The organism is Salinimicrobium soli (assembly GCF_048323655.1).
In the GTDB taxonomy this organism is placed as follows: Bacteria; Bacteroidota; Bacteroidia; order Flavobacteriales; family Flavobacteriaceae; genus Salinimicrobium; species Salinimicrobium soli.
In genome coordinates this window covers 171,849-229,519 of record NZ_JBLUWW010000003.1, presented here as the reverse complement: position 1 = coordinate 229,519, position 57,671 = coordinate 171,849, and the positions used below count along the sequence as shown (strand labels likewise).

The 57,671-nt window shown below is 42.8% G+C and carries 49 protein-coding genes and 1 other RNA gene (2 of these 50 cut by a window edge); 32 read left to right on the top strand and 18 right to left on the bottom strand.

Annotated features, from left to right (window positions below; all coding sequences use genetic code 11):
* Nucleotides 1-1,147, top strand: partial view of a TonB-dependent receptor gene (locus tag ACNORC_RS10535; protein ID WP_418335600.1) — the 3' end only. It extends 1,397 nt beyond the left edge of the window; the window shows 1,147 of its 2,544 coding nt (coding positions 1,398-2,544); its start codon lies beyond the left edge, outside the window; it ends in the stop codon at nucleotides 1,145-1,147.
* Nucleotides 1,148-1,248: 101 nt separating this feature from the next.
* Here ACNORC_RS10535 and ACNORC_RS10530 read toward each other — a convergent pair whose 3' ends face one another.
* Nucleotides 1,249-1,422, bottom strand: a complete 174-nt coding sequence (locus ACNORC_RS10530; RefSeq protein WP_418335599.1) for a hypothetical protein — start codon at nucleotides 1,420-1,422, stop codon at nucleotides 1,249-1,251.
* A gap of 194 nt (nucleotides 1,423-1,616) precedes the next feature.
* Here ACNORC_RS10530 and fumC point away from each other — a divergent pair, with 194 nt between their 5' ends.
* Both fumC and ACNORC_RS10520 read left to right on the top strand, forming a co-directional pair.
* Complete coding sequence (gene fumC / locus ACNORC_RS10525; RefSeq protein WP_418335598.1) at nucleotides 1,617-3,014, top strand: class II fumarate hydratase; 1,398 nt, start codon at nucleotides 1,617-1,619, stop codon at nucleotides 3,012-3,014.
* A 91-nt stretch (nucleotides 3,015-3,105) separates the two neighbouring features.
* A complete protein-coding gene (locus ACNORC_RS10520; protein ID WP_418335597.1) occupies nucleotides 3,106-3,543 on the top strand; it encodes a hypothetical protein in 438 nt (145 codons plus the stop codon).
* On the opposite strand, the gene hutH is transcribed toward ACNORC_RS10520, so the two are convergent.
* Both hutH and ACNORC_RS10510 read right to left on the bottom strand, forming a co-directional pair.
* On the bottom strand, nucleotides 3,516-5,018 hold the full coding sequence (gene hutH / locus ACNORC_RS10515; RefSeq protein WP_418335596.1) for a histidine ammonia-lyase: 1,503 nt from the start codon (nucleotides 5,016-5,018) through the stop codon (nucleotides 3,516-3,518). The two genes, ACNORC_RS10520 and hutH, sit on opposite strands and share 28 nt — an antisense overlap.
* Nucleotides 5,019-5,039: 21 nt before the next feature.
* A complete protein-coding gene (locus ACNORC_RS10510; protein WP_418335595.1) occupies nucleotides 5,040-6,569 on the bottom strand; it encodes an NAD(P)H-hydrate dehydratase in 1,530 nt (509 codons plus the stop codon).
* 141 nt (nucleotides 6,570-6,710) lie between these two features.
* Between ACNORC_RS10510 and gcvT the strand changes: the two genes are divergently transcribed.
* The 7 genes from gcvT to ACNORC_RS10475 all read left to right on the top strand — a co-directional run bounded on the left by gcvT (nucleotide 6,711) and on the right by ACNORC_RS10475 (nucleotide 12,426).
* Complete coding sequence (gcvT, locus tag ACNORC_RS10505) at nucleotides 6,711-7,793, top strand: glycine cleavage system aminomethyltransferase GcvT (protein ID WP_418335594.1); 1,083 nt, start codon at nucleotides 6,711-6,713, stop codon at nucleotides 7,791-7,793.
* 3 nt (nucleotides 7,794-7,796) lie between these two features.
* Nucleotides 7,797-8,615, top strand: coding sequence for a sugar nucleotide-binding protein (locus tag ACNORC_RS10500; RefSeq protein WP_418335593.1), 819 nt, complete (start codon nucleotides 7,797-7,799; stop codon nucleotides 8,613-8,615).
* An 85-nt stretch (nucleotides 8,616-8,700) separates the two neighbouring features.
* Entirely contained in the window at nucleotides 8,701-8,991 is a 291-nt protein-coding gene (locus ACNORC_RS10495; RefSeq protein ID WP_418335592.1) for a 4a-hydroxytetrahydrobiopterin dehydratase, read from the top strand.
* Between the two features lie 65 nt (nucleotides 8,992-9,056).
* A complete protein-coding gene (locus ACNORC_RS10490; protein ID WP_418335591.1) occupies nucleotides 9,057-9,779 on the top strand; it encodes a YebC/PmpR family DNA-binding transcriptional regulator in 723 nt (240 codons plus the stop codon).
* Nucleotides 9,780-9,837: 58 nt separating this feature from the next.
* Nucleotides 9,838-10,728 carry a cation diffusion facilitator family transporter gene (locus ACNORC_RS10485; protein ID WP_418335590.1) on the top strand — a complete coding sequence of 297 codons (891 nt, stop codon included), beginning with the start codon at nucleotides 9,838-9,840 and terminating at the stop codon, nucleotides 10,726-10,728.
* 105 nt (nucleotides 10,729-10,833) lie between these two features.
* The gene (locus ACNORC_RS10480) at nucleotides 10,834-11,562 is read left to right on the top strand and encodes an NYN domain-containing protein (RefSeq protein WP_418335589.1); all 729 of its coding nucleotides are present in this window, start codon (nucleotides 10,834-10,836) and stop codon (nucleotides 11,560-11,562) included.
* A 12-nt stretch (nucleotides 11,563-11,574) separates the two neighbouring features.
* Complete coding sequence (locus ACNORC_RS10475) at nucleotides 11,575-12,426, top strand: pirin family protein (RefSeq protein WP_418335588.1); 852 nt, start codon at nucleotides 11,575-11,577, stop codon at nucleotides 12,424-12,426.
* Nucleotides 12,427-12,478: 52 nt separating this feature from the next.
* On the opposite strand, the gene ACNORC_RS10470 is transcribed toward ACNORC_RS10475, so the two are convergent.
* Complete coding sequence (locus ACNORC_RS10470) at nucleotides 12,479-15,706, bottom strand: cytochrome c biogenesis protein (RefSeq protein ID WP_418335587.1); 3,228 nt, start codon at nucleotides 15,704-15,706, stop codon at nucleotides 12,479-12,481.
* A gap of 127 nt (nucleotides 15,707-15,833) precedes the next feature.
* On the opposite strand from ACNORC_RS10470, the gene ACNORC_RS10465 reads away from it, so the two are divergent.
* From ACNORC_RS10465 to ACNORC_RS10430, 8 genes are all read left to right on the top strand, one after another.
* On the top strand, nucleotides 15,834-16,598 hold the full coding sequence (locus ACNORC_RS10465; protein WP_418335586.1) for a Rossmann-like and DUF2520 domain-containing protein: 765 nt from the start codon (nucleotides 15,834-15,836) through the stop codon (nucleotides 16,596-16,598).
* Nucleotides 16,582-17,091: a KdsC family phosphatase gene (locus tag ACNORC_RS10460; RefSeq protein WP_418336162.1), complete on the top strand. Its 510-nt coding sequence runs from the start codon at nucleotides 16,582-16,584 to the stop codon at nucleotides 17,089-17,091. Before ACNORC_RS10465 ends, ACNORC_RS10460 begins: the two co-directional genes overlap by 17 nt.
* On the top strand, nucleotides 17,091-17,417 hold the full coding sequence (locus ACNORC_RS10455; RefSeq protein WP_418335585.1) for a DMT family transporter: 327 nt from the start codon (nucleotides 17,091-17,093) through the stop codon (nucleotides 17,415-17,417). The genes ACNORC_RS10460 and ACNORC_RS10455 overlap by 1 nt, the downstream gene beginning before the upstream one ends.
* Before the next feature lie 3 nt (nucleotides 17,418-17,420).
* Nucleotides 17,421-18,338 carry a geranylgeranylglycerol-phosphate geranylgeranyltransferase gene (locus ACNORC_RS10450; protein WP_418335584.1) on the top strand — a complete coding sequence of 306 codons (918 nt, stop codon included), beginning with the start codon at nucleotides 17,421-17,423 and terminating at the stop codon, nucleotides 18,336-18,338.
* A 5-nt stretch (nucleotides 18,339-18,343) separates the two neighbouring features.
* The gene (locus ACNORC_RS10445; RefSeq protein WP_418335583.1) at nucleotides 18,344-18,931 is read left to right on the top strand and encodes a Maf-like protein; all 588 of its coding nucleotides are present in this window, start codon (nucleotides 18,344-18,346) and stop codon (nucleotides 18,929-18,931) included.
* 43 nt (nucleotides 18,932-18,974) lie between these two features.
* The gene (locus ACNORC_RS10440) at nucleotides 18,975-19,514 is read left to right on the top strand and encodes a mechanosensitive ion channel domain-containing protein (protein WP_418335582.1); all 540 of its coding nucleotides are present in this window, start codon (nucleotides 18,975-18,977) and stop codon (nucleotides 19,512-19,514) included.
* A gap of 72 nt (nucleotides 19,515-19,586) precedes the next feature.
* Entirely contained in the window at nucleotides 19,587-22,115 is a 2,529-nt protein-coding gene (locus ACNORC_RS10435) for a PIG-L family deacetylase (protein WP_418335581.1), read from the top strand.
* Nucleotides 22,116-22,223: 108 nt separating this feature from the next.
* Nucleotides 22,224-23,918: a sodium:solute symporter family protein gene (locus tag ACNORC_RS10430; protein WP_418335580.1), complete on the top strand. Its 1,695-nt coding sequence runs from the start codon at nucleotides 22,224-22,226 to the stop codon at nucleotides 23,916-23,918.
* A 51-nt stretch (nucleotides 23,919-23,969) separates the two neighbouring features.
* On the opposite strand, the gene ACNORC_RS10425 is transcribed toward ACNORC_RS10430, so the two are convergent.
* The 3 genes from ACNORC_RS10425 to ACNORC_RS10415 form a co-directional block, all read right to left on the bottom strand.
* The gene (locus ACNORC_RS10425; protein ID WP_418335579.1) at nucleotides 23,970-24,815 is read right to left on the bottom strand and encodes a DUF2911 domain-containing protein; all 846 of its coding nucleotides are present in this window, start codon (nucleotides 24,813-24,815) and stop codon (nucleotides 23,970-23,972) included.
* An 87-nt stretch (nucleotides 24,816-24,902) separates the two neighbouring features.
* Nucleotides 24,903-25,616, bottom strand: a complete 714-nt coding sequence (kdsB, locus tag ACNORC_RS10420; protein WP_418336161.1) for a 3-deoxy-manno-octulosonate cytidylyltransferase — start codon at nucleotides 25,614-25,616, stop codon at nucleotides 24,903-24,905.
* A 76-nt stretch (nucleotides 25,617-25,692) separates the two neighbouring features.
* Nucleotides 25,693-27,123, bottom strand: coding sequence for an ATP-dependent DNA helicase (locus tag ACNORC_RS10415; RefSeq protein WP_418336160.1), 1,431 nt, complete (start codon nucleotides 27,121-27,123; stop codon nucleotides 25,693-25,695).
* Nucleotides 27,124-27,247: 124 nt separating this feature from the next.
* On the opposite strand from ACNORC_RS10415, the gene ACNORC_RS10410 reads away from it, so the two are divergent.
* The 4 genes from ACNORC_RS10410 to ACNORC_RS10395 are packed head-to-tail and all read left to right on the top strand — an operon-like array spanning nucleotide 27,248 to nucleotide 29,631.
* Entirely contained in the window at nucleotides 27,248-27,898 is a 651-nt protein-coding gene (locus tag ACNORC_RS10410) for a hypothetical protein (RefSeq protein WP_418335578.1), read from the top strand.
* Nucleotides 27,882-28,712 (top strand): DUF3822 family protein, encoded by an 831-nt coding sequence (locus ACNORC_RS10405; RefSeq protein WP_418335577.1) that lies wholly within the window; start codon nucleotides 27,882-27,884, stop codon nucleotides 28,710-28,712. Before ACNORC_RS10410 ends, ACNORC_RS10405 begins: the two co-directional genes overlap by 17 nt.
* Nucleotides 28,709-29,242, top strand: a complete 534-nt coding sequence (locus ACNORC_RS10400; protein ID WP_418335576.1) for an RsmD family RNA methyltransferase — start codon at nucleotides 28,709-28,711, stop codon at nucleotides 29,240-29,242. The genes ACNORC_RS10405 and ACNORC_RS10400 overlap by 4 nt, the downstream gene beginning before the upstream one ends.
* Nucleotides 29,243-29,250: 8 nt before the next feature.
* Nucleotides 29,251-29,631: a hypothetical protein gene (locus ACNORC_RS10395; protein ID WP_418335575.1), complete on the top strand. Its 381-nt coding sequence runs from the start codon at nucleotides 29,251-29,253 to the stop codon at nucleotides 29,629-29,631.
* On the opposite strand, the gene rnpB is transcribed toward ACNORC_RS10395, so the two are convergent.
* Nucleotides 29,630-29,958, bottom strand: an RNA gene (gene rnpB / locus ACNORC_RS10390) — RNase P RNA component class A. The genes ACNORC_RS10395 and rnpB overlap by 2 nt on opposite strands.
* A 147-nt stretch (nucleotides 29,959-30,105) precedes the next feature.
* On the opposite strand from rnpB, the gene ACNORC_RS10385 reads away from it, so the two are divergent.
* Together ACNORC_RS10385 and ACNORC_RS10380 are read left to right on the top strand one after the other, a co-directional pair.
* Nucleotides 30,106-31,977, top strand: a complete 1,872-nt coding sequence (locus ACNORC_RS10385; RefSeq protein ID WP_418335574.1) for a DNA polymerase III subunit gamma/tau — start codon at nucleotides 30,106-30,108, stop codon at nucleotides 31,975-31,977.
* A 3-nt stretch (nucleotides 31,978-31,980) separates the two neighbouring features.
* Nucleotides 31,981-32,562, top strand: a complete 582-nt coding sequence (locus ACNORC_RS10380) for a MiaE family protein (RefSeq protein WP_418335573.1) — start codon at nucleotides 31,981-31,983, stop codon at nucleotides 32,560-32,562.
* Here ACNORC_RS10380 and ACNORC_RS10375 read toward each other — a convergent pair.
* Genes ACNORC_RS10375 through pdxH form a run of 4 tightly spaced genes read right to left on the bottom strand, consistent with a single transcriptional unit; the run spans nucleotide 32,549 to nucleotide 36,705 of the window.
* Entirely contained in the window at nucleotides 32,549-33,457 is a 909-nt protein-coding gene (locus tag ACNORC_RS10375; RefSeq protein WP_418335572.1) for a Ppx/GppA phosphatase family protein, read from the bottom strand. The genes ACNORC_RS10380 and ACNORC_RS10375 overlap by 14 nt on opposite strands.
* A gap of 11 nt (nucleotides 33,458-33,468) precedes the next feature.
* Nucleotides 33,469-35,556, bottom strand: a complete 2,088-nt coding sequence (gene ppk1 / locus ACNORC_RS10370; RefSeq protein WP_418335571.1) for a polyphosphate kinase 1 — start codon at nucleotides 35,554-35,556, stop codon at nucleotides 33,469-33,471.
* Between the two features lie 3 nt (nucleotides 35,557-35,559).
* Nucleotides 35,560-36,045 (bottom strand): SixA phosphatase family protein, encoded by a 486-nt coding sequence (locus ACNORC_RS10365; protein WP_418335570.1) that lies wholly within the window; start codon nucleotides 36,043-36,045, stop codon nucleotides 35,560-35,562.
* Nucleotides 36,046-36,057: 12 nt separating this feature from the next.
* Nucleotides 36,058-36,705 (bottom strand): pyridoxamine 5'-phosphate oxidase, encoded by a 648-nt coding sequence (gene pdxH, locus ACNORC_RS10360; protein ID WP_418335569.1) that lies wholly within the window; start codon nucleotides 36,703-36,705, stop codon nucleotides 36,058-36,060.
* A 534-nt stretch (nucleotides 36,706-37,239) separates the two neighbouring features.
* Between pdxH and ACNORC_RS10355 the strand changes: the two genes are divergently transcribed.
* From ACNORC_RS10355 to ACNORC_RS10345, 3 genes are read left to right on the top strand one after another with little or no spacing between them, the layout of a single operon-like run.
* Complete coding sequence (locus ACNORC_RS10355; protein WP_418335568.1) at nucleotides 37,240-44,973, top strand: T9SS type B sorting domain-containing protein; 7,734 nt, start codon at nucleotides 37,240-37,242, stop codon at nucleotides 44,971-44,973.
* 10 nt (nucleotides 44,974-44,983) lie between these two features.
* Nucleotides 44,984-45,892, top strand: a complete 909-nt coding sequence (locus ACNORC_RS10350) for a PorP/SprF family type IX secretion system membrane protein (protein WP_418335567.1) — start codon at nucleotides 44,984-44,986, stop codon at nucleotides 45,890-45,892.
* An 11-nt stretch (nucleotides 45,893-45,903) separates the two neighbouring features.
* Nucleotides 45,904-47,784 (top strand): OmpA family protein, encoded by a 1,881-nt coding sequence (locus ACNORC_RS10345; protein ID WP_418335566.1) that lies wholly within the window; start codon nucleotides 45,904-45,906, stop codon nucleotides 47,782-47,784.
* A 449-nt stretch (nucleotides 47,785-48,233) separates the two neighbouring features.
* Here ACNORC_RS10345 and ACNORC_RS10340 read toward each other — a convergent pair whose 3' ends face one another.
* From ACNORC_RS10340 to pyrR, 5 genes are all read right to left on the bottom strand, one after another.
* Nucleotides 48,234-48,734: a CAP domain-containing protein gene (locus ACNORC_RS10340; protein WP_418335565.1), complete on the bottom strand. Its 501-nt coding sequence runs from the start codon at nucleotides 48,732-48,734 to the stop codon at nucleotides 48,234-48,236.
* A gap of 199 nt (nucleotides 48,735-48,933) precedes the next feature.
* Complete coding sequence (locus ACNORC_RS10335) at nucleotides 48,934-49,842, bottom strand: ribonuclease Z (protein WP_418335564.1); 909 nt, start codon at nucleotides 49,840-49,842, stop codon at nucleotides 48,934-48,936.
* A 24-nt stretch (nucleotides 49,843-49,866) separates the two neighbouring features.
* Nucleotides 49,867-50,199, bottom strand: coding sequence for a ribonuclease Z (locus ACNORC_RS10330; protein ID WP_418335563.1), 333 nt, complete (start codon nucleotides 50,197-50,199; stop codon nucleotides 49,867-49,869).
* Nucleotides 50,196-51,128: an aspartate carbamoyltransferase catalytic subunit gene (locus ACNORC_RS10325; protein ID WP_418335562.1), complete on the bottom strand. Its 933-nt coding sequence runs from the start codon at nucleotides 51,126-51,128 to the stop codon at nucleotides 50,196-50,198. Before ACNORC_RS10325 ends, ACNORC_RS10330 begins: the two co-directional genes overlap by 4 nt.
* A gap of 12 nt (nucleotides 51,129-51,140) precedes the next feature.
* Nucleotides 51,141-51,680 (bottom strand): bifunctional pyr operon transcriptional regulator/uracil phosphoribosyltransferase PyrR, encoded by a 540-nt coding sequence (gene pyrR / locus ACNORC_RS10320; RefSeq protein WP_418335561.1) that lies wholly within the window; start codon nucleotides 51,678-51,680, stop codon nucleotides 51,141-51,143.
* Between the two features lie 164 nt (nucleotides 51,681-51,844).
* On the opposite strand from pyrR, the gene ACNORC_RS10315 reads away from it, so the two are divergent.
* Both ACNORC_RS10315 and ACNORC_RS10310 read left to right on the top strand, forming a co-directional pair.
* Nucleotides 51,845-53,710 (top strand): DUF389 domain-containing protein, encoded by a 1,866-nt coding sequence (locus tag ACNORC_RS10315; RefSeq protein ID WP_418335559.1) that lies wholly within the window; start codon nucleotides 51,845-51,847, stop codon nucleotides 53,708-53,710.
* Between the two features lie 45 nt (nucleotides 53,711-53,755).
* Nucleotides 53,756-55,021: a hypothetical protein gene (locus ACNORC_RS10310; protein WP_418335558.1), complete on the top strand. Its 1,266-nt coding sequence runs from the start codon at nucleotides 53,756-53,758 to the stop codon at nucleotides 55,019-55,021.
* Between the two features lie 5 nt (nucleotides 55,022-55,026).
* Here the strand turns inward: ACNORC_RS10310 and ACNORC_RS10305 are convergent, their stop codons facing one another.
* Nucleotides 55,027-55,791 carry a sterol desaturase family protein gene (locus tag ACNORC_RS10305; protein ID WP_418335557.1) on the bottom strand — a complete coding sequence of 255 codons (765 nt, stop codon included), beginning with the start codon at nucleotides 55,789-55,791 and terminating at the stop codon, nucleotides 55,027-55,029.
* Between the two features lie 129 nt (nucleotides 55,792-55,920).
* On the opposite strand from ACNORC_RS10305, the gene ACNORC_RS10300 reads away from it, so the two are divergent.
* The 3 genes from ACNORC_RS10300 to ACNORC_RS10290 form a co-directional block, all read left to right on the top strand.
* Nucleotides 55,921-56,493, top strand: a complete 573-nt coding sequence (locus ACNORC_RS10300; protein ID WP_418335556.1) for a PepSY domain-containing protein — start codon at nucleotides 55,921-55,923, stop codon at nucleotides 56,491-56,493.
* A gap of 125 nt (nucleotides 56,494-56,618) precedes the next feature.
* On the top strand, nucleotides 56,619-56,987 hold the full coding sequence (locus ACNORC_RS10295; RefSeq protein WP_386779856.1) for a methylglyoxal synthase: 369 nt from the start codon (nucleotides 56,619-56,621) through the stop codon (nucleotides 56,985-56,987).
* A gap of 22 nt (nucleotides 56,988-57,009) precedes the next feature.
* Nucleotides 57,010-57,671 carry the 5' end (the start) of an amidohydrolase family protein gene (locus tag ACNORC_RS10290; protein WP_418335555.1) on the top strand. Its footprint extends 736 nt past the window's final position, so only the first 662 of its 1,398 coding nucleotides appear in the window; it begins with the start codon at nucleotides 57,010-57,012; the stop codon falls past the right edge of the window.

Sequence of the window (57,671 nt, the reverse complement as noted above, 5' to 3'; positions counted from 1 at the left end):
CCGCGGAAATTTCGAAGAAGAAGTGACCGATTATGAATTACGAATTGAGAATAGAACCACAGGTAACCTGGATGTGGACCCGTTAACCAATGTCTTTACCTATACTGAAAATGTAAACTCTTTTTACAGCCAGTACGGAAATAAATTCGGACAATTCTCATTCCTTTTAGGATTGCGACTGGAGAACACTCAGTTAAAAGGAAAAATAGATTCAGGGCTTACCGAGGACGAGTTAAGGGAGGAGTTTAATATTCCTATTGATACCGATTTCGATAATAATTATCTGGGGCTGTTCCCTACTGTCAACCTAATCTACGAATTGGGAGAGCAGGAGAATATTACCCTGGGGTACAACCGCAGGATCAACAGGCCACGTGGATGGTTCATCAACCCTTTTCCTTCCAGGGCCAGCCGTACCAATATTTTCCAGGGGAATCCTAATCTGCAGCCTGCGTTCTCAAACGCATTCGACCTGGGTTATCTTAAAAGATGGGAGAAATTGACCCTCACATCCTCGGTATATTACCAACACGAAACTGACTCTTTTGAAAGAGTAGAACAGAGTTCCACCGTGGACAATGAAGACGGAACAACAACTCAAATAATCAGGACCATTCCTATTAACCTTTCTACCAATACCCGTATCGGTGCAGAGGCAGGCTTACTTTACAATCCTGCAAAATGGCTTCGACTGAACGGAAGTTTCAACTTCTTCCAGTTTGATACTGATGGAGATTATAATGGAGTAGACTACAGCGCGAAAAACACGAGTTACTTCGCCAGATTCAGTTCAAAAGTGTCTTTACCGTGGAAGATCGACTGGCAGACAAATGCCTTCTACCGTGGTGCTTCAGAAGATGCGCAAAGGAGAACTGAAGGTCTTTTATCTATAGACATGGCTCTAAGTAAAGAGTTATTTAATGACAATGCTTCACTTACCCTAAATGTGAGAGACCTGCTGAATGCACGAAAAAGAGAGTCCTTCACTACTACAGAATTCTTTGAAAGAGATAGCCGCTTCCAGTGGAGACAGCGTAGCATTACTCTTTCATTCACATACAGGTTCAACGAGCAAAAAAGAAATCAACAACGAAGAGACCGTCAGGAAAATGGCAATGACGACATGAATGGTGATGGAGAGTTTTAGTGGTTTGTTAGTCAGAAAAAAGTCATCTGAAAAGATGACTTTTTTTGTTTCCGGTATTTCTGAAGAGGCACAAAAAAAAGGACTTTTTCAAGTCCTTCCTTTTATTCTTTTTCTTTCTCCCGGCGTTTCTTTTCTTTTCTTTCATCCAGCATTTCTTTTACTGAACCACCTATCCAGTAAGGAATAATAGCTGTCAAGAATATCATAACCCAAAATCCTATAAGAAGAATTATAAGGAAGGCTAAAAACCCAAGATATTGATCAAATTCAAACATGATTTTCCTGATTTTTGAATCTTTGCCAAAGATAGAAACTCTTTTAAGTTATCACAATAGTTTTTATTTTATTTTATGAATGCCAAATCCCCTCATTGCTTGAGAAGTAACTCTCATCGCTCCTCTAATTTTGTGTGATTTTTAGACCAATAATATGCGCGAAACTGTAAATTTGTAACAAATCATTAACTACTATGGACTACAGAATAGAAAAAGATACAATGGGCGAAGTTAAAGTCCCTGCCGATAAATTGTGGGGTGCCCAAACTGAACGTTCCCGGAATAACTTTAAAATTGGTGCTCCCGGCAGTATGCCTCTGGAGATCATCTACGGATTTGCCTATCTGAAGAAAGCTGCCGCTTTTACCAACTGTGAACTGGGTGCACTTTCAGTAGACAAAAGAGATATGATCGCAAAAGTGTGCGATGAGATCCTGGCCGGTAAGCACGATGATCAGTTTCCACTGGTGATCTGGCAGACAGGTAGCGGCACTCAGAGTAACATGAATGTCAACGAGGTTATTGCTAACCGCGCCCATCAATTAGCCGGAAAAACGATCGGAGAAGGAGAAAAAACCCTGGCTCCCAACGATGACGTCAACAAATCACAATCCTCAAACGACACCTTCCCTACAGGAATGCATATTGCGGTCTATAAAAAGATCATAGAGGTAACAATTCCGGGGGTTAAACAACTGAGGAATACCCTTAAAAGAAAATCTGATGAATTCAAAGATGTAGTAAAGATCGGCCGCACCCACTTTATGGATGCCACTCCTCTAACGCTCGGGCAGGAATTCAGCGGATATGTCTCTCAACTCGATCACGGACTAATCGCACTTGAAAACACCTTACCTCACCTTTCTGAGCTTGCTTTAGGAGGAACCGCAGTAGGTACGGGACTTAATACTCCAAAAGGTTATTCTAAACGTGTAGCTGAGTTCATCGCAAAATTCACTGAACTTCCTTTTAAATCTGCTCCAAACAAATTTGAAGCATTGGCAGCTCATGATGCTTTTGTAGAAACCCACGGTGCTTTAAAGACGCTGGCTGTTTCTCTTAACAAGATCGCTAATGATGTGAGAATGCTAGCTTCAGGACCGCGCAGCGGAATTGGTGAGATCAATATACCTGCGAACGAGCCGGGATCTTCTATCATGCCTGGAAAAGTTAATCCAACTCAGGTAGAAGCACTTACAATGGTTTGTGCCCAGGTGATAGGGAATGACGTAACTATAAACGTTGGCGGTATGCAGGGACAATTCGAACTGAATGTCTTCAAACCGGTAATGGCTGCAAATATTCTTCAAAGCGCCCAGTTAATTGGTGATGCCTGTGCTTCGTTTGATGAGCATTGCGCAGTAGGTATTGAACCTAATAAACCAAGAATTAAAGAATTGCTGAATAATTCCCTAATGCTGGTAACTGCACTGAATACAAAGATCGGCTATTACAAAGCTGCAGAAATTGCAAATACTGCCCACAAAAATGGAACAACTCTTAAAGAGGAAGCTGTCAATCTTGGCTATGTAACTCCTGAAGAATTTGATGAGTGGGTCAATCCTAAAGATATGGTTGGAGGAATGAAATAATTCCTGTTCAAACCCTCTTCATAATAACGGTCAAAAAAAGCCTTTTTTGACCGTTATTTTTTTGTCTCATCATTTCTAATTGCAATAATTTATGCTAATTTCACGGCCAATTCCCTACACTACACAAATGAATAATGTTATTGAACTGGAGTTCGGCACAATAAGGATCTATGAAAATATCCTGGTAAGCGAACTAAATGAAGGTGTCCTCCTTGATGTTGAGAGCAATAGAAAGATACTACAAATAGGAACCGAGATCTTTAAAGAAGAAGGTTTCGGATATATTTCACACCGGCTTAACTCGTACGCAGTAGATCCAATGGTATACCGCGAATCTGCAGAACACCCGCACTTAAAAGCCATTGCGGTGGTTTCCAAAAGTGAGATGTCCAGAAAAAGCGCACAACTGGAAAAGAAATTCTATACAGATAAGAACCCTTTCCAGATCTTTAGCTGCCTTGAAGAAGCCAAGACCTGGATTGGGGATATTGTGACTGCAAACTACGCGAAAGAGAATTCGCCCAGCTGATAGTTTCCTATAAATTCTTTTGCCTTTTGAATAAAAGGGGCCATTACCACATCCTCTTTTACAAGGGGTACTTCTTTCCTGAATTCGGCAACTAATTCCTGCAGAAAAGGTGAGGTTTTGTACTTCCTGTAAGAAAGAGCCTGGGATGCATTATATAGCTCAATCGCCAGAATACTTTCCAGGTTTTCCAATACTTTGATCATTTTTGTGGCAGCATTTGCTCCCATACTCACATGATCTTCCTGGCCATTAGAGGAGACAATGGAGTCAATACTTGCAGGAGTACACAACTGCTTATTCTGACTTACTATACTGGCTGCCGTATACTGCGGGATCATAAAACCGCTGTTCAATCCGGGGGCGTCCACCAAAAAGGCAGGACCTCGAAGCCCTGAGACGAGCTGGTAGATCCTTCTTTCCGAAATATTTCCCAGTTCTGCCATGGCTATGGCCAGGTAATCAAGTGCCAGCGCCAGCGGCTGCCCGTGAAAATTTCCTCCGGAAATAATTTTGTCTGCATCCACAAAAATATTCGGATTATCGGTCACCGAATTGATCTCTGTCTTAAAAGATTTATGGACGAAATCAATGGTGTCTTTGGAAGCTCCATGTACCTGCGGAATACACCTGAAGGAATATGGATCCTGCACATTCTGCTTGGTTTGTTTTGCAATTTCACTTCCTTCCAGGATCTTCCTGAATCGTTCAGCCGTCTTCACCTGTCCTCTGTGTGGCCTTACCATGTGTACGAGCTCATCGAAGGGTGACATATTACAATCATAGGCATCAACAGAAAGAGCACCAATAACATCGGCCCAGGCTGAAAGCTTATAGGCCTTCAAAAGGGCATAGATCCCATGTCCACTCATGAACTGTGTTCCGTTTAGCAAGGCCAAACCTTCTTTAGACTGCAGCTTTAACGGCTCCCAGTCATACTTTTTCAGGACTTCTTCTGCCGGAACAATTTCACCTTCAAAATAGACTTCACCCTTACCAATTAAAGGAAGAGAAAGGTGGGCAAGCGGCGCAAGGTCTCCCGATGCACCCAACGAACCCTGGGAATAGATCACTGGCAGAATATCTTCATTGTAAAAATCGATCAGCCGCTTCACGGTTTGTAAAGAAACCCCGGAATGCCCGTAGCCGAGTGATTGTATCTTCAGCAGCAGCATGAGTTTCACAATAGGCGCTGATACTTTCTCCCCTGTTCCGCAGGCGTGGGACATCACCAGGTTTTCCTGCAGTTGGGTAAGATTTTCAGAAGAAATTTTCACGTTACACAGGGAGCCAAAACCTGTATTGATCCCATAGATAGGAGTTTTGTTCTCCTTCATTTTAGTGTCCAGATATTTTCTGGCCCTTTCAATATTCAGGACCGCCTCATCGCTCAAAGCAAGGCTCATATTCTGGTCCAGTATTTCCTGTATCTCTTCAAGATCGAGTACAGATGAGCTTATATAATGACAATCTCTCATTAGGTTGTGTAAAAATGTAGGTTAGTTTTCATTGTTTTCATCCTGCTTAAAAAGGTCGAGAATGGCAGGTCCCGCATGTGCAGCAATATCTCCGGCAATTGTGCCTTCATAGCTCAAATTTTCGGCAGCAAGATCACCGGCTTTTCCGTGGAGGTAAACTCCAAGTACGGCAGCAACTAAAGGTTCATATCCCTGGGAGATCAGTGAGGCGATGATCCCTGTTAACACATCTCCGCTACCGGCAGTTGCCATTCCGGGATTTCCGGAGTTGTTTATATAGATCTCTTCTGAAGTCACCGTAAAGGTATAGGCACCTTTGATCACCATGATCAAATTATGTTCCCTGGCAAGTTGCCTGGCTTTTTCAAGTTTGTCAAAATCATCTTTCCACTCGCCTATCAGGCGTTTCAGTTCACCGGGATGCGGGGTGAGGACAGTGCCTTCAGGAAGAAGTTTGAGGAACTCTTTGTTCTTTGAAAGTATATTAATTCCGTCGGCGTCAATCACCATGGGCTTTTTGTTCTTTTTCAGAAGCTGCTCAAAAGCTTGTTGGGTACTTTTACTGGTACCCACGCCCACTCCAAACCCGATCACAGAAGGATCAAGGTCAAATTCTATCTTACTGAGCGTTTTTTCATGCACATCGGTCAATACCATTGCTTCCGGAAGGGCTGTTTGCAGGATCTCGTACCCGCAGGCAGGAACATAGAAAGTGAGCATTCCCGCCCCGCTTCGTAAAGCTGCTGTTCCGCTGAGGCAAATACTTCCCATCTTTCCGTAGCTGCCGCCTACCAAAAGGGCATGCCCATAAGTACCTTTATGAGAAAATTTATTCCGTGGTCTGTAAAGGGCTTTGGCTTCCGGTTTTCCAATAAGCCTGGCGACCGGCTCGGTCTTTAATAAATGGTCACGGTCCAGCCCAATATCCAGCACCAGATAGTCTCCCACAAATTCGGCCGTTTCGGGAAGAAAAAAGACCAGTTTCGGAGTCTGAAAGGTAATGGTGAAACTGGCCCTGATTATATCATTTTTGGGATCTGTAGCGGCATCGGCCATTAAACCCGATGGCATATCAATGGCAAGGACAAAAGCACCGGACGAATTGATGTGGCGTACCAAACTGGCTACCCAATCTCCGAGAGGTCGATTGAGACCGATCCCAAAAATGGCATCTACCACAAAATCTCCTACAGATATTTCGGGAAAGTCCTCTTCAGATTTCAAGAGAACAGGCCAATTTTTAGTCAGGTTCTTAACGCGATCGTAATTGGTGAGGAATTCTGATGATCGTTGATCGCTGTAATTGACCACATAAATGGTCACATTATAACCCTGCTCGATCAACAAGCGCCCTACTACCAGTCCGTCGCCGCCATTGTTACCTATTCCGCAGAAGATCTTTACAGGAATGTCGGCATTCTGCAGGCGCCGGTGAATTTCTTCATAGACAAGGGTTGCAGCTCTTTCCATAAGATCAACCGAAGAAATCCCCTGTTTTTCCAGAGTTATTTGGTCAGCCTCCTTCAGTTGATGTGCCGAAAAGATCTTCATATTGGTCCTGCGGTTAAAAGTTTTACAAATATAGAATTTCCTGTGCGCTCTCTCTGAAGTTACAGAATTTCTCTTGAAAAATTCTCTAGAAACGGCTCTATCATTATTGAAATTAATAAATTTGGGCAAATTTATTTAGAAATGAAAAATACAGCCCTTACTTCTACCCATATCGCTTTGAATGCCAAAATGGTTCCTTTCGCAGGATATAATATGCCCGTTTCTTACGAAGGTGTCAATGCTGAACACGAAACCGTTCGTAAAGGAGTGGGAGTGTTTGATGTTTCCCACATGGGAGAATTTTTGATCACCGGCGAACATGCTCTGGAACTCATTCAAAGCATCAGTTCAAATGATGCCTCTAAGCTTGTCGACGGGAAAGCTCAGTATAGCTGCATGCCGAATGCCGAAGGTGGGATCGTGGATGACCTTATCATTTACAGGTTTAACGAAGAAAAATACCTTCTAGTAGTGAATGCTTCCAATATTGAAAAAGACTGGAACTGGATCTCACATCACAATACCATGGGTGCTACCATGCGTGATATTTCTGATGAATATTCCCTGTTGGCCATTCAGGGGCCAAAGGCTGCTGAAGCAATGCAGTCCCTAACAGATGTGGATCTTTCTGCCATTAAATTCTACACCTTCGAAGTAGCTCCTTTTGCCGGAGTGGAAAATGTTATTATTTCAGCTACAGGTTATACCGGTAGTGGCGGATTCGAGATCTATGTGAAGAATGAAGATGTACAGCAGGTGTGGGATCGCGTGTTTGAAGCCGGAAAAGATTTCGGAATAAAACCAATTGGCCTTGCTGCCCGCGATACCTTACGTCTGGAAATGGGATATTGCCTTTACGGAAATGATATAGATGACACTACTTCTCCAATAGAAGCCGGATTAGGTTGGATCACCAAGTTCACCAAAGACTTTGTAAACTCTGAAGCTTTAAAGGAGCAGAAGGAAAAAGGACCTGACCGAAAACTGATTGGTTTTGAACTCGATGAGAGAGGAATTCCAAGACAGGGTTATGATATTGTGGATGACAATGGCAAGGTTATTGGCGTGGTAACTTCCGGAACAATGTCTCCATCTCTTGAAAAAGGGATTGGGATGGGATATGTTCCAACAGAGGTTGCCGCCCCGGGAAGCAAGATATATATTCAGGTACGAAAAAAAGCTCTTCCTGCGACGGTGGTAAAATTACCGTTTTATAAAGGATAGTTTTTGAAGAAAATATTGATTTTAGGGGCCAGCGGCTTTATAGGCAATGCCTTGTATAAAGAGCTGTACCCTTATTTTAATACGCACGGCACATATAGAACAGATAATGCTTTCTTCGCCCGTAACAAGCAGTTCCATCAATGGGATGTAGAGCGGGAAAGCATTAGCTTTCTGTTAGAGAACCTGCGTCCTAACGTGATCGTTTCTGCCTTGCGTGGAAATTTCGATGCACAGATCTCTGCTCATTTCGAGATCATCGACTATATCTTAAGCAACAGGAACACCAAACTCATTTTCCTTTCATCGGCAAATGTCTTTGACGCTTTCACCAATTACCCTTCCTATGAGTATGACAAGACGCTCTCTCAAAGCATCTACGGAAGGTTCAAGATCAAAATTGAGAATGCACTGCTCCGACTGCCGAACCACAAGTATGTGATCGCACGGGTGCCGATGGTATATGGTGCTAATTCCCCGCGGGTACTGGAGATAAAAAAACAGATAAAGGAACACGAAGCGATCGAGGTCTTTTCTAATGTTGTGGTGAACGCAACGACAGAGCAGAAACTGACGCAGCAGTTACATTATATCATTAACCGTCAAAAACAGGGCGTTTTCCACCTGGGAAGCAACGATCTTATTCATCACAATGACCTGGTGGCCGAGATCTGTGAAGCTCTGGGTGAAAAAAAGCCATTTTTAATGAACGTTTTTGACTCCAACTTTGATCGCTTTTTGGCGGTGCTCCCCAAAGACAATCTTTTACCAAAAAACCTGCAGATCTCCATACAGGAAGTCGTTGCCAGTACGCTGGTCACCTGATGTTAATCTTCTACTAAAATCTGGCGGCTCCACCGCAACCTTTGAATATATAAGTAACTTCAGGGAAACTTAAAAAATATTCAGGATGAAAAAACTAACCGAACAGGAGATCCAATCAAAGTTAGAACAACTTGAAGGCTGGGAATATAAGGATGATGCCCTGGACACCTCTTTTCAGTTTGAAAATTTCAAAGAAGCTTTTTCTGTAATGGTACGCATTGCTTTTGAAGCAGAAGCCCAGCAACATCACCCCGAATGGTGTAATGTCTACAACGAATTGCAGATCTCGCTTTCTACCCATGACGCCGACGGAGTGACCGAAAAAGATTTCAAGCTGGCGCACAGCATAGAGCAAATTGTGGACTCCGGGGAATAATCCTTTTTCCTGCTTCTCAAGAATAGCTATTTTTCCTATTTTTACAGCCGATTTAAAATAATTTAATGGGAAGAGCATTCGAATTCAGAAAAGCGCGTAAAATGAAGCGTTGGTCAGCTATGGCCAAGGCCTTTACCCGTATTGGAAAAGATATTGTTATGGCTGTTAAGGAAGGAGGGCCAGATCCCGATTCCAACTCACGCCTTCGAGCGGTCATTCAGAACGCCAAGAGTGTGAACATGCCCAAAGACAATATTGAGCGTGCTATTAAGCGTGCCAGCGATAAAAACCAGGGCGACTATAAAATTGTACTTTTTGAAGGTTATTCCCCTCACGGCATCGCGGTTCTTGTTGAAACGGCGACAGATAATAACAATCGTACGGTAGCCAACATCCGCTCGTATTTCAATAAATGTGACGGAAATTTAGGAACTTCAGGTTCTGTGGAATTCATGTTCGATCACACCTGTAATTTCAAAATTCCTGCGGAAGGAATAGATGCCGAAGAACTTGAACTGGAGCTTATCGATTTTGGAGCCGAAGAGGTTTTCGAAGACGAAGATGGGATTTTGATCTATGCTCCTTTTGAAGCTTTTGGAGCCCTTCAGAAAGAACTGGAAAGCCGTGGTATCGAAATCATTTCTTCAGGATTTGAGCGCATTCCGCAGGTGACTAAAAAATTATCTCCGGAAGAAGCAGCAGACGTTGAAAAGCTGTTGGAAAAACTGGAGGAAGATGAAGATGTACAGCACGTATATCATACCATGGAAGAATCTGAAGAAGAATAAGTCCGGGAAATCAACGCACAAAAGGTCAATTTTTTAATTGGCCTTTTTTTATCATTTTATGGAAACCGAAAAACATCAAAAAGCAATACGAGCCTCTTACCTGAGTATGGGAGGTAATGCATTGCTGGCAGTGATCAAAGCGATTACCGGGATCTTCGGAAATTCCTATGCTCTTATAGCTGATGCAATTGAATCTACCACCGATGTTTTTTCTTCGCTGCTGGTATTGCTCGGTCTGCGTTATTCTGCACGCCCGCCTGACGAAAACCATCCTTATGGACATGGTAGGGCTGAACCTCTCGTGACCTTTGCAGTTGTAGGTTTCCTTATCGTTTCAGCTACAGTGATCGTGCTGGAGAGTATTGAAAACATACAAACTCCACAAAAAGTTCCGGAGTCTTATACTTTAATCGTTCTGGCCGCTATCATTATTATCAAAGAGATCTTTTATCGCTTTGTAAATAAGAAAAGTACAGAGACTCAAAGCACTTCCCTCAAAGCCGATGCGTGGCATCATCGCAGTGACGCCATAACTTCTTTAATGGCGTTCATCGGAATTTCCATCGCCATTTTTATGGGAAAAGGTTATGAGACCGCAGATGACTGGGCCGCACTTTTTGCCGCCGGATTTATACTTTACAATGCATGGCTCATTCTGAGACCGGCACTGGGTGAAATTATGGATGAACACCTATATGACGACCTGGTAGAGGAAATCCGAAATGTTTCCCACACCGTTCCCGGCGTGATTGAAACCGAAAAGTGTTTTGTTAGAAAAACAGGAATGACCTATCATGTGGACCTACATGTGATTGTGGATGGAGATCTCACAGTGAACAAAGGACACGAAATAGCACACGATCTCAAAAATACCCTTTTAAGAGAGTTACCAGACCTGGCTGATATTCTCATACATATAGAACCCGATAATATCAAGCATTCCAATTAGGCAAACCGGCTCCCACTCTTTCCTAAAAAAATATTAATCCACACTACGGCTCCTGCAGGTCCTTACATTTATCCCTATCTTTATTGAAAAATAAAGTAATATTACATGGATACACGATTAGCGGTATTAATTGACGGCGACAATATTCCTTCTGCCTATGTAAAGGAAATGATGGAAGAGATCGCCAAATACGGCAACCCCACGATAAAAAGAATTTACGGTGACTGGACCAAACCACACCTTGTAAAATGGAAAAATGTGCTGCTGGAAAATGCAGTAACCCCTATTCAGCAATATGGCTACACTCAGGGTAAGAATGCGACAGATTCTGCCATGATTATTGACGCGATGGATATTCTATATTCAGGAAAAGTTAACGGATTTTGTCTCGTTTCCAGTGACAGTGATTTCACCCGCCTGGCCACAAGACTCCGTGAAGCCGGTATGAACGTTATTGGAATTGGAGAAAAGAAAACTCCCGATCCATTTATTGTTGCCTGTGACAGGTTCATCTATATTGAGATCCTGAAACAACAGACCAAAGAAAGTAGTAAGGAAAAGGAGACCAAGAAAAGCGATTACGACAAGATCACTCCAAAAGTGGTAAAACTAATTGCCTCTACCATTTCTGATGTTGCCGATGATGACGGCTGGGCATTTCTGGGAGACGTGGGAAGCCTCCTTCAAAAGAAGCAGCCTAACTTTGACTCCCGTAATTACGGATTTCAGAAGCTTACGCCTATGATCAATTCCATAGATAAATTTGAAATTGAATCGCGGGAGAATCAGCGCGGTGGTAAATACAAGCTGATCTACGTGCGGAATAAGGACTAAAAATCACTCTTTATGAGAACTATCCGGAATATTTATGAAGCTGAATACAGGCCTATTGCCGATCTGAAGACATATTCCCCCATGCCCACCGCAAACCTGCGGATGATAGATCCATTCCTGTTCCTCAACCACCACGGGCCACAAAAATATCCACCGGGCAACCGCGGACTACCTTTTGGTCCACATCCGCATCGTGGGATGGAAACAGTGACTTTTATTCTCGACGGTGACATTGCTCATAAAGATTCTGGAGGCAACAAGAGCGTGATCGAAAGCGGTGGTGTACAATGGATGACTGCAGGCAGCGGACTCATTCATTCTGAAGTATCTTCAGAAAAATTTCTGAAAGAAGGAGGGGATCTGGAGATCCTGCAGTTATGGGTCAACTTACCTGCCAAACTTAAGATGACCGATCCTTTTTACAAGGGTCTTCAAAAAGGGGAAATTCCGCAGGTTTCTTTTGACGACGGGAAGGTGACAGCACAGGTCATTTCCGGAAGTTTAAGTGACCGCCGGGGTGCTTTCGAAACCCTTAGCGAAATTCACCTCAGCACTCTCTTCTTTAAGTCGGGAGGCGTTTTTTCCACACGGGTTCCAAAGTCACACAATATACTGTGTTACGTAATTCGGGGAGAGATCAGGATCAATGGAGAAAATATTCATTCTCTAAAACTCGTGGAATTCAACAATGATGACGAGCAGCTGCGCATAGAGGCTTTGGCAGACAGTGTGGTGCTTTTTGGTCATTCAGAGCCCTTTAATGAACCTGTCGTGGCCCGTGGTCCTTTTGTGATGAACACGGTTGAAGAAATTAATCAGGCTTACGAGGATTTCCAGAATGGAAAGATGGGCAGGCCCGCCTAGTCCAACATGATATTAAAAAGGAAAAATCCTGCCACATGGCAGGATTTTCTTTTTATTGATCAGGGTTCAGTTTCTTTTTCTTCTTTTTCTTTTTCAGAAAATCTTCAGTAAGCCGATTCCTGTTTCCTTTTTTATAGAACTTTTTGAATCGGTAATAAGAAAAGATACCCAGCAAGCCCACGATCCCAATTGAATAATACACAAAATTAGGCGTGATCACTTTATCCCCGCTTGCGTAAGAGTGCAACCCTGAGAGATAGAAGTTCACTCCAAAATAAGTCATCATAATACTCGCAAAAGACACTACAGCCATAAAGTTGAACAACCATCTGCTTCGTAATCCTGGAACAAGTCGCATGTGGATCACAAAGGCATAGACCATAATACTTATCAAGGCCCAGGTTTCCTTTGGATCCCATCCCCAGTAACGGCCCCAGCTTTCGTTGGCCCATTGCCCTCCAAGGAAGTTCCCGATGGTAAGCATAACTAAACCTACAGTCAAAGCCATTTCGGTAATTATGGTGATCTCTTTAATAGTGAGATCCATCTTTTTCTTATTATCATGATTGGTGAGGATCATCAAAATGAGAGACACCAGCCCCAGGATCATTCCCAGGGTAAATGGCCCATAACTCGCCACAATAATAGAAACGTGGATCATTAGCCAGTAAGAATCCAGTACAGGTTGCAGGTTAGCTATTGAAGGATCCATCCAGTTCCAGTGAGCGATCATCAGGATCATCGAAGTCACGAAGGCAGTTGATGCCAGAGTAAGATCACTTTTTCTTCCGAAGAGAAGTCCGAATAGCATTGTGGCCCAGGCTACATAGATCATCGATTCATACGCATCACTCCAGGGCGCATGGCCCGAAAGGTACCAACGAGCGGCCAGTCCTGCGGTGTGCAGCACAAAGAAGGCAACAATGGCAATGGTGCTCAAGCCAATAAGGCTTCGGATGGTCTTATTGTCCTTAAAAATATTAATGATCACAAAGAACAGCATAACTACCCCTGCGAGCATATACATCCAAAAAAGGTTTCTGAAGACATCATACTCATTGTAAAGGATCTCGGTCTCGATCTTTCTTTCAGAAGGCATTACTTCACTTCCGAATTTTCTCTGGAAGCCTTTGATACTTTCCAGGAATTCATTGGCTTTTTCGTAGTCTCCGGTCTTTCTAGCCTCGCGAAGCGCACTGAAGTAAAGTGGAAAGATCTGTTGAGTGTACAGCGAATCCATTCCTTTAAATCCTGCTTCAGCAGCCTCCGGATACGAAGCCCATTTATTGTTCTCATCTCCCGGAATGGGGAAAATACGCAGCACTTTTCCCTGCAACGCATTGTAAAGGAGATTTACCTTCTGGTCTGTATCAATAAAATCTTTTTGGAATTGGTTCGGAACCGCAGCCTGATAAGCACTTTCCAGGTACGGACTCAACTTATAATATCCTTCTGTATCAAAAAAACTGGTGAGTGCCAGGTACTTTTGATCTTCGGAAACTCCCGCAATATGCCTGATGCTGTCGTTCCCTCTTTTTACGTTGATCAAAGGAACATTGTACCAAAGCGTCGGATTTTCGGTCATTGACATGATCACCTGGTCTGCTGTCAATCCTTCGTAAGAATCACTTTTGCTTAGTTTCCGAAGTAATTCCGAAGAATAGGTGTTGACAGGTTTCATTCTTCCGCCGGCATCCTGCACGACCAGCTTTCCGAAGTCGGCAGCATGCTCTTCAGGAACCACATTGGCCCTGATAATAGAATCTATCTTCTCTTTAGAAATTGCAATGGGAGAATTCTCATGCTGATGCTCCTGCTCCTGAGCAAAACCGGTAACAGAAAGGAAAGATACCAGAATGGCAGCAGTGAGCTTCGCCTTCTTTTTCTTCACCTTCTTCAACATTCTTTTAAGTTCTCCAAAACGGGAACCTCTGTCAAACAAGATCCATAACAGCCCTATGTACAGCAATGTGTAGCCAATATAAGTGATCCAGGTTCCCCAGAAATCGTGGTTTACGGAAAGTACTGTTCCTTTTTCATCGGGATCAAAAGATGCCTGGAAAAAGCGATAACCTTCGTAGTCCAGAACGTGGTTCATAAATATCTCGTAAGGAAAACTTTTATCCTCATCAATAACAGTGATCTTACTTTTAAAGGAAGAATAGCTTTTTTCGGTACCCGGATATTTTTCGGCTATGAAATCGTTCAGTTTAATTGAAAATGGTAATTCCAATTCTTTGGAGCCGTATTTCACGAAGATCTCAAGACCTCCTAATTTCAGCATTTTTGGATCCTGAATTATACCTTTTCCTCCCAGCAGGCTCACCACTTCAGATTCGCCGGCTGTAGATACCCGCACTTTTACGGCATCCTGTTGTCCCTGGCTTTTTTCTTCAGTAGGAACCACTCCGTATCTTCCTTTCACTGCAGGTTCAGGCAACACAAATTGCATTCCCCCAAGGTTATAAAGAGAGCGGAGCATTAAAGTTTGGGTACTGTCTTCCTGCACCTGCCCCTCCAGCCTGTCTGCCATACGCATAAAAGATCCCGAGAAGGGAGAAGATATCTTGTACTCTCCATCCTCTAAAATGATATTTATAGCCCCTTCTGTAAATTTATTAAAGGCGAACAGCACATTGTGGATACTGGTCACCTCCCCTTCTTTTAAGTAATGATCATGACGGTTACCGCCACCGGCTTCCACGATCTTCAGGTAATTTTCTCCCTGCGGATCTTCGATCAAACCTTCTTCGGCTCCATGTATGTACTCCAGGATCTCGAACTTGACAGGTTGTCCATTAAAATCGGTATCAAATGAATATTCATTATTGGCTCCCGGTGCAAGAAGTACTTCAAAAGGCACTTCCCTCCTCCTTGGTTCGCCATTGATCTCTCCATCCATTAAGGTGGTGAGATAGGTCTTTTCTGAAAGAAAGGTATTTTCTGTAGCGCCTTCCCGTATTGGCATCATCCCTTCATAACTAATGTACCGGGTAATAAAAGCCCCGATCAAAATAAAGATGAAGGCCAGGTGCAGCAGCAAGGAAGACCATTTTTCCCTTTTATGAAGTTTATATCGCACGATATTTCCGGCGAAATTGACTACAAAAAGAGCCATTATTACTTCAAACCAGAGGGCATTATAGATCCAGACTTTTGCAGTTGCGGTGCTGTACCAGTTTTCGATGAATGTTCCCAAAGCCATGGCCACGGCAAAAACAACAAAGAGAACGGCCATTAAACGGGTGGAAAAGAGAACAGATGCTATTTTCTTTTGCATGGAGGATTGCGTTTTTAAACGGGGCAAAAGTAAGCATTTTTAATGTTTTAGGATTTTTTTAGGACCAGTATTTCAGGAAACAGGGTGCAGCAAAAGGAGTGGTGATTTTTTTTAATAATTTAGCCGCATGATAGATCTTGTCCTGCTGGGTACCGGAAATGTTGCAACTCACCTTTTTAAAGCCTTTAGCGCTTCAAAAGAGGTAAACGTTGTCCAGGTCTACAATCATTCCGAAGAAAGCCTTAAAACTTTTAAAGAAACCACTGCAGTAACTACATCTTTGGGAGAACTGGCTCCGGCTGATGTTTACCTGCTCGCTCTTAAGGACGATGCCATTCCTGAAGTTGCCGAAAAACTGGAAAATTGCACCGCTCTTGTTGCACATACCTCGGGCGCTGTTGAAATGGATATGCTTCAAAAATGTTCCCGCAGAGGGGTGTTCTACCCGCTGCAGACCTTTTCTAAAGAAAAAACTCTGGACTATTCTGAAATTCCTTTTTGCCTCGAGGCTAACAGTTCTGAAGATCTGGAACTGCTAAAAAAAATGGCAATTGAGATTTCCGGAAAGGCTTATGAGATCTCTTCGGCCCAGCGAAAAAAGATACATTTGTCAGCAGTTTTTGTATGCAATTTCGTCAACCACCTTTACGCGGTGGGAGAAAAGATCTGCAGGGAAAATGAGATTCCATTTGAGATCTTGCAGCCGCTGATAAAAGAAACTGCCGCAAAAATTCAGAATGTTTCTCCTGCTGAAGTACAGACGGGACCCGCTATTCGCAATGACAGAACTACCATTACAGCTCACCTGGAGCAATTAAACGATCCTGAAAACAAAAAGATCTACGAACTACTAACACATGCCATTCAAAAATTCCATGGAAAAGAACTATAAAGAATTCCTTTCAAAGATCACCACTTTCATTTTTGATGTAGACGGCGTCCTTACTGACGGCTCTATTCAAATCAGCACTAACGGAGACCTGCTGCGCACCATGAACATCAAAGACGGATATGCAATGAAACATGCCATGTCTAAGGGCCTTACTGTTTGTGTTATTTCCGGAGGGAATAACGAAGGAGTACGACATCGTCTGAGAGGTCTCGGGCTTACCGATATTTACCTCGGTTGCCCCGATAAGGTGGAACAAATGGAAGAATTCTTTGACATCTACGATATCAAGCCTGAAGAGGTGCTATACATGGGTGACGACCTTCCAGATTATTACGCGATGCAAAAAGTAGCACTACCCTGTTGTCCACAAGACGCAGTGCCTGAGATCAAAGAGATCTCCAGGTATATTTCCCACAAAAAAGGAGGAAAAGGCTGCGTTCGTGATGTTATTGAACAGGTAATGAAAGTCCAGGGGACCTGGATGGAAGAATAATGAATTGGATCCTTCTCATAATAGCCGGATTATTCGAAGTGGGATTTGCAACCTGCCTGGGAAAGGCCCGGGAAACCAGTGGCCAAATTTCCCTTTTTTGGATGTTAGGATTCTTCGCCTGTCTTAGCATCAGCATGACCTTACTCTATAAAGTCACTCAAACACTTCCCATAGGTACCGCCTACGCGGTATGGACCGGAATTGGCGCTTTCGGAACCGTTCTAATAGGAATTTTTATCTTCAAAGAACCAGTCCATTTCTGGAGGTTATTCTTTTTATTCACCCTCATCTGCTCTATTATCGGACTCAAATTTGTTTCAGCTTAAACCATGGCAATAATCCCCTTTTTGAAGCTCATCAGATGGCCGAACCTTCTTATGATCTTCCTGACTCAATTTTTGGTGAAGTATTTTCTTTTCGAACCTTTCAACATTGCGGTGAGTCTAGGGTGGATTGGATTTTCATTACTAGTGATCTCCATGATGGCTTTGGCTGCCGCCGGAAATATTATCAACGATCTTCATGATCTGGAAACTGACAGCATAAACAAACCGGAAAAACTTATTATTGGCACCAAAATTTCAGAAAGAGCAGCTTATAACTGGTATATCGCACTCAATATTCTCGGGGTTGGGATCGGTTTCTACCTGTCCAACCTCGTAGGAAGGCCATCGTTTACTGCGCTGTTCATTATCCCTTCTGCTTTTTTGTATTTCTACGCTACCCAGATCAAAGGAACTGTACTGGTGGGAAACCTGGTTGTGAGCATCATGGTGGCCATGATAATTGTGATGGTGGGGATCTTTGACCTCGTTCCGGCAATTAATCCGCAGAACCGCAGCACGCAGCGGGTAATATTTTCGATCCTTGTCGACTACGGGATCTTCGCTTTCTTATTGAATTTTCTTCGGGAAGTAATCAAAGACCAGGAAGATATACAGGGAGATTACAAGGCCGGATATCAAACTTTGCCCGTGATTCTAGGTAGAAAGCGTACCAATAATCTCATATTTCTGTTAAGCATACTTCCTTTGGCGGGCGTTCTTTATTATATTTACGAATACCTCTTTGAACATACGGCCGCAGTTTTATATGCGCTGTTATTGGTGGTTGCGCCCCTGCTCTATTTTATGATAAAGCTGTTACAGGCCGAAACAAAGAAACATTACCGGCACCTAAGCCTGCTATTAAAGCTGATCCTGTTTGCAGGATTGGTTTCCATCGGGTTGTACCGGTTCATTTTATAAAAATTATGCTACCGGACATTCTTAAAGATCACCATATAATTTTAGCTTCAGCCTCCCCCAGGAGGCAACAATTTTTCAGGGACCTGCGAATTGATTTCGAGATCAGGCTTAAACCTGTTAAAGAAGAATATTCAACCGAGCTGCAGGGAGTGGAGATCACTAATTTTCTTGCAGAGCTAAAAGCCGAAGCTTTTAAGGAAGATCTTAACACCAACGATATCCTCATTACCAGCGACACCATTGTATGGCATGAGGGCAAGGCTCTTGAGAAACCGAAAGATCCTGCACAGGCGCTGGAAATGATACGTTCTCTCTGCGGAAAGACTCACGAGGTGATCACTTCTGTATGTTTTACCACTTCTGAAAAGCAGAAAACTGTGCATGCCATTACCCGCGTTACCTTTAGTCCGCTTTCAGACGATGAGATCAAATTCTATATTGACACTTATCGTCCTTTTGACAAAGCCGGAGCTTACGGGATCCAGGAATGGATAGGTCTCATAGGGGTGGAGCATATTGAGGGCAGTTATTTCAATGTGGTAGGCCTGCCCACCCATCTCGTTTATCAAACGCTTCTGGAGATAGCTGAATAAATTCACATTTTAGAATAGTATCTTTGCTGAAACCCAATTAATCATGAAAGAAGTTTTTTTTGGATACACCCACCAGATCATTTACACCTTTGTAGTTATACTGGTTTTATTCATCATTCAAAAGATCCTGAAAAAAACTGCTCAGCGTATCGGTCATCAAAGTGACCTGCACGTAACCCGAATAAAACTGATGTTTAAGTACATCAATATTCTCATTACCATTATAGCCATCTTTCTTCTGGCCCTCACGTGGGGCTATGGCGCTGCCGATCTGGCCCTTATCTTCTCTTCGGCTTTCGCCATTATTGGGGTGGCCATGTTTGCTATCTGGTCAATCCTCAGCAATATTACTGCAGGGATCATCCTTTTCTTCTCCTTTCCGTATAAGATAGGCAGCAAGATCAAGATCCACGACAAGGACCTTCCGGTTGAGGCGGTCATTGAAGATATCAAGGCTTTCCACCTTCACCTGCGTACTATGGATGGTGAACTCATCACGTATCCCAACAACCTTATCCTCCAAAAAGCGGTTTCTTTGATCGAAAAAGACTACGCTACAGACGAAGGTAAGGATGCGCTTTAACAAAAGGATCTAAAAGTCCGACTTAAGAAGGGAATCTTTTTATATTTGAAAAGTATCAAAAGTAATTACATCATGCGCAAGCTGTTTTGCTTATTCTTTATTCTCCTGTTTACAGGCCTTCATGCACAGCAACCTGAAAAACTTAATTCTTCGGAAATTTACCGGGAGATCAAGAAATTGAACTTTTTAGGATCTGCCTTGTATGTTGCTGCTCATCCCGATGATGAGAACACCCGCCTGATCTCTTATTTAAGCAATGAATTACATGCCCGCACCGCCTATCTTTCAATGACGCGCGGTGATGGGGGTCAAAACCTGATAGGGCCACAGCTGAGAGAATTACTCGGCGTAATTCGAACCCAGGAACTACTGGCAGCCCGCCGAATTGATGGAGGAGAACAATACTTTACCCGCGCCAACGACTTCGGATATTCCAAAAATCCGGAAGAAACTTTAAGTATCTGGAATGAGGAGGAGATCCTGAAAGATGTGGTGCGAACCATTCGCAACTTTCAACCTGATGTTATTATCAATAGATTCAATGCAGGTTCTGCAGGTGAAACCCATGGTCATCACACTTCCTCAGCCCTGTTAAGTACTAAAGCATTTGAAGTGTCGGGAGACCCATCGGTATTTCCGAATCAGGCTAAAGAACTGGGAACATGGCAGCCAAAAAAGCTATTTTTTAACACCTCTCCCTGGTTCTACGATTCCCGTGAAGCATTTGAAGCGGCCGATAAATCTAATTTTCTGGAATTCGATACCGGAGTTTACGATCCTTTGACGGGCATGTCAAACACAGAGATCGCCTCCCTCAGCCGCAGTCAGCACCGCTCACAGGGCTTTGGCAGCACAGGTTCCCGCGGAAAAGAGCCGGAATACATCGAACTAATTGGAGGACAACAGCCTGAAGACAGTGAAGATCTTTTCGCGGGTATCAATACCACCTGGAGCAGGATCAAAGGCGGAAAGGAAATCGGAGACATTCTGTACAAAGTAGAAAAGGATTTCAATTTTAAAGATCCTTCAGCCAGCCTTCCTGACCTGGTAAAAGCTTATCAGTTAATTGAAAACCTGGAAAACGAACACTGGAGAAAGATCAAATCGGAGCAAATTCGGGAGATCATTGCGGCCTGCGCCGGCCTATACATGGAAGCCGTCGCCGAAGCCCCACTGGCCACCCCGGGGGAATTTGTTAAACTAAGATTGGAAGCTATAAATCGAAGTTCACAACCGATGGAACTCAAATCGGTTTCCGCATTGCCTGTAAAAGAAGGTATCAATCCGACTACAAGCCTTCAGGAAAACCAATCCTGGAACGGTAGCCTGAATTTCAGAATAACGGAAAATGAGGAATTTACCAGTCCTTACTGGCTACGGAAAAAAGGTAGTTTGGGAATGTATGCCGTGAATGAAGATGAACTCATTGGCCAACCCGAAACTCCGAGGAAATATAAAGCCGAATTCCGTATTGCGTTTGACGGTGTGGATGTTCCTTTCCGCAGGACGATCGTCTACAAAAGAAATGATCCCGTGAAAGGAGAAGTTTATCTACCGTTTGAGATCGTTCCGCAGGTTTCATTAGCGATGGATTCCGAAGTGTTGATCTATGCAAATGGAGCTTCAAAAGTTGTTCCGGTGACCTTAACTGCTTTGAGGGATTCGGTAAGCGGAAGTCTGAGGATCGCAAAAGTAGCCGACTGGCAGATCGAGCCGGTAACTTACACATTTGGACCTCTGATCAAAGGAGAATCACAAACTTTCAATTTCACCGTTACTGCCCCTAAGTTTCAAAGTACAGCAGTATTTAAGCCGGTGGCAACAGTCAGCGGAAAGGAATATTCCAAGCAAGTAGTGCAGCTTGATTATGAACACATTCCACTGCAAACCCTGGTCCTTCCTGCTGAAACGAAACTGGTGAAACTGGATATCCAAAAAAGAGGAAATCTGATAGGTTATATTGAAGGCGCAGGAGATGTGGTTCCCGAAGCCTTGGAACAAATTGGTTATAAGGTAGAAAAGATTGCTCCCGAAGAGATCTCTCCATCTTATCTGAAGAAATATGACGCTGTTGTCATCGGCATCAGAGCCTACAATACGGTAGCAGCATTAAAACATAAGCAACAGGAACTGTTCGATTACGTCAAAGCGGGAGGAAACCTGGTGGTGCAGTACAATACCAGTCGCGGTTTGGTCACTGATGATCTCGCACCTTATCCATTAAAACTTTCCCGTGACAGGGTTACCGACGAGAACGCTACAGTAACATTACTAAACCAGGAACATCCGGTGCTCAACTCTCCCAACAAGATAAGTCCCAAAGATTTTGAGGGCTGGGTACAGGAACGCGGACTATATTTTCCGGATGAATGGGGAACAGAATTCACTCCGCTGCTTTCAATGAGCGATCCCGGAGAGGCACCTACTTCCGGAAGTCTTTTGATCGCTCCTTATGGAAAAGGTTATTACGTGTATACAGGGCTGAGTTTCTTCAGAGAATTTCCTGCGGGAGTACCGGGTGCATTCAGATTGTTCGCCAACCTACTCTCTTTGGGAAAATCAGATAGCAACGCTTCAGCTTCAAAAAAGGCTTCCAACTGATGAATCTTCCGAAGAAATACCACTGGAAAAAATCGTACACCATTGTCCTGGTGGCCAATGCCGTTTATATTTTTCTTTTTTACCTGCTAATGACCTATTTCACCTGATATGCTGCTAATAGACTGGATCATTCTTATTGGTACGCTGGTGTTCATTGTGGCCTATGGCTCGTGGAAAACGAAGGGTAGCAAAAACGTGCAGGATTACATTCGTGGCGGTAATGAGGCGCAGTGGTGGACCGTTGGCCTTTCGGTCATGGCAACACAGGCCAGTGCCATTACCTTTTTATCAACGCCCGGCCAGGCTTTTCACAGCGGAATGGGCTTTGTGCAGTTCTACTTTGGGCTCCCCATTGCCATGGTGATCATCTGCCTTGTGTTCATCCCTATTTATTATCGGCTCGAAGTATATACCGCCTACGAATACCTTGAAGGCAGGTTCGACCGAAAAACCCGAACTCTGACAGCACTTTTGTTCCTGGTCCAGCGCGGACTTTCTGCCGGAATTACCATTTTTGCTCCGGCCATCATACTTTCAGCAGTTTTGGGATGGAACCTGACCACGCTTAATGTTATTATCGGCGTTCTGGTCATTATTTATACCGTATCCGGCGGAACGAAGGCTGTAAATGTTACCCAAAAACAGCAAATGGCGGTTATTTTCTTCGGAATGGTCACCGCTTTTATTTTGATCATCCAGTATTTACCCGAGGAGATCAGTTTTACAAAGGCCCTGGAAATAGCCGGAACAAGTGGAAAGCTGGATGTTTTAAATTTTTCTCTGGATCTGGATAACAGATATACCTTTTGGAGCGGAATTATTGGAGGAACCTTTCTTATGCTCTCCTACTTCGGAACAGATCAGAGTCAGGTGCAGCGATATCTCTCCGGAAAATCGGTGCAACAAAGTCAGTTGGGACTTATTTTCAACGGACTGCTGAAAGTGCCCATGCAATTCTTCATCCTGCTGGTTGGGGTGATGGTCTTTGTTTTTTACCAGTTCAATTATTCCCCTCTGAATTTCAATCCGGCGGCGACCAAAGCAGTTTCCGAATCTCAATATCAACCCGAATATCAAAAGTTGCAGGACGACCTGAAGGAGATACAAAGCGAGAAGCAGGAAAAATCCTTACTGTACGCCCGTGCCGCTGATTTCTCTACAGCCGAAAAAGATAAATTCCGAGAGGAAATGCTTGATCTCAATGCTGCAGAGATCCAAAAAAGAGAAAAAGCTGTTGAAATTATTTCACAGGCTGATGAGACCGTAGAAACAAATGATAAAGACTACGTTTTCATTCACTTCATCCTGAACAATTTGCCCCGGGGATTAATTGGATTATTGCTGGCAGTGATCCTTTCAGCTGCCATGTCTTCCACCGCATCAGAACTTAATGCGCTGGCTTCAACCACCGTGATTGATCTATACAAAAGGAATGTGGGGCAGCGTTCTGAAGAACATTTTGTAAAAGCATCAAAATGGTTCACTCTGGGGTGGGGAATCCTTGCAATCCTGGTGGCCAGCATAGCTGACCTTTTTGATAATCTGATACAACTTGTAAATATTATCGGATCCATTTTTTACGGGAACGTACTGGGAATTTTCCTGCTGGCGTTTTTCATCAAATATGTAAGAGGTCATTCAGTATTTATAGCTGCTTTGATCACCCAGGCCATTATTATCGGGATTTACTTCCTCGATATCATGCCTTACCTCTGGCTGAATTTTACCGGGTGTGCCCTGGTGATGAGCATTGCCGTGTTATTGCAGGTTTCAGGAAACAAAATAATTGCCTTGAGAAAGTAAAATAAAAAAGCGACCCAAAAAGCCGCTTTTTCAATGTCTAAATATCCGTGATTATTTTCCTCCCCATTCTTTAAGGGATTCTTTATTCATTTTCACATAGTCCTGGTTACCGGCCTTTTCAGCGGCTGCCATGGATTTTTTTGCGGTCTCAATGGCTTCTGCTTTTTTACCGAGATCAGCCTCAATAAGTGCTTTTCTTCTTAAAACCCAGTAGGCATTAGGATCTCCCATTTCTACAGCTTTCTTGATCCAGGTATACGCCTGTTGCAAGTCTTTTTTCTCATCGTGATAATAGGTCGCGGCAGCAAAATAATCACCTGCAGAAGGACCATTCATAATTTTTTGGATACTGCTCATGGCCATTTCATCGGTTGGAACTTGAAAGTCCAGAGTAGCGACCGTGTTTTCCCATATAAAATTAAGGGCAGCTGAGTCATTTTTGAGTTCATCTATTAGTATAGTGAAGGTTTCCATGTCCATGGGCATTTCCTGCACCCTTGCAGTTGTCTTCAATGCCACTTTACTCTCGTCCCAATTCTGAGGCAGTCCCCAGTTATTGGAGTCTTTATAGAAGATCACCTCCCATTTGTCCTGCTGCGGAATGGTATAAATTGCATAGGTTCCTTTCGGAAGTTCTTTACCATCAATAGAAACCTTGGTATCAAAAGAAATAGTGGTGTTGCTGTTAGCACCTGTTCTCCACATCTGGCCATAAGGAACAAGTCCGCCAAAAATTTCACGGCCCTTCATCCCGGGACGGGAATACTTTAGAGTTACGTTGGAAAGCCCTACCTGTTGCTCAACAGTAGCCGAAGGGCTGGGTGCCGGTGTTTGGATCTGTGCCGAAAGACTAAGGCTAAAGAGCCCTGTAAAAAGGAAAAGAAATACGTTTTTCATAATTGTTATAGTTGGTTTTGACCAAATATAGTTAAATAGGTGGCGATTTTTTAACTTCTTCACCAAACTATAACATTAAAAGGCTTTTCAGGAAAGCAGTTGTCTTGCCCGCTCAAGATCTTCAGGCGTATCGATACCCACTCCTTTTACAGTGGTTTCTACCATTTTAATATTCTTCCCATATTCGAGATACCTGATGGCTTCGATCTTTTCCGAAGCTTCCAGTTTTAGCATGGGTAGTCGCTGAAAATCGAGCAATGCCTGTTTCCGGAAGGCATAGATCCCGATGTGTTTGAACCAGGTTACGCCGGCATTCTCGTCCCGTGGATACGGAATTGGGGAACGGGAAAAATACAGTGCAAAATCCTCTTTATTGGTAATTACCTTAACGTTGTTCGGGTTTTCCACATCTTTCCAGTCCTGAAGCGGCGCCTTTAGAGAAGCCAGGTCGATCTTTGCCGCATCTTTTCCGCGGAAAACTTCCAGCACTTTTACCAGGCTTTCCTTATCGATCATAGGTTCATCGCCCTGAACATTGACCACGATATCCACGTCCATTTCCTCCACAGCTTCGGCAATTCGATCACTTCCACATTCATGCTCCTTTTTGCTCATGATGCCTTTTCCGCCATTTTCGGTAATTTCAGAATAGATCACTTCGCTATCGGTAACTACATAAACCTCCTGAAAAAGTCCCGTATTCTTTGCTGCCTCATAGGTGCGCAGGATCACGGTCTTTCCATTGAGGTCCTGCATGAGTTTCCCCGGAAATCTGCTGGCCGCATATCGTGCCGGAATCATCGCGATAATTCTAAGTGGTGAGTTGTTCAAATCTTTTTCAGTTTAAAATAAGGACATTCAAAAATACCATTTTTCGCTAATCTGCCGGGGCGAAAAAATCATCTTTAAAGCCAATGAGGTACAACTTATTTTGAGCCCGGGTAACAGCAGTGTATAACCAGCGCAGATAATCTTTATCGATCCCGTTTGGAAGATATGGCTGCTCCACAAAAACGGTATGCCATTGCCCACCCTGCGATTTATGACAGGTCATGGCATAAGAGAATTTGATCTGGAGCGCATTGAAGAATTTGTTATTCTTCACTTTTAAAAACTTCTTGTATTTGGATTTCTCGTCTTCATAATCTTTCATCACCTCCTGGTAAAGCTGATTGGATTCATCATAAGTAAGGGAGGGATTGTTGCTTTCCAAAGTATCCAGCAACACAACAGTCTCAAAAGGTTGCATTTTTGGATAATCTACCATCTCTACCTTCACTTCAGCAAAACGGAATCCGTAAAGTTCTTTGATCGAGAAGATCTCCAATACCTTTATAATATCACCATTTGCAATAAAGCCGGCTTCACTATTCGGTTTTACCCAGAAATAATTGTTCTTGACCACCATAAGATAATCGCCTGCCGAGATCTCTTCCTCCTGAAAAAGGATGCGTTGCCTTATTTGTTGGTTATAGAGATTGGCCCTTTTATTAGATCTAACAATAATAGTGGTGTCTTCGTGACCAAGGTTGCGGTAGGAATCTTCGATAGCTTCCATTATTTCGTAGCCGTCCACCAGCCTTATCACATCCTTTTTTTGCGTAAGCTCAAAGCGGAAGGATTCATAGAATTCCTCCCGTAAAGCTTCTCTAATATGAGTTGCATTTAGCAGGATATCACTTTCCTCACTTTGTCGCACCACCTCGTCAAGTTCGATATGCGTAACCTCTTTTAAATAGGTATTCTGCAGTTTCTGTTCTTCCAGTGCAGGGCTGACTTCCAGTTTTACCGGGGGCAACTGTGCGGTATCACCAATCAGGACAAGCTGGCATTTATGGCCCGAATAAACATATTGTATAAGATCATCCAGGAGAGAACCATTTTCGAACATCTTCGCGTCATTATTGACATCGGGTATCATCGAAGCCTCATCAACAATAAAAATGCTGTTGCGATGTTTATTTGGCTGAAGCACGAATTGAACACCCGAACCTCCTTTTTTCTTCGGAAAATAGATCTTCTTGTGAATGGTAAATGCCTCTCTTCCGGAGTAATTCGAGATAACCTTGGCTGCTCTTCCGGTAGGCGCCAGAAGAACTCCGCTCTTCTTTACTTTCCAGAGATTCTTTACAAGTGAACTGATAATGGTGGTCTTACCGGTACCGGCGTACCCCTTCAGAAGAAAAATAGAATCTTTCTTTTCATCAACTACAAAGGAGGCTAATTGTTGAAGGGCAATATCCTGCTTTACTTTGGCTTCAAATTTCAGGTCTTCAAGCAACAAATTGTAAAAGCTGGCAACATTCATTTTATCCATAAGCAAGATCTCCTCAGACCTCAAAGATAGCAAGGTTTTTTTCGGAAGAAACTTTTGCGAATAAAAAAAAATTGTAGATTTGCGTGGAACACTTAATAAACTTAAACTGCAACGCATGAGACTTGTCATTCAGTTAGTTCTTTGGATCGTGATTATCTTCCTGGGATACCTGGTTTTTAATTCGGTCTATGAACCTATTCAATTTAATAAAGTTAAAGAGGCAAGATATGCCAAGGTTATCGAAAATCTAAAGGATATTCGTGACGCCGAACTTGCCCACCGTACCGTAACCGGGAAATTCGAAGGAAACTGGGATAATCTTGTTCGCTTTATCGATACTGCACAATTCACCCTTACTCAAAGAAGGGACACTACCGTTCTTGATGAAGAATACAGAAAGACTTACGGAGTAGATAAATACAAAGAAATTGTTGTTATAGACACTTTGGGATATAAGTCTGTGAAAGATTCTCTTTTCAAAGGTACTGACAGATATAAGACAATGATGAACGTTCCAATTAAAGGTGTGGATGCCAAATTCGACCTTAATGCCGGAACCATCATGAAAAATGACACCAGAATCCCGGTTTTTGAAGCTAAAATAGCTAAGGAAGTAATTCTACAGGACCAGGACAAGGATCTTGTTTCCCAGGAAGAGCAGGTAGTTTCTGTTGACAATGTAAACGGACCATTCATTAGCGTTGGTTCCATGGAAGAAGTCAACACTAGCGGAAACTGGCCGAAAGTTTATGGGGACGCTGAATAAGGAGAACGAACAAAAAAGAATAAAACTGTCCATTCAGGTTAGCCTGAATGGACTTTCTTTTTGCGCCCTGGTGCCTGAGGAAAAGCGAATTATTTTCTTCAAGGAGATCCATTTCCCCAAAAAGCTCAATCCCATTCAGGTACTTGAGCAGATCGAGAATGTGTACGAGCAGGAAAAATTTCTGCAGGAGGAAACTCCCGAAGTCATTGTTCTCTTTTCAAATGAACTTTTTAGCCTGGTGCCTCAAAAACTGTTTTCAGAAGAACAGGCTTCCGATTATCTCAAGTTCAACACCAGAATCCTCGAAACAGATTACGTGGCACAGGACCAGCTTGAAACGGCTGAAATGGTGAATGTGTACATTCCCTATACCAACATCAATAATTTCTTTTTTGAGAAGTATGGGGAATTTGAGTACCGACATTGCATTAGCGTTCTGACTGAGGCGTTCCTGGAAATGAGCGATCCCGAAGACAGGGAGGTGAAAGTTTACCTGAATTGCTATACAGGTGGTTACGATCTTATCATTATTAAAGCCGGCAAGTTATTGCTGGCAAATAGTTTCCAAAGCCGGACCAAGGAAGATTTTATTTACTATCTTCTTTTCACTGCCGAACAACTGGACCTTGACCCAACGACCTTCAGGCTTTTCCTTCTTGGTAAAATAACCCGGGATTCAGATTACTACCAGATAGCCTATACTTATGTGAAGGAAGTTGAATTTCTGGATCCGGTATTTGGATATCTTTTCTCCGGAAAAGAAGAAGTTCCTAACGGAAGAAAAAATTACGCATTACTTAAAGCACTTCAATGAGAATAGTTTCAGGAACCTATAAAGGGAAAAGAATTATTGCGCCTAAAAAACTTCCGGTAAGACCTACTACAGATTTTGCCAAGGAAGCCCTTTTTAATATACTGAACAATCAATATCATTTTTCAGCTTTAAAGGTCATTGACCTTTTTAGCGGCACCGGCAATATCTCTTATGAATTTGCTTCACGCGGTGCAGAAGAGATCATAGCTGTAGATGCACATTTTGAATGTGTGAAGTTCATTAACCGCATTTCTGACGAGCTCGATCTCCCTATTCGCACGGTAAAGAGCGATGCATTCAAATATTTAAAGAATACCGGAGAAAAAGCTCATATTATCTTTGCCGACCCTCCATACGACTTTGAACTCTCCTCTCTCGAGGAAATGGTCAACACCTGTTTTTCAAGAGAATTACTACTAGATGGCGGCTGTGTGATCATGGAACACTCAAAGAAAATTGACCTCTCGGGGTTAAAACATTTTGATGAAGCCCGCAAATACGGGAATTCAGTTTTTAGTTTTTTTCGTTAAATTAGAGAATGGCAAATTTCCGGAAGAACATTGATCTCGAGTTCACCTCTCTTGATTTCTATGATAACTATGTTATTTCCCGGTTTCGGGAAGACGTTGTACTTGGACCTACAGAACTTCAGGAACTCATTAAAGCCTGCGTTGAACAGTTTGACAGTAACAGGTTTGTCTACATTTCTAAAAGGGAAAAAAATTACAACGTAATTCCCACTATCTATTTGAATTTAAAAGAAGAGATCCAGAACCTAAGAGGGATCGCTATTGTTACCAATCGCAGTTCTACTATCAGCATGGCGAAATTTGAACAGAAATTCTCTAAAGTTCCTTATGAAATATTTCAGGAAATGGAAGAAGCGATAAAATGGGCCGAGAAGCAGGTAAAGAAATAAAAAAAGCAGACCTGTAAGCCGGATTCTGTCCCCTGATCTGCACCAGGGTCCTTATCATTTATCTGAGGTTTTTGTTACCAAAAACCTTTAGCTGCCTACCCTCCGGCAACGGACGGGCAATCCTTAACAGCCGGTATACATGGCATTGCACCGCATAGAGTTTACCTGATTTCACTACAGCATTACCTGTACATCCTTTCTGTTGCACTGGTCCTGATACCGATCTGCATCGGTACCGGTGGGTGTTACCCACTATGCTGCCCTACGGTGTCCGGACTTTCCTCCACCCCGAAACAAGTTCAGGATAGCGATAAGGCGGTCTGCTTGGCGCAAAGGTACAGTTAAAATTCCTTTTTTGACACCTCAGATAAATAGAGGTTAAAACTAAAGTCAACAGCTTTTTGTGGATAAAAACCTGCAGTAACGACCCCGCTTCAGAATTGTATTTTTATATTTGTTCTCTAAATAATTTCAATGGAACATTTTGTAGTATCGGCCAGAAAATACCGTCCTCAAACATTTAAAGATGTGGTGGGCCAGCAAGCTATTACCAATACGTTACTCAATGCCATTGAACATAACCACCTGGCACAGGCGTTGCTTTTTACGGGTCCGCGGGGAGTGGGTAAGACCACCTGTGCCCGTATCCTGGCCAAAAAGATCAACCAGGATGATAACCAGGATCCCAACGAAGATTTCGCGTTCAATATTTTTGAACTTGATGCAGCTTCCAACAACTCGGTAGACGATATCAGAAACCTGATCGATCAGGTGCGTATCCCTCCACAAGTTGGAAAATACAAGGTCTATATCATCGATGAGGTGCACATGTTGTCACAGGCGGCTTTTAATGCCTTTTTAAAGACCCTGGAGGAACCTCCAAAACATGCGATCTTCATCCTGGCTACTACAGAAAAGCACAAGATCATTCCAACCATTCTTTCGCGGTGTCAGATCTTTGATTTTAAAAGGATCACCGTTAAAGATGCTAAAGAATACCTGGGATATATAGCGGAACAGGAAGGGGTAAATGCAGAAGATGACGCCCTCCATATTATTGCTCAAAAAGCAGATGGAGCCATGCGTGATGCGCTGTCCATTTACGACCGTGTGGTAAGTTTCAGCGGAAAAGATCTTACCCGGCAGGCCGTAACTGAGAACCTGAATGTGCTGGATTACGACTCTTATCTTACTGCGACAGAACTTATACTGAACAATGATATTCCGCAGCTATTGATGCTGTATAATGAGATATTATCCCACGGCTTTGACGGCCATCATTTTATTGCCGGGCTGGCATCACATTTTAGAGACCTGCTGGTGTGTCAAAACCCCAAGACCATTGCATTACTGGAGGTAGGAGAAAACACCAAGGCCCTGTACTTTGCACAGGCTCAAAAGGCTTCTGCACAGTTTCTCCTGAAAGGAATTGAGCTTGCTAACGAATGTGACCTGCAATACAAAAGCAGCAGAAATCAACGTCTCCTGGTGGAGCTTTGTCTTATGCAACTTGCTTCCCTCACCTTTGAAGGTGAAAAAAAAAAGGATAGCTCCTTTATAATTCCGGCGACACATTTTACTAAACCTCCTGCACCTGCTCCGGCTCTCAAGCTTTCGAAAAAGGAAAAGGAAGTCATCGTAGGTAATGAATATTCACAAGGAGATTCTGCGCCCCCGAGAGAATCGCAGGTCCCAACGGCCAGACCCGAACAACAGGAAAAAGACTGTGCTCCGGCAGTAGCAGAACCCGAGCCACAACCACTGGAAAAACAGGAAGAACCTGAGGAAGCTAATTCCGAAAAAAATGTAACCTCTGAAGCTCCTTCAGCAGAACCAACTCCTGAAACAGAAGAAATCAATACAACGACTGAACCGGCTATAGCTAAAAGAACAGTTTCAGGTCTTTCCCTAAAAAGCATTCAGACGAAAAAAGAACTGGAAGCGCAAAAGAGAGAGGCCAGGAAGGAAGAGGTGATCGAAAAGAATGGAAAGTTCACCGAGGATGAAATGCAGGAAGCATGGTTTGAATTCGCCAGTGAACAGAATGAAAAAGGCGAAAAGATCCTGGCTTCCATAATGCAAACAGACACACCTATTCTAAAAGGAAAACAGATCTGGATAGAATTACCGAATGAGACCATGAAGCTGGAACTTGAAAAAGTTCAATATCACCTCATGGGGTTCATGAAGGAAAAACTGCAGAATACTCATATTCAGTTGGAAGTGAGCATCAATGAAAAAGCGGAAAGAAAATTCGCTTTTACGCCCATTGAAAAATTCGAAAAACTGAAAGAAAAAAATCCGCTGCTCGAGAAATTGCGCAGCACTTTTGATCTTGATATTTAAATTATGCTTGGTTTAAAACTTCCCACAGACCCGCGTTGGGTAAATATAGTTGAAAAGAACATCGAGGAGATCCTTACAGATCATGCTTTTTGCGAGCAAAAAGCAGCCTCAACGGCTATTTCCCTGATAGTTACACATCCTGAATATTCAGAATTAGTAACTGCAATGACGGCCCTGGCCAAAGAGGAAATGAGCCATTTTAAAATGGTGCATGATAAGCTTCTGGAGAGAGGCTATACGCTGGGAAGAGATCGCCGGGATGAGTACGTGGTAAAATTGATGACATTCTTTCCAAAGGGAGGCAGCAGAAAGACCAATCTTATCCACCGGCTGTTATATGCAGCACTTATTGAAGCACGAAGCTGTGAACGCTTTCGACTGCTTTCAGAAAACCTTGAAGACAAAGAACTCGCTGATTTTTACAGAAGCCTAATGGTAAGCGAAGCAAATCATTATACCATGTTCCTCAATTTTGCACGGAAGTATGGTGAAAGAAAGGAAGTGGATCAAAAATGGCAGGAACTTCTGGAGTTTGAAGCTGAGATCATGAAAGATCTGGGCAAATCAGAAACTATGCACGGGTAGCTTCCTCAAGAGCTTCCTGGTAAAGGGACTTTATAATACCATCCGAAAGTCCTATTTTTGGAACATATATTCTTCGGGCCCTTGTCCACTTCATTGCAGAGAGGTAGATCTTCGCGGCAGGAATAATAACGTCTGCCCTGTCTTGATTCAGGTTTAACTGCGTGATCCTTTCCTCATAAGTGAAAGACTGGAGAAGCTGATAATAGGAGCTCAGGTACAGAAAACTCAATGGCTTTCCGTTTGCTTTTCCACTACTCTTAAAAATGTTGTTGATGTTTCCACCCGAACCAATGAGGTCAATGCGGGTAAAATCTTTGGTTGCCGATCTAACCCAGTCTTCAGTTTCTTTCCAGACTTCATCGGATACCATGTTCTCCAGCAACCTTACAGTACCCAGTTTAAAGGACCGGGAAGCTATAGTCTTACCGTTCGAATATAATGTGAATTCAGTGCTACCCCCACCCACATCAACATACAGGTAAGTTTTGTCAGACTGAATTAGTACATGAAGATCTGTAGCCGCGATAATGGCTGCTTCGTCATTACCGTCAATGATGTTGATCTTTACTCCGGTTTCGTTCTCGATCATTCGTGCCACTTCTTCTCCATTTTCAGATTCCCTCATGGCTGAAGTAGCACAAGCCCTGTATTTTTCTATGCGATGAGATTTCATCAACAGCTTAAAAGCCTGCATGGTATCGATCATCCTGGTAATATTGTCCTGGGAGATCTTTCGGGAGATAAACACATCGGCACCAAGCCTGATCGGGACCCTGACCAGACTGGTCTTCTTAAATAACGGATCGCGATCTTCCTGTTCGGTCACCGTTGAAATAAGAAGTCTTACGGCATTTGAACCTATATCTATGGCAGCATATTTCTTTTGTACGATCAAACCTTAGTCTTTTATATTTTCTTCTCGTAATATTCATAAAGCGCAAACTGCGATCGCAGTGGCGGTTTATTATTCCTCCTGTAGGCATTATCCTGTTTAATGGAAATCACCCGCGCTTTTACATTATCTCTCCAACAGATCTCAAAGGTCTCCATCAATTCCTGTTGAATATCGGCATCATAAATAGGACAGCTTATCTCCACCCTGTAATCCATGTTCCTGGTCATCCAGTCAGCTGATGAAATGTAGACCTTAGGAGTTCCTGCATTCTCGAAAATGAAAATTCTTGGATGTTCCAGGTATTTATCAACTATGCTTATCACTTCAATATTTTCACTCATGTCTTTCACACCGGGAATCAAACAACAGATCCCGCGAACGATGAGTTTCATTTTCACTCCTGCCCTGCTTGCCTCATATAATTTATCGATAAGAGCAAAATCGGACAGGCTGTTAAGCTTGAGACGAATTCCTGAAGGTTTCCCTTCTTTCGCATTATCGATCTCTGTCTGAATCAGCTTCACAAGGGCCGTGCGAGTATAATGCGGCGAAACAATAAGGTATTTATACCGGCTCACTTTATAATTTACCTCAAAAAAGTCAAAAACTTTATTGACTTCCTTTAGAATATTCTGGTCACTGGTATATAAAGTAAGATCAGAATAAACCCTTGCTGTGGATTCATTCAGGTTTCCGGTGCTTACAAAACCGTACCTACGGACCTTTCCATTCTCAAGGCGTTCAATGACACAGGCTTTAGAATGCACCTTGAGTCCTTTTACTCCAAAAATGAGGTTTACACCTTCCCTTTGCATTTGTTCGGCGTAATTAATATTTGCCACTTCATCAAACCGTGCACGCAGTTCTATCTGAACGGTTACTTTTTTACCATTTTTGACAGCATTGATTAGGGAACTGGCAATATGTGAGATCTTCGCCAGTCTGTAAATGGTGATCTTAATGGACTTTACATTAGGATCTAAAGCCGCTTCGCGTAAGAACTTGACGGTATAGGAAAAGGTTTGATATGGAGTGTGAAGCAAATAATCCTTCTTCGCTATTTCTTTAAAAAGACTACCCTGAAGCACCAACCCCGGAATTGGCAATGGCTCGATCTGCCCGTATTGAAGTTCTGCACTTCCCAGGCTTGGAAAGTTCATATAATCCCTGCGATTGTGATATCTCCCTCCCGGAATAATACTGTCTGTGGCATCAATGCCCATTTTCCGCATGAGGTATTGAAGGGTGTCCTGCTCAATATTCATGTCATAGACAAACCGCACCGGCTCTCCTTCTACCCTGTCCTTAACGCTGGCTGAAATTTTTTCAATAAATGATTTGCTCAGGTCACTGTCAATATCCAGTTCGGCATCCCTGGTAATTTTGATCATATGAGCAGTAATACTCTCATATTCAAAAATGTTAAAAATGGAATGCAGGTGATACCTAATAAGGTCATCTAAAAGGATAATATACTGTTTATCTCCTTCCTTCGGAAGCACCACAAAACGTTCAATACTCCGAGGGATCTCAATAAGAACATACTTCTTTTCCTTGAGAGGCTTGTTGACCAGTTGGGTTTTTTCTTTTTGTGGCGCCGGCTCCTTCATGATCATTTTTACAGCGAGATAAGCCGCACTGTCTTTGAGTCGTGGCAATTCGGCAAGATCGTTCAAAACAATAGTAACAAGGGCCGGGCTTACCTTCTGAAGGAAAAAATTCTTTAAAAATGGCTGCTGATGTTTCTTTACCTGCTTTTCATTGATGATAAAGATGTTGTGGTCCCGGAGCTTGTTCTGAATAGTCTCCAGAATATTCAGGCTCTCACTTTGCTGATTGATCACGATCTGGGTGATCTCCTCTAAAAGTTGGTTGGCCTTGATCCCGCCCAGCACACTTTTCCCTCCTTTTCCGGCAAGGTCGATACGTTTAATAGTGGCGTAGCGGACTTTAAAGAATTCGTCCAGATTATTCGAAAAGATCCCTAAAAACCTCAGTCTTTCTATCAAAGGGACTGTCTTATCTGCTGCTTCCTGTAATACCCGGGCGTTGAACTGCAGCCAACTAAGCTCCCTGTTGATATAACTGTTTTTTTCCATAGATTAACTTAAGTTCTTCGGGAACAGGTAGAGGATCGTTTTTCCATGCCTGATATCCTCCCAGGAATCCACCTCAAACTCCAGCCAGGTCAAACCTGTGGTGGGAATGTTATCGAAATGCTGATCCCCAAGGTGATTAACAACCTGTGTCATGGCCGGATTGTGCCCAAAGACCATTAATGTTTGTACCTGATCTTCACAGGTCTTTATTTCATTTAAGAGTTCATTTCCGTTAAAAGTATACAAGTCATCCCTGATTTCAAAACTGGCTGCAGGGACATCCAGTTTTTCCTGAAAGATCTTGGCAGTAGTTAACGCCCGTTTAGCATAACTACTCCAAATAGTAAAGGGTTCTTTAATTTGATCTTTTACAGCACTAATCACTGTATCGGCATCATTAAAAGCTCTTTCTTTTAGAGGGCGTTCATCATCGGGAACGTCGTAGTCCCACGAAGATTTTCCGTGTCTTACCAGGATCAATCGTTTCATTTTCTTTCTTTTTTAAGGCGCCAGCCTGTCTATTTTCCATTCTAATTCATTCTCCCGGCTATAGGAGATTCGGTCGTGCAGGCGGTTTGGTCTTCCCTGCCAGAATTCAAATTCTGAAGGAATCACTTTGTATCCGCCCCAATGTGAAGGTCGGGGAATAGGTTTATTCTCGTATTCTTTTTCAAGTAAATCTAACTTTTTCTGAAGAAACTCCCGGGATGGAATTACTGAACTCTGGTTAGAAGCCCACGCGCCCAACTGGCTTCCCCTGGGGCGGGATTGGAAGTATTCATCAGATTCAGCATCTGAGACCTTGCGGGCAATTCCCTTGATAAGCACCTGTCTTTCGGAAGCAGGCCAGAAAAAAGTGAGGCTCACCTTCGGGTTATTCTCAATGGATTTCCCTTTTTCTGAGAGGTAATTGGTGTAAAACACAAATCCTTCCCTGTCATATTCCTTTAGAAGTACAACGCGGGAACGGGGAAAACCATCCAGGCCAACAGTGGAGACTGTCATGGTATTGATCTCCTCCACTTCTTTATTTGTTTCAGTTTCCTTTATCCAGTAGTGGAATAATTCAAAAGGATCAGTCGGGATCTCCTCCTCTAGCAACTGATGCTTTTCATATAATTTGCGGTAATCGTGAAGTCTATTTTTCATATAGCCAATTTACGGGAATTCGGTCAAAGTCTGCAAAAAAAGAAGGTGATACAGGTCATATTTTTGTAAGAAGAAATTCATTAGTCCACTGTAAAAAACCATGATTAACTACATGTGAAATCACAGACTATGAGTTAAGGTTTTACTAACTGAAAGTGAGGCTTTTCGTATTAAAAATGAAGTAAATCACCCCTCTTAAATTCATAACGAATATTTAAAATTCACCCTCAAATATGAGGTATAATAATCTGTTTATGTGTCGTTTGTCCGTAAAAACTCACATTACATCTAAAAGCTGCCAAATTTCTTTTTTTAACAAAAATCTGCCCCTACTTTTACTTTCAGAAAGAATGAGAAAGTTCTGTGAACGCCCCCCAAATGTTCTCAGAATTTGTAAGAAAAATTATTCGCTTATCCTTCCCTAAAGGATAATTGAACTTAACCAAAAACCGAAAAAACATATTCGAAAGAATAACCAAATGAAATTTTAGCACTCTGCTGATTTCTCTTGGCCATAATTCAAATATTCAGCCTATGATCTGGAAAACTACTTTAACCAAAATTTACCTACCCGCAGACAAAAAAGAAAAGAATTCTTTCTGGAGCTTTTTAGGTAAAATTAGTGCCTACCCAAAACTTTTTTTGGTAGTAGCACTTTTTTCTGTTGCCAATCTTTCAGCTCAAAATGCCGGAAATAATGGAAACGGAATTAATAGTATTGTAAGCGGGGATGATTGTATCGTTTTTGATAGTTGTCCTGAAGACCAGACTGTTTGTGCTGATACCACGAACGAATTGGGAGAACCGGGAGCTTACATTGACTGGACGACTCCTCGAATTAGCCAAACCTGTACGAGCACCGGAAGCACTGGAAATTTCCAGATGCTTTTTGAACTTAATGAAGCTTTGCTTGGAAAAGACTGCTGGGACTTCAATTATGTACAAAGAGTAGGAACTGACGGTGGGTATGTGAGATTGTTTTCAAGTAATGATGTTTTGGGAAACAAGAAATCCATTATTACTACTCCCTTTTTAGCACTCGATCATGGTTCAGAAACATCAATTGAGCTTACCTATGTCAATGGAACATATTATGTTCAAATGTTTTTGGTTGAACAGGGAAAAGAACCGGTTTCGAGTGGTGAACCACAGTTAGTTACATCTGGAACGAACGCCTATTCATTCAATATTGAGGAACCAACAGGAGTTTACAGAATTCAATATGTCTTTTATTATACAGGATCCAAACCTTCAAATGCTAATATTGGAGATACTGTTATTGCTGTAGACGGAATATTGTATGATTCCGGATGTAGCGGAGGAGTTGATTTTACTGTTACCGGTCCGCAAAAAGGCTTTTACCCGGTTGGATCTCATGACCTGCAATATGTGGCCAACTATACTGCTCCTGACGGTTCTACAAAACAGAAAACCTGTTCATTCAATATTACCGTTGAAGCCCCGGTTGAAGCCGAAGCTCCAGCTAATGTAGAGGCTTGTGATTCTTATACGCTTCCTGCGCTAACTAATGGTGCTTACTTCGGTCAAACCGGTGGAGTTGATCCAATAGCTGAAGGAACTGAGATCACCGCGACGCAAACTATCTATGTCTACGCTGCCGCTCAGGGTTCTTGTGAGGCTGCTGAAAACTCTTTTACTGTAACTATCAACAATACTCCGGTAGCTGACTCACCTTCTAATGTCGAAGCTTGTGATTCTTATACACTTCCTTCACTGACTAACGGTGCTTACTTCGGTCAAACAGGTGGGGTTGATCCAATCGCTGCAGGAACTGAAATTACTGCTACTCAAACTATCTATGTTTACACTGCCGCTCAGGGTTCTTGTGAAGATGCTGAGAACTCTTTCACTGTAACTATCAACAACACTCCGGTAGCTGACGCACCTTCTGATGTGGAAGCTTGTGATTCTTATACACTTCCTGCGCTAACTAATGGTGCTTACTTCGCTCAAACCGGTGGAGTGGATCCAATCGCTGCAGGAACTGAGATAAGTGCTACTCAAATTATCTATGTTTACACTGCAGGTAACGGTTCTTGTGAAGATGCTGAAAACTCTTTTACAGTAACTATCAATAATACTCCGGTAGCTGACGCACCTTCTAATGTTGAAGCTTGTGATTCTTATACGCTTCCTGCGCTGACTAACGGTGCTTACTTCGGTCAAACCGGTGGAGTGGATCCAATCGCTGCAGGAACTGAGATCACTGCTACGCAAACTATCTATGTTTACACTGCAGGTAACGGTTCTTGTGAAGACGCTGAAAACTCTTTCACTGTAACTATCAACAATACTCCGGTAGCTGACGCTCCTTCTGATGTTGAAGCTTGTGATTCTTTTACGCTTCCTGCGCTGACTAACGGTGCTTACTTCGCTCAAACCGGTGGAGTTGATCCAATCGCTGCAGGAACTGAGATCACTGCTACGCAAACTATCTATGTTTACACTGCAGGTAATGGTTCTTGTGAAGATGCTGAAAACTCATTTACTGTAACGATCAATAATACTCCGGTAGCTGACGCTCCTTCTAATGTTGAAGCTTGTGATTCTTATACACTTCCTGCGCTAACTAATGGTGCTTACTTCGCTCAAACCGGTGGAGTTGATCCAATCGCTGCAGGAACTGAGATAAGTGCTACTCAAATTATCTATGTTTACACTGCAGGTAACGGTTCTTGTGAAGATGCTGAAAACTCTTTTACAGTAACTATCAATAATACTCCGTTAGCTGACGCACCTTCTAATGTTGAAGCTTGTGATTCTTATACACTTCCTGCGCTAACCAATGGTGCTTACTTCGGTCAGACCGGCGGAGTTGATCCAATCGCTGCAGGAACTGAGATCACTGCTACTCAAACTATCTATGTTTACACTGCCGCTCAGGGTTCTTGTGAAGATGCTGAGAACTCTTTCACTGTAACTATCAACAATACTCCGGTAGCTGACGCACCTTCTGATGTTGAAGCCTGTGATTCTTACACGCTTCCTGCACTCACTAACGGTGCTTACTTCGGTCAAACAGGTGGGGTTGATCCAATCGCTGCAGGAACTGAGATAACTGCTACTCAAACTATCTATGTATACACTGCCGGAAACGGTTCTTGTGAAGATGTTGAAAACTCTTTTACAGTAACTATCAACAACACTCCGGTAGCTGACGCTCCTTCTAATGTTGAAGCTTGTGATTCTTATACACTTCCTGCGCTGACTAATGGTGCTTACTTCGCTCAAACCGGCGGAGTTGATCCAATCGCCGCAGGAACTGAGATCACTGCTACGCAAACTATCTATGTATACACTGCAGGTAACGGATCATGTGAAGATGCTGAGAACTCTTTCACTGTAACGATCAATAATACTCCGGTAGCTGACGCTCCTTCTAATGTTGAAGCTTGTGATTCTTATACACTTCCTGCGCTGACTAACGGTGCTTACTTCGCTTCTCAAGGCGGAGTTGATCCAATCGCTGCAGGGACTGAGATCACTGCTACTCAAACTATCTATGTATTCACTGCGGGTAACGGTTCTTGTGAAGATGCTGAGAACTCTTTCACTGTAACTATTAACAACACTCCGGTAGCTGACGCTCCGGGTAATGTGGAAGCTTGTGATTCTTATACACTTCCTGCGCTAACTAATGGTGGTTACTACGCTCAAACCGGTGGAGTGGATCCAATCGCTGAAGGAACTGAGATCAGTTCTACTCAAACTATCTATGTATTCAATGCAGGAAACGGTTCTTGTGAAGATGCTGAGAACTCTTTCACTGTAACTATTAACGGAACACCATTTGCTGATAATCCTTCTGACGTAGAAGCCTGTGACTCGTACATTCTTCCAGCTCTTGCTAATGGTGCGTACTTTTCCGAAACAGGTGGTAATGGAACTCAGTTTTTTGCTGGAGATGAAATCACTACAACACAGATGATCTATGTTTATAATGCTGCTTCAGGTTCTTGTGAAGCTGCTGAGAACTCTTTCACTGTAACTATCAACAATACTCCGGTAGCTGACGCTCCTTCTAATGTTGAAGCTTGTGATTCTTATACGCTTCCTGCGCTAACTAACGGTGGTTACTTCGCTTCTCAAGGCGGAGTTGATCCAATCGCTGAAGGAACTGAGATCACTGCTACGCAAACTATCTATGTTTACACTGCAGGTAACGGTTCTTGTGAAGACGCTGAAAACTCTTTCACTGTAACTATCAACAATACTCCGGTAGCTGACGCTCCTTCTAATGTTGAAGCTTGTGATTCTTATACACTGCCTGCGCTAACCAATGGTGCTTACTTCGCTCAAACCGGTGGAGTTGATCCAATCGCTGCAGGAACTGAGATCACCGCGACTCAAACTATCTATGTATTTACTGCAGGTACTGGTTCTTGTGAAGACGCTGAAAACTCTTTCACTGTAACTATCAACAACACTCCGGTAGCTGACGCTCCTTCTGATGTGGAAGCTTGTGATTCTTATACACTTCCTGAGCTAACCAATGGTGCTTACTTCGCTTCTCAAGGTGGGGTTGATCCAATCGCTGCAGGAACTGAGATCACTGCTACTCAAACTATCTATGTTTACACTGCCGCTCAGGGTTCTTGTGAAGATGCTGAGAACTCATTCACTGTAACGATCAACACTACACCGGTAGCTGATGCTCCAGGTAATGTGGAAGCTTGTGATTCTTATACGCTTCCTGCGCTAACCAATGGTTCTTACTTCGCTTCTCAAGGCGGGGTTGATCCAATCGCTGCAGGAACTGAGATCACTGCTACGCAAACTATCTATGTTTATACTGCCGCTCAGGGTTCTTGTGTGGCTGCTGAAAATTCTTTCACTGTAACTATCAATAATACTCCGGTAGCTGATGCTCCAGGTAATGTTGAAGCTTGTGATTCTTATACACTTCCTGCGCTAACTAATGGTGCTTACTTCGCTTCTCAAGGCGGAGTTGATCCAATCGCTGCAGGGACTGAAATCACTGCTACTCAAACTATCTATGTATTCACTGCGGGTAACGGTTCTTGTGAAGATGCTGAGAACTCTTTCACTGTAACTATTAACAACACTCCGGTAGCTGACGCACCTTCTGATGTGGAAGCTTGTGATTCTTATACGCTTCCTGCACTTACTAACGGTGCTTACTTCGGTCAAACAGGTGGGGTTGATCCAATCGCTGCAGGGACTGAGATCACTGCAACTCAAACTATCTATGTTTACACTGCAGGTAACGGTTCTTGTGAAAACGCTGAAAACTCTTTCACTGTAACTATCAATAATACTCCGGTAGCTGACGCTCCTTCTGATGTTGAAGCTTGTGATTCTTATACACTTCCTGCGCTAACTAATGGTGCTTACTTCGCTTCTCAAGGCGGAGTTGATCCAATCGCCGCAGGAACTGAGATCACTGCTACGCAAACTATCTATGTATACACTGCCGGAAACGGTTCTTGTGAAGATGCTGAAAACTCTTTTACAGTAACTATTAACGGAACACCATTTGCTGATAATCCTTCTGACGTAGAAGCCTGTGACTCGTACATTCTTCCAGCTCTTGCTAATGGTGAGTACTTTTCCGAAACAGATGGTAATGGAACTCAGTTTTTTGCTGGAGATGAAATCACTACAACACAGATGATCTATGTTTATAATGCTGCTTCAGGTTCTTGTGAGGCTGCTGAGAACTCTTTCACTGTAACAATCAACAACACTCCGGTAGCTGACGCTCCTTCTGATGTGGAAGCTTGTGATTCTTATACGCTTCCTGCACTTACTAACGGTGCTTACTTTGCTTCTCAAGGCGGAGATGATCCTATCGCTGCAGGAACTGAGATCACTGCAACTCAAATGATCTATGTATTTACTGCAGGTAACGGTTCTTGTGAAGATGCTGAGAACTCTTTTACAGTAACTATCAATAATACTCCGGTAGCTGACGCTCCAAATAATGTTGAAGCTTGTGAGTCTTATACGCTTCCTGCTCTAACTCATGGTGCTTACTTCGGTCAAACCGGTGGAGTTGATCCAATAGCTGAAGGAACTGAGATCACTGCTACTCAAACTATCTATGTTTATACTGCAGGTAACGGTTCTTGTGAAAATGCTGAAAACTCTTTCACTGTAACTATCAATAATTCTCCGGTAGCTGACGCTCCTTCTAATGTGGAAGCTTGTGATTCATATATTCTTCCTGCACTTACTAACGGAGAATACTTCGCTTCTCAAGGCGGGGTTGATCCAATCGCTGAAGGAACTGAGATCACTGCTACTCAAACTATCTATGTTTACACTGCAGGTAACAGTTCTTGTGAAGATGTTGAAAACTCTTTCACTGTAACTATCAACAATACTCCGGTAGCTGACGCTCCTTCTAATGTTGAAGCTTGTGATTCTTATACACTTCCTGCGCTAACCAATGGTGCTTACTTCGCTTCTCAAGGCGGGGTTGATCCAATCGCTGCAGGAACTGAGATCACTGCTACGCAAACTATCTATGTTTACACTGCAGGTAACGGTTCTTGTGAAAACGCTGAAAACTCTTTCACTGTAACAATCAATAATACTCCGGTAGCTGACGCACCAGGTAATGTTGAAGCTTGTGATTCTTATACACTTCCTGCGCTAACCAATGGTGCTTACTTCGTTCAAACCGGTGGAGTGGATCCAATCGCTGCAGGAACTGAGATCACTGCTACTCAAACTATCTATGTTTACACTGAAGGTAACGGTTCTTGTGAAGATGTTGAAAACTCTTTCACTGTAACGATCAACAATACTCCGGTAGCTGACGCTCCTTCTAATGTTGAAGCTTGTGATTCTTATACACTTCCTGCGCTGACTAACGGTGCTTACTTCGCTTCTCAAGGCGGGGTTGATCCAATCGCTGCAGGAACTGAGATCACTGCTACTCAAACTATCTATGTTTACACTGCCGCTCAGGGTTCTTGTGAAGATGCTGAGAACTCTTTCACTGTAACTATTAACAACACTCCGGTAGCTGACGCTCCTTCTGATGTTGAAGCTTGTGATTCTTATACACTTCCTGCGCTAACTAATGGTGCTTACTTCGCTTCTCAAGGGGGAGTTGATCCAATCGCCGCAGGAACTGAGATCACTGCTACGCAAACTATCTATGTATACACTGCCGGAAACGGTTCTTGTGAAGATGCTGAAAACTCTTTTACAGTAACGATCGAAAGCCTATCCTCACCTGAATTTAGTTCGGTAGAACAACCAACCTGTACTGTAGCAACCGGATCTTTCCAGATCACCGGATTCGATGCGAGCAACACCTATAACTTCACACCTGGAGTAGTAAGTATTTCTGAAACTGGTTTGGTAACTGCCAATGCAGGTACCTACTCCTTCACGATAACCAATGCAGCCGGATGTACTTCTCCTGCAAGTGACGATGTAGTGATTAACGCTCAGCCCGAAACGCCAGCTGCTCCTGAAATTGAAGAACTTTTACAGGCAACCTGTGAAGATCAAACCGGTTTTGTAATGTTCAAATTTGTTGAGGGGGTAAGTTTTGTCCTTACAGATGAAAATGGAAATGAAATTACTGATACTGACGCCGACGGAATATTCGAGGGGCTTACTCCCGGAACCTATACAGCGACAGCTACTAATACGGGCGGTTGTACTTCTGAAGAAACCGAGGTTGTTATTGACAATCCAACTCCTTCTACAATAGAAACTACAACTACAGACCTTTGTATTGAGGACAGCTCTTATGATCTTTTCAACCTGCTTCTTGGAGAATATGATGAGAATGGAACCTGGGAAGATGCTATGAACACAGGAGCTTTGACAAACAGTTTTGTAGATCCATCACTCTTACAAGTAGGACAATATGAATTCAACTATGTTGTGGGCAATGGAGAGTGTAGTTCAACAACAACAGTAATTCTCAGCATTAATGATGATTGTGTGGTTCTCCCTTGCGGAATTGAAGATATTAAAGGAAGTATTTCAAAAGCTGTGACTCCAAACGGTGATGATATCAATGACAGTTTTGAAATAGGAATAGGAGTCGACTGTGGTTTTGCTTACACCTTGAAGGTATTTAACCGATGGGGAAGCAAAGTTTACGAATCAAAGAATTACCAGAGCGGAGACTGGGATGGTACTTCCAGTAATTCAATCACCGGTGATCGTTTACCAGCAGGAACCTACTATTACATCGTTGAAATAAAACAAAGCGGATTCGCACCTATTCAAGGCTACATTTATTTAGGAACAAAGTAAAATGATAAACATGAAAAAAATCTACCCGATAATAATACTCCTGTTTATTGGTATTAGTACACAAGCGCAGCAACTGCCCCAGTTCACGCAATACATGTACAACACCATTTCCATTAACCCGGCCTATGCCGGAAACAGGGATGCACTATCTGTTGTGGGGCTTCACAGGAGCCAGTGGGCAGGAATAGAGGGAGGTCCGGTCACCCAGACCGTTTCCATTCATTCCCCACTGCGGAATGAAAAGGTAGGGCTCGGATTGTCAGTTATAAACGACAACGCCGGATATGAAGATTACACTTATGTCTATGGAGATTTCTCCTATACAATAAATGTAGCTGAAGCCACTACCCTTTCCTTCGGATTAAAAGCGGGAATGAGCTATTATAACCTGGAAGAAGAATTATTGAGGGATGTACCAAATGATCCTTTCTTCACTGGAAATACCTTTAACCGGTGGACACCCAACTTTGGATTGGGACTATATCTTTCTGCTCAGGACTGGTATGTGGGTCTTTCAGCTCCAAAATTGATCAACAATGACAACAATGACAAAAGTGAATATGTTGCTCTGGAACAGGTGCATTACTACTTGACGGGAGGTTATGTATTTGACCTCAGTGACCAATGGAAATTGAGACCTACAGCACTGGCCAAGCTCACAAAAGGAGCTCCTCTCTCGGTAGACATTTCAAGCACTTTTATATATGACGAAAAGCTGTACCTGGGAGCGAACTATCGTATCGACGATGCCGTGGGAGCCTTTGTAGATTTCCAGGTGCTTCCAAGCCTGAGAGTAGGTTACGGTTATGAATATTCAATTTCTGACCTTGAACCCTATACTTCAGGATCTCATGAAATCATTCTTATTTACGAATTGAGAATGAACAATACCAAATATAAATCCCCAAGGTTCTTCTAAAAAATAGGATTATGAACAAAAATTACTTTCTACTTCTGTTATTCCTTCTTCCGGCATTGACGCTTACAGCTCAATCTGGTAAGCAAAAACGGGCAGACCGTCTTTTTGAGGATTTCGCCTATACCAAAGCCATTGAGGTTTATGAGGACCTGCTTGAAAATGAATACAATACTGACTACAATCAGCAAAAACTGGCAGAAAGTTATTATCTGCTAAGAGATCCTGAAAACGCAGTAAAATATTACGAAAAAGTGGTACAGCAGCCCGGGGTCTCTCCTGAAACCTACTACAAATACGCTCAAATGCTGCGCGGAGTAAGGGAATATGAAAAGTCAAGAGAATGGCTGAAGAAATATCAGGAAGAGGGGAAAAATCCGAAACAAGTGGAGGAATTCCTAAATTCAGATGAAATAAACACTTATAAAGGACTTGAAAGTTTCAGAATAAATCCTGCATCTTTCAACTCCCAATACAGTGATTTTGGAACTTTTGTGAACAAGGAAACCGTCTATTTCACCTCAGCCCGAGGAGATGGAGATACCAAAACAAAAATTTATGACTGGACCGGAGAGCCATTTTTGGATGTCTATAAGGTCAGTACACAGGGCGGTAGCGTTACTCCTGTATCGGGAGATGTTAATACAGTACGTCACGAAGGACCGGTTACGATCTCACCTGATGGTAACACCATGTATTTTACACGGAACAATTACCTCAACAACCGCAACGGAAAAAAAGATGATCAGGGAGTAAATAATTTGAAGATCTACAAGGCTAGTATGGTAAATGGAAAATGGGGAAATATTGAGGAACTTCCGTTTAGTAATGACAATTACTCTGTAGGACATCCGAGTATTTCCGCAGACGGCAAAACTTTATACTATGCTTCTGACGCTCCGGGAGGCCAGGGTGGATCAGATATCTACAAAGTGAGTATTAATAATGGCACTTTTGGAACTCCTGAAAATCTTGGGCCAACTGTAAATACACCAGGAAACGAATTTTTCCCATTCGTCGCGAAAAATGGAAATTTATATTTCTCTTCTGACGGACATAAAGGATACGGACTATTGGACGTTTTCGTAGTGACCACTGCGGAACCAGGAAAAGTTCAAAACCTGGGAGAACCGGTCAACAGCAGCCTGGACGACTTTTCATTCACCTATTCTTCCGAAGATAAATCCCGCGGATATGTTTCTTCTAACAGACCCGGTGGTCAGGGAAATGATGATATTTACGAACTGAATATTCTGGCGCCATTGGTTCTTAAAGGGCAGGTGACAGACTCAATCAACAATAAACCTATTCCCAATGCCACAGTGCGTCTAATGAACGAAAAAGGGCAGCAAATTGCCTTTTTAGAAACAGATGCCGAAGGTAATTACAATACTGAAGTTAAGAGAGACCAGTCTTATCCTATTGAAGCCAAACATATCAAGTATGTGGACAAAACGGGTACTGTCAATACTGCGAACACAGATGACAAGACGGAGATGGTGTATAATATGATACTCGCTCCTGTGAGAGATGTGGAATACCTGGCAGAGATCAATAAGATCTATTTTGACTTTGACAAATCCAACATCAGGCCAGATGCGGCCAAAGAACTCGACAAACTGGTCAACCTGATGAAGAACGATTATCCTGAACTGGTAATTGAAATTGGTTCACATACAGACAAACGTGGTTCTGAAGAATATAACCGTAAGCTGGCTGAACGCAGAGCTCAGTCCACCTATGATTACCTGGTCTCTCACGGAATTGAACCCGATCGTATCGTGAAATATCAGGGCTACGGAGAATCTCAGCCTGAGGTAGATTGTGCGAGTTGTAACGAAGAACAACATCAATTAAACAGACGTTCAATATTCAAAGTGGTTAAAATGAAGTAGGCATACCCTACCACTAACCAACCCCGGAAAAGGAGGCTCTATTGAGTCTCCTTTTCTATTTTAACAAACTCTGGCAGCATAATCCCAGCCCTTTAACTACGTCACAAGCACTTCCATCAATATCTTCAATTCCTTCTCCAGGTCCTTCTGGGATCAGTCTATAGGAAATAAGAACTGTTAGGATCAGCCTCTCTACAAAGACCGCTTGGTATCAGTTATTATTTGTCTCAGGAATTGGATTACTATATTTTCAGTTGTAGACATAGGTGCGTCAAAAAAGGGAAATAGAGAAGGTATTTACTTTCCGGAGTTGAGCATATTCGAGACTAATATAGATTTAATAAAGGATTACAAATTCTGGAGACTGTGATAACAGTTAAAAAGAAGCATAAAAAAAGAGGCTCAAATGAGCCTCTTTTCCCGTAAATAGACATGAAAACAGTGGAATCCTATTTTCTGACAAAAATATTTGTAAAGTAGAATTTACCATCTTTCCCTTCTTTGACTGAAACGCCAAAGTGGGTGAAATTACCAAGCATATTTTCTCTGTGACCCGGGCTATTGATCCAGGCATTCACTACGGCATCTGCCGTGTGATATCCGTAACCAACATTCTCACTCACAGCTTCTGCACGTACAGATTGCACTAACGCCTGATATCTTGCTCCAAAATAATCATGGCATACCTCATTGTTCGAGATCATGTGGTCATTGTGGTTCGCGGCCTGAATAGAACCCTCATTCACAGGTTGAAGTTCAGATAAACCCTGCTGAACCCGATAAGCATTTACAAGGTCCAGAACATCCAGTTCAAGGTCAGAATAACTGACCGGGGTAACTGCGGTGGTTAGGTCGGCTGAATCCAAATCCTCTATACTGTCTTTGGAGCAGGAAGTAAGAGAAATGACAGTCACAGCCATTAACCATACCATGTAGGTTAAGTTCTTCATAATCAAAATGTCAATTAGTAGTATTTGGGATAGGAAAAGTAGGAAATAAATTCGATTAACAAACAATTTAATCGATGAACTACACAATTTAAGTTGATTTTAACACTTTTTAACTGGTTTTAGGCGGAACGAAGGTATTTTTCAGCACAGATTAAGTGCATGAAAGCATCGATAAACAACACAAAAATGTAGGAAGAAATTAGTCTAGAATGATGGTCTTGCCATCGTCGGCGAGGTCTACAGGAGAAAATATTTCCTCTGCCTCTTTTTTGAAAGGTAAAATGGAATCATATCGCGTAGAAAAATGACCCAGGATGAGTTTTCCCACCCTGGCTTCGCGTGCAACAGCGGCAGCTTCCCGTGCTGTGGAATGACCCGTAGGAGCAGCAAGATAGGCATGCTCTTCAAGAAAAGTGGATTCGTGGTATAGAACGCTAACGTTCTGAAGTTGTTGAATGATGTTAGGACTATAGGCGGTATCACTGCAAAAGGCATAGCTCTTTGGAGGTTCGGGATCTGCAGTAAGTTCCTTGTTTGGTATTACTCTTCCATCGTCCAGAACGGCGTCCTTCCCCTTTTTTATGCTTCTATAGTAGGCAACATCTATATTGTAATTCTGCACCTCGTTCATTAACAGCTTTCTGTCTCCGGGTTTTTCTCTGAAAAGAAATCCGTTGGCATAGATGCGGTGTTGCAAAGGAATGGTCTCTACAGTCACTTTTTGGGTCTCCAGAATCATTTCTGAAGTTGTGGAACTCAGCTCATGAAAATACAGTGGATACTGAGTCCAGGAATTGGATAGCTTTAATTGAAGGAGAATGATCTCCTTTATTCCCTTTGGACCATAAACGTGAAGCGGATTTTCCCGGTTAAGGAGCATAAAGGTGGAGATAAGACCTATAAGTCCGTAGAAGTGGTCTCCGTGGAGATGGGAAATGAAAACGTGCTTTATTTTACTGAACTTGATCTTATTCCGCCGAAGTTCTACCTGTGTGCCTTCTCCGCAATCGATCAGGAAAAGTTCATTATTTATTTCCAGTACCTGAGAGGTAGGATTGGTAAAGGTTCTGGGGGTCGCGGCATAACATCCTAAAACAGTCAATTTCATAGCAGCGCATTTTCCGCAGAGGTATTAAAATCCGAGGTCCCGTTCGATCTCTTCCATTTGTATGATGTCTTCGGCCTCCTTGAGGGTAGGAACAATTACAAATTCTTCCGGCACCACATCAATATTGATGGTGTCATTTACGATAACGAAGGACTTTTTATTTGCACGGTGTTCATTAGAAAGGTCTAAAAACCCAAGCAGTTCCTCAAGGCTTAGTTCTCCATACTTCAGGATATCGATCACCACATTCTCCTCCCTGTATTTAGCATGTATGGAACTCAAAAAAGCTGCGAATTCATTCACATCATCCTTTTCATCCCTGAAGATCTTATAGTTATCCTTTTCAATAATTATCATACCTGCTTAATTTTTGAAGCTAATAAATAGATCACGGCCATCCTTATAGCTACTCCATTCTGAACCTGATCAAGAATGATCGCCTGGTCAGAGTCGGCAACATCGCTGGTGATCTCCACTCCCCTGTTGATTGGTCCCGGGTGCATTATTACGATCTTCTTGTCGAGAGAATCAAGTAATGCTTTATTAAGTCCGAAGAGCTGAACGTACTCTCTTGTACTTGGGAAATAGCTAATTTCCATTCTTTCATTTTGCACCCGCAGCATATTAGCCACATCGCACCATTCCAGCGCCTTTTTAAGATTTGGCTCTACTTCTACCCCAAGAGAGGTAATATATTTCGGGATAAGGGTTTTAGGTCCGCACACTTTTACCTGTGCTCCCTGCAAGCGAAGCGCAAAGATATTAGAGAGGGCAACCCTGCTGTGCAGAATATCCCCTACGATCACTACCTTTTTACCTTCCACTCCTCCCAGTCTTTCCCTGATGGAATAAGAATCCAGGAGTGCCTGTGTAGGATGTTCATGCGCTCCATCACCTGCGTTAATTATACTTGCCTTCACATGTTTTGAGAGAAAAATACCGGCTCCCGGATTCGGATGGCGCATCACCACCATATCCACTTTCATGGACAGGATGTTATTCACGGTATCGATCAGGGTCTCCCCTTTTTTTACCGAAGAGGAAGCTGCTGAAAAATTGACCACATCTGCACTCAACCGCTTTTCGGCCAGTTCAAAGGAAAGCCTTGTGCGGGTACTATTTTCGAAAAACAGGTTGGCAATGGTGATGTCACGGAGGGAAGGAACTTTTTTGATCGGTCGGTTGATCACCTCCTTAAAATGATCAGCAGTTTTAAAGATGAGTTCAATATCCTCTTTTTGAAGATATTTTATTCCTAATAAATGATCAACACTTAACTCACTCATAGGTGGTAATTATTATTTGCTTATTAGATAAACCGCGTCCTCCCCGTCATTTTCCTTCCAGTTCACCTTTACTTTTTCCTCGTTTATTGCATCTACCTGCCTGCCGTTATAATCGGGCTGAATGGGCAGGTGGCGGCTAAATCTCCTGTCAATAAGCGTAAGCAGTTCGATCTCACTCGGCCTACCAAACGACTGTACAGCGGTAAGTGCAGCCCGAATGCTGCGGCCTGTGTACAGCACATCATCAATAAAAATGACCCGTTTGTCTTCTACCACAAAATCAATATGGGTTTTGTTCGCTTCGAGAGGTTTGTCGCTTCTTCGGAAATCATCCCGGTAAAAAGTGATGTCCAGCTGCCCCATTTTAACTCCGCTTATTCCATATTCCTCTTTTAAAATAGAAGCGATACGGTTAGCCAGAAAAGTTCCCCTGGGTTGTATCCCAATTAGGACAGAATTCTCAAACGTAGTGTGGTTTTCGACTAACTGACAGGCCAAGCGATGTAAGATGATGTTCATTTCTTTAGAAGAAAGCAACATTTTTTGGCTCATAGTTCTTGGTAAAGGAGAAGTTAGTAAAACAAAAGTAAGATTTTTTTCCAGAGAAGAACTGCCAGAAGATTGAATTTTACCTATACTTTCTGCGGAAGGTTTTATTCCCCTGCAGTTGCTGAAAAAGTGTAATTAAAGAGGTATCTTGCAGTAAAATGGTTTGAATGCTCTACCTTCTACACCGGCCCGAAGACCTTGAAAAAGTACAGAAAGACATCCTTCCTGTACTATCCGAAAAAAAAGTTGAACAGGTAACCTATCCATTACCCGAAGACTTCTCCCTTCAAAAAGATGATCTCCTACTCCTTTTTTTGGGAGATAAGGAGCTGCGGAAGTTTCTTGCATCAGCCGGAGACAAGGAATGGCCAATCGCCATTTTACCCCATCCAGAAAATAAATACACTTCCAAAGGACTCGGAGTTTCAGAAAAGTTAAAAGAAAGTCTGAAAGAGATCCTGGAAGACCAAAAAACTCAGCAACTCGATATGCTGTGCTGTAATGGAACCCCTGTTTTTCAATCGGTGAACATCGGAAATATCTTTGCCCTTACAGAACAGGAAACCAGCAACAATATTTTTTCCGAATTTGTCCAGATCCTAAAAAGAATAAGGAATATTTCGTCACATAAACAGCAATCTTTCGAGCTATCCGCAGATGGTGAAAAGATCATTTCCACTTCGGCTTTGGGAATCGTAATAGTAGAACACGCTACCGGATCTGTAGTTTCAAAAAGGCTGGTTCAGGATTCCTCTATCAACGACGGAAATTTCCACGTTTTTATCCTCGCACCCCAGGACCTTTTATCGCTCATCTGGTTCTTTCTCAAAAGCCTTTGGCCACGAAAAAAGCCTCTGGAGAAACTTCCCTCCTTCATTGGATATATTAAGACCTCCAATCTTGATATTAAGGCTTCAGAAAATACAGAATTCACAATTGACGGAGAGGAAAAATCTTCCGAAAATGTTCACCTGGAGGTGAAAAGAAAAGCCATTTGTCTCAAACAGACCAGCAGCCATGGGGAAGAGAGTAAAGAGAACGGAAAGAAAAGTCTGCGTGTGGACAGCTTACCTACCGGGGAACTTCGGGAGGAACTTATAAAACGGAAATTACCCATTTTGCCACGTGCAACTGCCGAACAGTTCCAGGAACTCTTCAAAGTACTTCGGGAAAATGCGAAGGTAAAATCCGCTTTTTTGGTGATGATGATTCTCTCCACCCTCATTGCGGCTTTTGGACTTTACGGCGACTCCTCCCCGGTTATTATTGGAGCCATGATACTTGCTCCTATTATAGCTCCCATTGTTTCTTTTTCAATGGGTATGGTGCGCTATGACACATCCATGTTGAAAACCGGTTTTGAAACCATCGTTATAGGAACACTCGTTTGTCTTGCTGTTGCGGCAGGAGTAAGCGTGATAATTCCGTTGAAGATCATAACTCCCGAGATTGAAGCCCGACTTTCCCCTACTCTTCTTGACCTGGGGATTGCAGTAGCTTCGGGTATTGCTGCCGCTTATGCGCATGCTAAAGAAGGCATCGCAAAAAGCCTGGCAGGAGTAGCCATTGCCGTTGCCCTGGTACCGCCGCTTTCGGTAGCCGGGATAGGTTTGGGATGGTTGGATTGGCAGGTATTTTCCGGAGCTATTTTACTATACCTCACCAACCTGGCGGGGATTATCCTCTTTGCCGGACTCACTTTTTTGCTGTTAGGTTTTGCCCCTTTTAAAAGGGCAAAAATGGGGCTTATTTATACCTCTCTTATTATTGTGTTACTGGCAATTCCGTTATCGCTTTCCTTTAACAGAATAATGGTGGAGGCAAGAATTACCCGCGCCCTGGAAGGAATAACTATTGAAAAAGTGGTGCTCCGCGATGTTCGGATCAGGTTTGGAGAACCTCTTGTGGTATCCTTAAAGCTGGTGGGCCCGGAAACAGTTTCTCCGGAAAGAATTCAGGAAATAAAAGAAGAAATAGAGGAACGTATTGATCAACCCGTTGTGCTCGAAGTGGTTTCAGCTGTTGCATTTTAAGTATCTTCGTCAATCCACATTCAAAAAAGCGTACAAAAACCCACTATGAAGAAAATCCTGGCCATATTATTCATCCTTTTTCTAATTTTTATTGTCTTTACCTATTGGTCGGTTTCCGTTCAACCGGAAGAGGTGAAGCTTTCCGAAGTGATCGAAAAAGAGAATAAAAACACATCATCCACAAATGATTCGGTTTGGGTGATCGCCAGTAATCTTTATGAAGGAAACGGATTGAAAAATTTTATGCAGGGGAAAAATTACCGTGAAGCATGGGCTACTCCTATTCGCGTGGCGACAGTTAACCTGGATACTTTACTCGGCGGAATGAGAATTGTGGAAGAAGGCGGCGGACATCAAACCCATTCCCTAAAATTAAAAGCCCCAAGCGGTATTCTTTACTCCCTTAGAAGTATCAACAAAGATCCCACTCCCGTAGTGCCTGATATTGCGCGCGATCTGGGTCTTAAAAATATAGTAATTGACGGCATCTCTGCACAACATCCTTTTGGAGCGTTACTCTCAGCACCTCTCTCTGAAGCTGCGGGCGTGATCCATACTCACCCGCGCCTTTTTTATGTTCCCAAACAGAAAAAGTTAGGAAAGTACAATGAGGCCTACGGAGATAAATTGTACTACCTCGAGTATGAGACGGAAGGGAAAGTGAATTGGACCACTATAGATAGTGTGATGGAAATTCTGGATACAGATGACCTGCAGGAACTAAGACAAAAATATGGCAAGAGGGTTAGTGTAGACAAGGAAACTTTGGTGCGGGCACGCCTTTTTGACCTGCTTATAGGTGACTGGGACCGGCACGCCAAACAATGGGGTTGGGTAGTTCAGAAAAAAGACAGCTCTTATTTTGCCACTCCGCTGGCAGGGGATCGTGATAATGCCTTTTTCAGTATTGACGGGGTCTTGCCTGCTATTTTGACTCAAAAATGGATTCAGCCCCTGGTGCGCTCTTACGAAGAAGAGATTGATTATATGCCCGGCTTAGTTTATCCCGTAGATGTATATTTTCTGAAAAATACCCCTGAAGAGATCTTCGTTGAACAGGCAGAATACCTTCAGCAGCATCTCACAGACGATGTACTGGAAGCGGCATTTAAAGCCTGGCCGCGAGAGATCAATCTAATTAATAAAAAAGAAATTCTCAAAAAGCTGAAAGCCCGCAGGGAAAAGCTTCGAGAATACGCCCTGGAATTCAAAAAAGAGATCGACAATAAAGACCTTTTACAGGAACCTCTAAAAGGATCGGAAGACCTTGAGCTGCCCGAGGAACTTCTGCAATGTTTCGATTGTAATTAGATCTTTCAGTTTTTCTCTGACTCCTGCATTTTAGAACTCTCAGTAGACATCCACCGGTCCCAAAAAGTGAAGTACAGGCCATAGTTCGTCATGTACTCCTTGTGGTGATAATGGTGATGCGTGGCACCAATAAATAGTTTCCCAAAACGGCTTTTTTGGAAGGACTCTGGATAGATCTCTATATCCAGGTGATTGACCACACTGCTTATGGTCATAAGCAGAAGGTAAAGTCCCAATACGTAAATATTCAAAGGAACCAGCAGCAGGATCAAGGGCAGAATGATCGCTTCCAGCACACTCTCCCACGGATGAAAAGAAAATGCGGTCCAGGGAGTGGGGATCCGGCTATCGTGATGCACTTTATGGACAATGCGAAAAACCTTCGGATTATGCATCCAGCGATGCACCCAATAATAATAGGTCTCGTGCAGGAGCGAAACGATGATAAGGCTTACCGGTAAATACCAGTATCCATACAACTCAGGCTCAATATAAACTGCAACATATCCTTGTTGCCAGAGCCAGTAAGTGATAGCTCCCACCAGCGCAAATACTGCAGAGGACTTTATACTCCAGATGATCTCTTGCTTTAACTGTGTTTTTTTAGCCTTCCGCTTACTTAATTTGCGTTCACTGTATTTGTGATAACTCTTGACATAGTAATAGTAATAGAAGATCCCGGCAGCCACGAAATATCTGAACAGAATGGCGCAGAAAAAAATAAGCACATAGATCGTAAATATTCCGGCTGTTAAAAATGACTCCTTCATAGTGCTTTTTCAGAAAAGGTAATTTACAGATTATTGTCCGAACCTTGAAATGGAATCTTTCAGCTAAAATCTTTTGACTATTTTGGCATTTCTGAAACCATTCGGCAGGTAGCTGCTCAAAATTTTAAAATGAATAAAAGAAAGAAGATACTTAAACAGGCGAAGATCATAAGATTAGCAAGAAAGCTCCACCGAATATCGGGAATTTCTCTTTTCGTATTTTTCTTTGTTATTGGTATTACTTCTATTCTGCTGGGATGGAAAAAAGACAGCGGCGGTTATCTTTTGCCTGCTACAGCGCAAGGCTCTACTCCTCACCTTCAAAATTGGTTATCGCTGGAAGAATTGCATTTGATCGCCCAAAATACAATTCGGGATACGCTGAATACCGAAATAATCCCTGAAGTGGATCGAATGGAGATCAGGAAGGATGACGGCGTTGTGAAATTCTGTTTTAAAGATAGTTATGATGGTTTACAGCTGGATGGTGCCACCGGAAAGGTCCTTCAGTATGGGCCGCGCAGATCAGACTTCATTGAGAACGTCCATGACGGCTCTATACTCGATATAATTTTTAAAACAGATTCCGGCATCTTCAAACTTACTTATACCAGCATTTTGGGTACGGCTCTCCTCCTGTTTACCGTTACCGGTTTCTGGCTTTGGTACGGCCCAAAAAGATTAAAAAGAAGCAAGTCCTAGATTCGGAAGAGCAGTCCCATAAACTCCCCTGATCCCACAACAAGCAGTAACAATGGGGATTGACAAATATTAAGTAGAAAATTGATACTTTTAAAGGAAGTAATTTCAAATATCTATTTAATACAATGAAACACACTATTGCCCTTATTGCCCACAACAGTAGAAAAAACGATCTTCTCAACTGGGCTAAGGTTCACCGGGAAGAGTTGGTCAAACACGCCCTTATTGGAACCACCAATACTTCAAAATTACTGAATGATATGCTGGATCTCAATGTGGAAGGTTTTGGCCACGGCCCCAGCGGCGGTGACATATTGTTGGCGGCCAGGATCCTGAAGGGAGAAGTACATAAAGTGATCTTTTTTATTGACGCCGAAACTCCTCACGGGCATGAACACGATATCCAAACCCTCATTAGAACGGCTGTGATCAACAACATTCCTATTGCTCTCAACCGCGCTTCGGCCGATCTGATCATTCTGGAGGAGGATTAACTCCTCAATTAAGTATTCAAAAATGACAATAAAAAACACCCTTTTTGGCACCTTAATAATTTTGCTCCTGGCCTCGTCCTGCAAGGAGAATTCGAAGCAGGAAGTTGACCTGCTTATCACGAATGCATCTGTTCTCGACCTTGAAACAGGCACTACTACCGGAGGAAGGTTGATAGCAATTTCCGGAGACACTATACGCGAAGTAGCCGATATGGAAAACAGGGATCAATTTGAGGCTCCGGAAGTCTATGATGCCAGTGACCAGATCGTAATGCCCGGACTTTGGGATATGCATGTTCACTTCCGCGGAGGTGACACCTTGATACAAGAAAACAAAGAACTTCTTCCCCTCTTTTTGGCTCACGGAATTACAACCGTGAGGGACGCGGGTGGCGATATTACTCCCAGCGTGCTTGAGTGGAGAGAACAGATCGAAAAAGGTGAGCTGGCGGGTCCCGACATTTTTACTTCAGGGCCAAAACTCGATGGCGCCAATCCTGCATGGCCGGGTTCTATTGTCGTTGCTGACAGTTCAGATATCGAAAAAGCTTTAGATTCCCTCGAGGCGCTTAATGTTGATTACGTCAAAATGTATGACGGCAGCATCTCAAAAGAAATGTTCTACGGAATTATTAAAGCCGCCGAACAACGGGGAATGAAAACCTCCGGTCATATGCCTCTTGC

Bases quoted from the DNA above. Each gene is read 5' to 3' on its own strand.
- ACNORC_RS10445 (WP_418335583.1), top strand. From the start codon at position 18,344: ATGCTACCGGACATTCTTAAAGATCACCATATAATTTTAGCTTCAGCC.
- ACNORC_RS10350 (WP_418335567.1), top strand. From the start codon at position 44,984: ATGAAAAAAATCTACCCGATAATAATACTCCTGTTTATTGGTATTAGT.
- ACNORC_RS10455 (WP_418335585.1), top strand. From the start codon at position 17,091: ATGAATTGGATCCTTCTCATAATAGCCGGATTATTCGAAGTGGGATTT.
- ACNORC_RS10520 (WP_418335597.1), top strand. From the start codon at position 3,106: ATGCTAATTTCACGGCCAATTCCCTACACTACACAAATGAATAATGTT.
- pdxH (WP_418335569.1), bottom strand. From the start codon at position 36,705: ATGAAAAATAGACTTCACGATTACCGCAAATTATATGAAAAGCATCAG.
- ppk1 (WP_418335571.1), bottom strand. From the start codon at position 35,556: ATGGAAAAAAACAGTTATATCAACAGGGAGCTTAGTTGGCTGCAGTTC.
- ACNORC_RS10295 (WP_386779856.1), top strand. From the start codon at position 56,619: ATGAAACACACTATTGCCCTTATTGCCCACAACAGTAGAAAAAACGAT.
- fumC (WP_418335598.1), top strand. From the start codon at position 1,617: ATGGACTACAGAATAGAAAAAGATACAATGGGCGAAGTTAAAGTCCCT.
- ACNORC_RS10425 (WP_418335579.1), bottom strand. From the start codon at position 24,815: ATGAAAAACGTATTTCTTTTCCTTTTTACAGGGCTCTTTAGCCTTAGT.
- ACNORC_RS10315 (WP_418335559.1), top strand. From the start codon at position 51,845: ATGCTCTACCTTCTACACCGGCCCGAAGACCTTGAAAAAGTACAGAAA.
- ACNORC_RS10495 (WP_418335592.1), top strand. From the start codon at position 8,701: ATGAAAAAACTAACCGAACAGGAGATCCAATCAAAGTTAGAACAACTT.
- kdsB (WP_418336161.1), bottom strand. From the start codon at position 25,616: ATGATTCCGGCACGATATGCGGCCAGCAGATTTCCGGGGAAACTCATG.
- ACNORC_RS10490 (WP_418335591.1), top strand. From the start codon at position 9,057: ATGGGAAGAGCATTCGAATTCAGAAAAGCGCGTAAAATGAAGCGTTGG.
- ACNORC_RS10470 (WP_418335587.1), bottom strand. From the start codon at position 15,706: ATGCAAAAGAAAATAGCATCTGTTCTCTTTTCCACCCGTTTAATGGCC.
- ACNORC_RS10480 (WP_418335589.1), top strand. From the start codon at position 10,834: ATGGATACACGATTAGCGGTATTAATTGACGGCGACAATATTCCTTCT.
- ACNORC_RS10395 (WP_418335575.1), top strand. From the start codon at position 29,251: ATGGCAAATTTCCGGAAGAACATTGATCTCGAGTTCACCTCTCTTGAT.
- ACNORC_RS10355 (WP_418335568.1), top strand. From the start codon at position 37,240: ATGATCTGGAAAACTACTTTAACCAAAATTTACCTACCCGCAGACAAA.
- ACNORC_RS10325 (WP_418335562.1), bottom strand. From the start codon at position 51,128: ATGAGTGAGTTAAGTGTTGATCATTTATTAGGAATAAAATATCTTCAA.
- ACNORC_RS10330 (WP_418335563.1), bottom strand. From the start codon at position 50,199: ATGATAATTATTGAAAAGGATAACTATAAGATCTTCAGGGATGAAAAG.
- ACNORC_RS10300 (WP_418335556.1), top strand. From the start codon at position 55,921: ATGAATAAAAGAAAGAAGATACTTAAACAGGCGAAGATCATAAGATTA.
- ACNORC_RS10440 (WP_418335582.1), top strand. From the start codon at position 18,975: ATGAAAGAAGTTTTTTTTGGATACACCCACCAGATCATTTACACCTTT.
- ACNORC_RS10415 (WP_418336160.1), bottom strand. From the start codon at position 27,123: ATGAATGTTGCCAGCTTTTACAATTTGTTGCTTGAAGACCTGAAATTT.
- ACNORC_RS10365 (WP_418335570.1), bottom strand. From the start codon at position 36,045: ATGAAACGATTGATCCTGGTAAGACACGGAAAATCTTCGTGGGACTAC.
- ACNORC_RS10450 (WP_418335584.1), top strand. From the start codon at position 17,421: ATGGCAATAATCCCCTTTTTGAAGCTCATCAGATGGCCGAACCTTCTT.
- ACNORC_RS10510 (WP_418335595.1), bottom strand. From the start codon at position 6,569: ATGAAGATCTTTTCGGCACATCAACTGAAGGAGGCTGACCAAATAACT.
- ACNORC_RS10385 (WP_418335574.1), top strand. From the start codon at position 30,106: ATGGAACATTTTGTAGTATCGGCCAGAAAATACCGTCCTCAAACATTT.
- ACNORC_RS10435 (WP_418335581.1), top strand. From the start codon at position 19,587: ATGCGCAAGCTGTTTTGCTTATTCTTTATTCTCCTGTTTACAGGCCTT.
- ACNORC_RS10485 (WP_418335590.1), top strand. From the start codon at position 9,838: ATGGAAACCGAAAAACATCAAAAAGCAATACGAGCCTCTTACCTGAGT.
- hutH (WP_418335596.1), bottom strand. From the start codon at position 5,018: ATGAGAGATTGTCATTATATAAGCTCATCTGTACTCGATCTTGAAGAG.
- ACNORC_RS10380 (WP_418335573.1), top strand. From the start codon at position 31,981: ATGCTTGGTTTAAAACTTCCCACAGACCCGCGTTGGGTAAATATAGTT.
- ACNORC_RS10460 (WP_418336162.1), top strand. From the start codon at position 16,582: ATGGAAAAGAACTATAAAGAATTCCTTTCAAAGATCACCACTTTCATT.
- pyrR (WP_418335561.1), bottom strand. From the start codon at position 51,680: ATGAGCCAAAAAATGTTGCTTTCTTCTAAAGAAATGAACATCATCTTA.
- ACNORC_RS10475 (WP_418335588.1), top strand. From the start codon at position 11,575: ATGAGAACTATCCGGAATATTTATGAAGCTGAATACAGGCCTATTGCC.
- gcvT (WP_418335594.1), top strand. From the start codon at position 6,711: ATGAAAAATACAGCCCTTACTTCTACCCATATCGCTTTGAATGCCAAA.
- ACNORC_RS10400 (WP_418335576.1), top strand. From the start codon at position 28,709: ATGAGAATAGTTTCAGGAACCTATAAAGGGAAAAGAATTATTGCGCCT.
- ACNORC_RS10340 (WP_418335565.1), bottom strand. From the start codon at position 48,734: ATGAAGAACTTAACCTACATGGTATGGTTAATGGCTGTGACTGTCATT.
- ACNORC_RS10405 (WP_418335577.1), top strand. From the start codon at position 27,882: ATGGGGACGCTGAATAAGGAGAACGAACAAAAAAGAATAAAACTGTCC.
- ACNORC_RS10310 (WP_418335558.1), top strand. From the start codon at position 53,756: ATGAAGAAAATCCTGGCCATATTATTCATCCTTTTTCTAATTTTTATT.
- ACNORC_RS10410 (WP_418335578.1), top strand. From the start codon at position 27,248: ATGAGACTTGTCATTCAGTTAGTTCTTTGGATCGTGATTATCTTCCTG.
- ACNORC_RS10345 (WP_418335566.1), top strand. From the start codon at position 45,904: ATGAACAAAAATTACTTTCTACTTCTGTTATTCCTTCTTCCGGCATTG.
- ACNORC_RS10465 (WP_418335586.1), top strand. From the start codon at position 15,834: ATGATAGATCTTGTCCTGCTGGGTACCGGAAATGTTGCAACTCACCTT.
- ACNORC_RS10530 (WP_418335599.1), bottom strand. From the start codon at position 1,422: ATGTTTGAATTTGATCAATATCTTGGGTTTTTAGCCTTCCTTATAATT.
- ACNORC_RS10305 (WP_418335557.1), bottom strand. From the start codon at position 55,791: ATGAAGGAGTCATTTTTAACAGCCGGAATATTTACGATCTATGTGCTT.
- ACNORC_RS10430 (WP_418335580.1), top strand. From the start codon at position 22,224: ATGCTGCTAATAGACTGGATCATTCTTATTGGTACGCTGGTGTTCATT.
- ACNORC_RS10335 (WP_418335564.1), bottom strand. From the start codon at position 49,842: ATGAAATTGACTGTTTTAGGATGTTATGCCGCGACCCCCAGAACCTTT.